52 protein-coding genes and 1 tRNA gene (2 of these 53 running past the window's edge) are annotated in these 57,671 nt (G+C 44.4%); 30 read left to right on the plus strand and 23 right to left on the minus strand.

The window, feature by feature from the left end:
• The 10 genes from V7O63_RS05200 to priS form a co-directional block, all read right to left on the minus strand.
• On the minus strand, positions 1 to 1,488 hold the 5' portion of the coding sequence (locus tag V7O63_RS05200) for a PAS domain-containing sensor histidine kinase (protein WP_340820450.1). Its footprint begins 120 nt before the window's first position; 1,488 of the gene's 1,608 nt are visible here — the first part of the coding sequence; the start codon lies at positions 1,486 to 1,488; its stop codon lies off the left edge, out of view.
• A 552-nt stretch (positions 1,489 to 2,040) separates the two neighbouring features.
• Positions 2,041 to 2,157 (minus strand) — tRNA-Ser (locus V7O63_RS05205).
• A 49-nt stretch (positions 2,158 to 2,206) separates the two neighbouring features.
• On the minus strand, positions 2,207 to 3,436 hold the full coding sequence (locus V7O63_RS05210) for a TIGR00375 family protein (protein ID WP_340820451.1): 1,230 nt from the start codon (positions 3,434 to 3,436) through the stop codon (positions 2,207 to 2,209).
• A 6-nt stretch (positions 3,437 to 3,442) separates the two neighbouring features.
• On the minus strand, positions 3,443 to 4,219 hold the full coding sequence (locus tag V7O63_RS05215; protein ID WP_340820452.1) for a proteasome assembly chaperone family protein: 777 nt from the start codon (positions 4,217 to 4,219) through the stop codon (positions 3,443 to 3,445).
• Positions 4,207 to 4,380: an RNA-protein complex protein Nop10 gene (locus tag V7O63_RS05220; protein WP_340820453.1), complete on the minus strand. Its 174-nt coding sequence runs from the start codon at positions 4,378 to 4,380 to the stop codon at positions 4,207 to 4,209. Before V7O63_RS05220 ends, V7O63_RS05215 begins: the two co-directional genes overlap by 13 nt.
• A 7-nt stretch (positions 4,381 to 4,387) precedes the next feature.
• Entirely contained in the window at positions 4,388 to 5,188 is an 801-nt protein-coding gene (locus V7O63_RS05225; protein WP_340820454.1) for a translation initiation factor IF-2 subunit alpha, read from the minus strand.
• 16 nt (positions 5,189 to 5,204) lie between these two features.
• On the minus strand, positions 5,205 to 5,381 hold the full coding sequence (locus V7O63_RS05230) for a 30S ribosomal protein S27e (RefSeq protein WP_091937808.1): 177 nt from the start codon (positions 5,379 to 5,381) through the stop codon (positions 5,205 to 5,207).
• 5 nt (positions 5,382 to 5,386) lie between these two features.
• Entirely contained in the window at positions 5,387 to 5,665 is a 279-nt protein-coding gene (locus tag V7O63_RS05235) for a 50S ribosomal protein L44e (RefSeq protein WP_340820455.1), read from the minus strand.
• Between the two features lie 29 nt (positions 5,666 to 5,694).
• Positions 5,695 to 6,405, minus strand: coding sequence for a hypothetical protein (locus V7O63_RS05240; protein WP_340820456.1), 711 nt, complete (start codon positions 6,403 to 6,405; stop codon positions 5,695 to 5,697).
• Complete coding sequence (gene priS / locus V7O63_RS05245) at positions 6,392 to 7,567, minus strand: DNA primase catalytic subunit PriS (RefSeq protein ID WP_340820457.1); 1,176 nt, start codon at positions 7,565 to 7,567, stop codon at positions 6,392 to 6,394. The genes V7O63_RS05240 and priS overlap by 14 nt, the downstream gene beginning before the upstream one ends.
• 98 nt (positions 7,568 to 7,665) lie before the next feature.
• Between priS and rqcH the strand changes: the two genes are divergently transcribed.
• From rqcH to V7O63_RS05260, 3 genes are all read left to right on the plus strand, one after another.
• The gene (gene rqcH / locus V7O63_RS05250; protein ID WP_340820458.1) at positions 7,666 to 9,660 is read left to right on the plus strand and encodes a ribosome rescue protein RqcH; all 1,995 of its coding nucleotides are present in this window, start codon (positions 7,666 to 7,668) and stop codon (positions 9,658 to 9,660) included.
• 53 nt (positions 9,661 to 9,713) lie between these two features.
• Positions 9,714 to 10,754: an mRNA surveillance protein pelota gene (locus V7O63_RS05255; protein ID WP_340820459.1), complete on the plus strand. Its 1,041-nt coding sequence runs from the start codon at positions 9,714 to 9,716 to the stop codon at positions 10,752 to 10,754.
• Between the two features lie 503 nt (positions 10,755 to 11,257).
• Positions 11,258 to 11,830 carry an acetate uptake transporter gene (locus V7O63_RS05260; protein WP_340820460.1) on the plus strand — a complete coding sequence of 191 codons (573 nt, stop codon included), beginning with the start codon at positions 11,258 to 11,260 and terminating at the stop codon, positions 11,828 to 11,830.
• Between the two features lie 213 nt (positions 11,831 to 12,043).
• Here V7O63_RS05260 and V7O63_RS05265 read toward each other — a convergent pair whose 3' ends face one another.
• Positions 12,044 to 12,916 carry a diadenylate cyclase gene (locus tag V7O63_RS05265; protein ID WP_340820800.1) on the minus strand — a complete coding sequence of 291 codons (873 nt, stop codon included), beginning with the start codon at positions 12,914 to 12,916 and terminating at the stop codon, positions 12,044 to 12,046.
• Between the two features lie 136 nt (positions 12,917 to 13,052).
• Between V7O63_RS05265 and thpR the strand changes: the two genes are divergently transcribed.
• The gene (thpR, locus tag V7O63_RS05270; protein ID WP_340820461.1) at positions 13,053 to 13,595 is read left to right on the plus strand and encodes an RNA 2',3'-cyclic phosphodiesterase; all 543 of its coding nucleotides are present in this window, start codon (positions 13,053 to 13,055) and stop codon (positions 13,593 to 13,595) included.
• Positions 13,596 to 13,622: 27 nt separating this feature from the next.
• Here thpR and V7O63_RS05275 read toward each other — a convergent pair whose 3' ends face one another.
• A complete protein-coding gene (locus tag V7O63_RS05275) occupies positions 13,623 to 14,648 on the minus strand; it encodes an FAD:protein FMN transferase (protein WP_340820462.1) in 1,026 nt (341 codons plus the stop codon).
• A 111-nt stretch (positions 14,649 to 14,759) separates the two neighbouring features.
• Between V7O63_RS05275 and V7O63_RS05280 the strand changes: the two genes are divergently transcribed.
• From V7O63_RS05280 to V7O63_RS05330, 11 genes are all read left to right on the plus strand, one after another.
• Positions 14,760 to 15,164, plus strand: a complete 405-nt coding sequence (locus V7O63_RS05280) for a hypothetical protein (RefSeq protein WP_340820463.1) — start codon at positions 14,760 to 14,762, stop codon at positions 15,162 to 15,164.
• A 9-nt stretch (positions 15,165 to 15,173) separates the two neighbouring features.
• Positions 15,174 to 16,736, plus strand: a complete 1,563-nt coding sequence (gene mmcA, locus V7O63_RS05285; RefSeq protein WP_340820464.1) for a methanogenesis multiheme c-type cytochrome — start codon at positions 15,174 to 15,176, stop codon at positions 16,734 to 16,736.
• A gap of 13 nt (positions 16,737 to 16,749) precedes the next feature.
• Positions 16,750 to 18,096 carry an Rnf electron transport complex subunit RnfC gene (gene rnfC / locus V7O63_RS05290; RefSeq protein ID WP_340820465.1) on the plus strand — a complete coding sequence of 449 codons (1,347 nt, stop codon included), beginning with the start codon at positions 16,750 to 16,752 and terminating at the stop codon, positions 18,094 to 18,096.
• Between the two features lies 1 nt (position 18,097).
• Entirely contained in the window at positions 18,098 to 19,114 is a 1,017-nt protein-coding gene (gene rnfD / locus V7O63_RS05295; RefSeq protein WP_340820466.1) for an Rnf electron transport complex subunit RnfD, read from the plus strand.
• Positions 19,107 to 19,679, plus strand: coding sequence for an Rnf electron transport complex subunit RnfG (gene rnfG / locus V7O63_RS05300; protein ID WP_340820467.1), 573 nt, complete (start codon positions 19,107 to 19,109; stop codon positions 19,677 to 19,679). The genes rnfD and rnfG overlap by 8 nt, the downstream gene beginning before the upstream one ends.
• A 4-nt stretch (positions 19,680 to 19,683) precedes the next feature.
• The gene (gene rnfE, locus V7O63_RS05305) at positions 19,684 to 20,298 is read left to right on the plus strand and encodes an Rnf electron transport complex subunit RnfE (RefSeq protein WP_340820468.1); all 615 of its coding nucleotides are present in this window, start codon (positions 19,684 to 19,686) and stop codon (positions 20,296 to 20,298) included.
• A gap of 1 nt (position 20,299) precedes the next feature.
• On the plus strand, positions 20,300 to 20,887 hold the full coding sequence (gene rnfA / locus V7O63_RS05310) for an Rnf electron transport complex subunit RnfA (protein ID WP_340820469.1): 588 nt from the start codon (positions 20,300 to 20,302) through the stop codon (positions 20,885 to 20,887).
• Entirely contained in the window at positions 20,884 to 21,684 is an 801-nt protein-coding gene (rnfB, locus tag V7O63_RS05315; RefSeq protein WP_340820470.1) for an Rnf electron transport complex subunit RnfB, read from the plus strand. Before rnfA ends, rnfB begins: the two co-directional genes overlap by 4 nt.
• Before the next feature lie 4 nt (positions 21,685 to 21,688).
• Entirely contained in the window at positions 21,689 to 22,021 is a 333-nt protein-coding gene (locus V7O63_RS05320) for a hypothetical protein (protein ID WP_340820471.1), read from the plus strand.
• 92 nt (positions 22,022 to 22,113) lie between these two features.
• Entirely contained in the window at positions 22,114 to 23,112 is a 999-nt protein-coding gene (locus tag V7O63_RS05325) for a replication factor C small subunit (protein WP_340820472.1), read from the plus strand.
• Positions 23,109 to 23,612: a small multi-drug export protein gene (locus V7O63_RS05330; RefSeq protein WP_340820473.1), complete on the plus strand. Its 504-nt coding sequence runs from the start codon at positions 23,109 to 23,111 to the stop codon at positions 23,610 to 23,612. Before V7O63_RS05325 ends, V7O63_RS05330 begins: the two co-directional genes overlap by 4 nt.
• A 73-nt stretch (positions 23,613 to 23,685) precedes the next feature.
• On the opposite strand, the gene V7O63_RS05335 is transcribed toward V7O63_RS05330, so the two are convergent.
• Positions 23,686 to 23,898, minus strand: a complete 213-nt coding sequence (locus tag V7O63_RS05335) for a histone family protein (protein WP_340820474.1) — start codon at positions 23,896 to 23,898, stop codon at positions 23,686 to 23,688.
• Between the two features lie 167 nt (positions 23,899 to 24,065).
• Positions 24,066 to 24,500 (minus strand): flavodoxin domain-containing protein, encoded by a 435-nt coding sequence (locus V7O63_RS05340; protein WP_340820475.1) that lies wholly within the window; start codon positions 24,498 to 24,500, stop codon positions 24,066 to 24,068.
• A gap of 241 nt (positions 24,501 to 24,741) precedes the next feature.
• Between V7O63_RS05340 and V7O63_RS05345 the strand changes: the two genes are divergently transcribed.
• From V7O63_RS05345 to V7O63_RS05355, 3 genes are all read left to right on the plus strand, one after another.
• On the plus strand, positions 24,742 to 26,049 hold the full coding sequence (locus V7O63_RS05345) for a Single-stranded DNA binding protein (protein WP_340820476.1): 1,308 nt from the start codon (positions 24,742 to 24,744) through the stop codon (positions 26,047 to 26,049).
• Positions 26,049 to 26,927, plus strand: coding sequence for a DNA-binding protein (locus V7O63_RS05350; RefSeq protein WP_340820477.1), 879 nt, complete (start codon positions 26,049 to 26,051; stop codon positions 26,925 to 26,927). The genes V7O63_RS05345 and V7O63_RS05350 overlap by 1 nt, the downstream gene beginning before the upstream one ends.
• A gap of 115 nt (positions 26,928 to 27,042) precedes the next feature.
• Positions 27,043 to 27,630, plus strand: a complete 588-nt coding sequence (locus V7O63_RS05355; RefSeq protein WP_340820478.1) for a hypothetical protein — start codon at positions 27,043 to 27,045, stop codon at positions 27,628 to 27,630.
• Positions 27,631 to 27,668: 38 nt separating this feature from the next.
• On the opposite strand, the gene V7O63_RS05360 is transcribed toward V7O63_RS05355, so the two are convergent.
• Positions 27,669 to 28,646, minus strand: coding sequence for a HAMP domain-containing sensor histidine kinase (locus tag V7O63_RS05360; protein ID WP_340820479.1), 978 nt, complete (start codon positions 28,644 to 28,646; stop codon positions 27,669 to 27,671).
• Positions 28,647 to 28,855: 209 nt separating this feature from the next.
• On the minus strand, positions 28,856 to 29,779 hold the full coding sequence (locus V7O63_RS05365; protein WP_340820480.1) for an aldolase: 924 nt from the start codon (positions 29,777 to 29,779) through the stop codon (positions 28,856 to 28,858).
• Between the two features lie 286 nt (positions 29,780 to 30,065).
• On the opposite strand from V7O63_RS05365, the gene V7O63_RS05370 reads away from it, so the two are divergent.
• The 5 genes from V7O63_RS05370 to V7O63_RS05390 all read left to right on the plus strand — a co-directional run bounded on the left by V7O63_RS05370 (position 30,066) and on the right by V7O63_RS05390 (position 36,183).
• Positions 30,066 to 31,901 carry a cation:proton antiporter gene (locus tag V7O63_RS05370; protein WP_340820481.1) on the plus strand — a complete coding sequence of 612 codons (1,836 nt, stop codon included), beginning with the start codon at positions 30,066 to 30,068 and terminating at the stop codon, positions 31,899 to 31,901.
• A 58-nt stretch (positions 31,902 to 31,959) separates the two neighbouring features.
• On the plus strand, positions 31,960 to 34,194 hold the full coding sequence (locus V7O63_RS05375; RefSeq protein WP_340820482.1) for an amino acid permease: 2,235 nt from the start codon (positions 31,960 to 31,962) through the stop codon (positions 34,192 to 34,194).
• Between the two features lie 138 nt (positions 34,195 to 34,332).
• Positions 34,333 to 35,265, plus strand: coding sequence for a replication factor A (locus tag V7O63_RS05380; RefSeq protein ID WP_340820483.1), 933 nt, complete (start codon positions 34,333 to 34,335; stop codon positions 35,263 to 35,265).
• A 1-nt stretch (position 35,266) separates the two neighbouring features.
• The gene (locus V7O63_RS05385) at positions 35,267 to 35,833 is read left to right on the plus strand and encodes an RPA family protein (RefSeq protein ID WP_340820484.1); all 567 of its coding nucleotides are present in this window, start codon (positions 35,267 to 35,269) and stop codon (positions 35,831 to 35,833) included.
• A gap of 116 nt (positions 35,834 to 35,949) precedes the next feature.
• Positions 35,950 to 36,183, plus strand: a complete 234-nt coding sequence (locus tag V7O63_RS05390; protein WP_340820485.1) for a hypothetical protein — start codon at positions 35,950 to 35,952, stop codon at positions 36,181 to 36,183.
• On the opposite strand, the gene V7O63_RS05395 is transcribed toward V7O63_RS05390, so the two are convergent.
• From V7O63_RS05395 to V7O63_RS05405, 3 genes are read right to left on the minus strand one after another with little or no spacing between them, the layout of a single operon-like run.
• The gene (locus tag V7O63_RS05395; protein ID WP_340820486.1) at positions 36,184 to 36,720 is read right to left on the minus strand and encodes a metallophosphoesterase; all 537 of its coding nucleotides are present in this window, start codon (positions 36,718 to 36,720) and stop codon (positions 36,184 to 36,186) included.
• A gap of 35 nt (positions 36,721 to 36,755) precedes the next feature.
• A complete protein-coding gene (locus V7O63_RS05400; RefSeq protein ID WP_340820487.1) occupies positions 36,756 to 37,544 on the minus strand; it encodes a MarR family transcriptional regulator in 789 nt (262 codons plus the stop codon).
• Positions 37,541 to 38,056 carry an ArsR family transcriptional regulator gene (locus V7O63_RS05405; protein ID WP_340820488.1) on the minus strand — a complete coding sequence of 172 codons (516 nt, stop codon included), beginning with the start codon at positions 38,054 to 38,056 and terminating at the stop codon, positions 37,541 to 37,543. The genes V7O63_RS05400 and V7O63_RS05405 overlap by 4 nt, the downstream gene beginning before the upstream one ends.
• Before the next feature lie 564 nt (positions 38,057 to 38,620).
• Here V7O63_RS05405 and V7O63_RS05410 point away from each other — a divergent pair.
• Genes V7O63_RS05410 through V7O63_RS05420 form a run of 3 tightly spaced genes read left to right on the plus strand, consistent with a single transcriptional unit; the run spans position 38,621 to position 40,481 of the window.
• Entirely contained in the window at positions 38,621 to 39,229 is a 609-nt protein-coding gene (locus V7O63_RS05410) for a hypothetical protein (protein WP_340820489.1), read from the plus strand.
• 26 nt (positions 39,230 to 39,255) lie between these two features.
• On the plus strand, positions 39,256 to 39,666 hold the full coding sequence (locus V7O63_RS05415; RefSeq protein WP_340820490.1) for an SAM-dependent methyltransferase: 411 nt from the start codon (positions 39,256 to 39,258) through the stop codon (positions 39,664 to 39,666).
• A gap of 23 nt (positions 39,667 to 39,689) precedes the next feature.
• Positions 39,690 to 40,481 carry a nitrilase-related carbon-nitrogen hydrolase gene (locus V7O63_RS05420; RefSeq protein ID WP_340820492.1) on the plus strand — a complete coding sequence of 264 codons (792 nt, stop codon included), beginning with the start codon at positions 39,690 to 39,692 and terminating at the stop codon, positions 40,479 to 40,481.
• Positions 40,482 to 40,502: 21 nt separating this feature from the next.
• On the opposite strand, the gene V7O63_RS05425 is transcribed toward V7O63_RS05420, so the two are convergent.
• The 3 genes from V7O63_RS05425 to V7O63_RS05435 form a co-directional block, all read right to left on the minus strand.
• A complete protein-coding gene (locus tag V7O63_RS05425; RefSeq protein ID WP_340820493.1) occupies positions 40,503 to 42,092 on the minus strand; it encodes an ATP-binding protein in 1,590 nt (529 codons plus the stop codon).
• Between the two features lie 250 nt (positions 42,093 to 42,342).
• Complete coding sequence (leuS, locus tag V7O63_RS05430; protein ID WP_340820494.1) at positions 42,343 to 45,234, minus strand: leucine--tRNA ligase; 2,892 nt, start codon at positions 45,232 to 45,234, stop codon at positions 42,343 to 42,345.
• Between the two features lie 275 nt (positions 45,235 to 45,509).
• Positions 45,510 to 45,674: a hypothetical protein gene (locus tag V7O63_RS05435; RefSeq protein WP_340820495.1), complete on the minus strand. Its 165-nt coding sequence runs from the start codon at positions 45,672 to 45,674 to the stop codon at positions 45,510 to 45,512.
• Between the two features lie 123 nt (positions 45,675 to 45,797).
• Here V7O63_RS05435 and cgi121 point away from each other — a divergent pair, with 123 nt between their 5' ends.
• The 3 genes from cgi121 to V7O63_RS05450 all read left to right on the plus strand — a co-directional run bounded on the left by cgi121 (position 45,798) and on the right by V7O63_RS05450 (position 48,807).
• Positions 45,798 to 46,307, plus strand: a complete 510-nt coding sequence (gene cgi121 / locus V7O63_RS05440) for a KEOPS complex subunit Cgi121 (RefSeq protein ID WP_340820496.1) — start codon at positions 45,798 to 45,800, stop codon at positions 46,305 to 46,307.
• 101 nt (positions 46,308 to 46,408) lie between these two features.
• Entirely contained in the window at positions 46,409 to 47,500 is a 1,092-nt protein-coding gene (gene glpX / locus V7O63_RS05445; protein ID WP_340820801.1) for a class II fructose-bisphosphatase, read from the plus strand.
• A gap of 26 nt (positions 47,501 to 47,526) precedes the next feature.
• A complete protein-coding gene (locus V7O63_RS05450; RefSeq protein ID WP_340820497.1) occupies positions 47,527 to 48,807 on the plus strand; it encodes a tRNA (N(6)-L-threonylcarbamoyladenosine(37)-C(2))-methylthiotransferase in 1,281 nt (426 codons plus the stop codon).
• Between the two features lie 31 nt (positions 48,808 to 48,838).
• Here V7O63_RS05450 and V7O63_RS05455 read toward each other — a convergent pair whose 3' ends face one another.
• Positions 48,839 to 50,605, minus strand: coding sequence for a chloride channel protein (locus V7O63_RS05455; protein WP_340820498.1), 1,767 nt, complete (start codon positions 50,603 to 50,605; stop codon positions 48,839 to 48,841).
• 357 nt (positions 50,606 to 50,962) lie between these two features.
• On the opposite strand from V7O63_RS05455, the gene V7O63_RS05460 reads away from it, so the two are divergent.
• Positions 50,963 to 57,671 carry the 5' portion of a putative Ig domain-containing protein gene (locus V7O63_RS05460; protein WP_340820499.1) on the plus strand. 989 nt of this gene lie beyond the right edge of the window, so only the first 6,709 of its 7,698 coding nucleotides appear in the window; its start codon is at positions 50,963 to 50,965; its stop codon lies off the right edge, out of view.

The following is a 57,671-nucleotide window of genomic DNA, read 5'->3' on the forward strand; positions in this document are numbered from 1 at the left end:
ACCTACGCCTTCATATCTGCGTGTGAGTGCCGGGTCTATCTGCAGGAAAGGCTGGAATAATTTATCAAGGTCCTTTTCATCTATTCCGATTCCCGTATCCTTTACCGAGAACTTCAACATATCCTTCTCCCTGGAAATAGTCACCTTTATCTCTCCCATCTCGGGTGTGAACTTGATGGCATTGTTTATCAGGTTGTAAAGGATGGTCTTCAGCTTGTTCTTATCGATGTGTATGACAGTGATGTCATTTTCAAGCTCAAAATCAAGTTTTATATGTTTCTTCTTTGCCATTGGAAGAGTGGAGTTCTTTATGTCCTTGACGATAGCTGGTGCAGAGACCTCTTTAATGTTGAGTTCCAGTTTTCCTTCCTCTGCAGCTGATAGTTCGATCATCGAGTTGATAAGAAGAAGCAAACGATTCCCACTTTTCTTGATGACATCAAGATATTTTTTCTGTTCATCATTGGTCTGTCCCAGGTAATCCTCATATAAGAGATCGGAATAGCCCATTATTAGATTAAGTGGTGTCCTCAGTTCATGACTTACGTTGGAAAGGAACTGTTTTTTAGTACGGTTGACATTCTCAGATAGAAGTTTGGCAAAAACAAGTGCTTCTTCAGCTTTTTTCTTGTCGGTTATGTCCTCTCCTGATGAGATTACCTCTGTTATGTTCCCTTCTTCATCTCTCATCATAATATTATGCCATGCGAATATCCTTGTCTCTTCCTGTACTCTGATGGGGGCTTCAAAATATGGCATTGGTTCGATCTCTTTTCTGATGAGTTTTGCATAACCTTTCTTTGCCACCTCTTTAAGATCATCAGGCATTGCAAGTTCGAACCAGTTCTTTGAGATGATGTCAGATTCCTTGCAATTGAATATCTGGGCTCCTTTTTTGTTGATAAGTTTGATGTTTCCTTCCCTATCCAGAACAAGGATTATCACGCCTACTATGTCAAGATACTTCTGGGCCCTGTCCCTTTCTTCCATTAGCTTGAACTCGACATGTTTCAGTCTGGCGATGTCCACCATAAGTCCGTTGATACCCTTATATTCCCCATCTTCAATGATGGGTCGGGATGTGGTATGAACATAACTGATATCTCCCTTTTTCTTGACTATCCTGAACATGTATGGTTTATGTTCACCTGCTACGGTCTTTTCAATGTCCTGAAGAAGTCCGGGTATATCATCAGGATGAACATGTTTTGTAAAATGTGTGCCAAGAACCTCTTCGATCTCATACCCGGTTATATTCCTGATAGCAGAATTGAGGTATGTGAAATATCCATTCTCATCTACGGTAAAGAGGACATCATTGAGGTTGTTGAGCCTGCCTGAGTAGAACTCCTCTGTTTCCTGTAGTTTTGTCCTCGATGCATCTAATTGAACTTCCAGTTCCCTTATCCGGTCCAGAAGTTCTTTTTCAGTAAGATGTATATCAGCATTATCTGTGCATTTTGTGCCTTTATGCTTGTCCATTGTCATTTTCCGGTAATCGGTAGCTAGTTTGTTATAATAGCTTTACGGCTGGATCAGGTATTCTGTCCTGCTGTGTCTTATGAACCTGAATAGGTTATTTTGCACCAGCATCTGCACGGTAAATGCTGTGCATATTTCCAGATCCTGTATTCTGCTGTCCCAACTAACGGTAATTATCCTTTAGACAATTCTATTTGTGATCCATGTGGTATTTCACAGATCACACTATTGCCAGATATCATATTTACTTTCTATATAATGTTATATTAATGTATTTGTGTTCTAAGGGCTATATGTGCAAACTTCCAATAGTATTTATTCGTATCTTGCGGACTGATCATACAGGTTACGCAGGATATATAGTAGAAGGAAATAAATGAACGACTCTGAAGCCTATATAGATCCTATCGCTTACAACTAAATTAGGGTCGTACAATTGTGCGCGGGGTAACACTTCCCGCAAATACCTTCAGCCACTCTTTTTAAAAATGAGTTGGTGTACGAAAAAGGCGCCTTCTCTTCTTTTCCGTAATTGAAACCACTGGAACAGTAAATAAACGCCGAGGTTGGGATTCGAACCCAAGCACTCCTCCCGGAGAAACCGGTCTCGAGCCGGTCGCGTTTGGACTCCGGGGCTTAAGCAGCCGCCGGATTAGTCCGCTCTGCCACCTCGGCACATTGGATTTGAAGGACTTGCTATCTTAAAAAGGTATCGAGGGAATCTTTAGAAGTCGAAAAGTGAACTCTGGTTGTTTTCCTGGGGCCTGGTTTTAACATCCTGTTCTCCCTTCTCATTTTCCGGGATCTCGATGCTTCCGTACTGGCCTCCACCACCGGGGCGAATGATGAGTTTCTCTTCCCTGAAGGCGATTATCGCATTAACAATGCGGCTGTCAAGATGCTTCATGTCGTCGGTCTCAGCATTGAGCAGTACGTTCAGTTCATTTCCGTATCTTTTCATAAGGTCATTCCATGGGGTCTGCACACCTTTGGTGTTTATACTGGCATGGCCTATGGCCGTCATGATGATCTCAGAGAGTGGCATCAGGTGAATGTAAGGAGGTCTGTGGTCCGGGTGTTTCGGTTCATCGAAGTCGGCAAGCTCGTTCACCCTGTCCTTTACTCCCTTCTTGATGACCCCTCCACAGTTGCTGCATTTCCAGTTCTTTGAAAGGCATTGTTCAAGAGTGTAGTGTGTAAAACATTTGATACATGCGGACTCGTTGTATTTTCCTTCCTGCGGATAGAATCCTGCATTGTATTTCACTCCGTATCCGCTCTCCCTGAGGATGGCTTTTTTGAGTCCTTCAAAGGTCACTTCAGGGACATTGATCTGATTGAACTCCCTTGCCAGTTTGTTTGCCCATGGTGAGTGTGCGTCGGAGTTTGAGAGGAATGTAAGCCTGTGAAGTTCCTCTATCCTATCTGCATAGTTGCTGTCTGCACTAAGCCCCAGTTCAAGAAATGAAATATAGTCCGTCATATCTCCATAGCAACTCTCAAGTGAATCGTGGTATGCATAGAGTGCTGTCCAGGGGGTGAAGGCATGACATGGTCCGATAAGGGCTTCCACATCCTTTGCTATCTCCGCGATCTCACATCCGTTCAGTCTGACAGTAGGCCTGCCATCAACTTTGAGATCCCCGAACTTCGACAGTCTTTCCGCAAGCTCTTCAGCTTTGGATATGGATGGTAAGAGCAGCAGGTGATGTACGCGGCTGCTATCCTCTACTTCAGTCGTAATTAAAAAATCAGTTTTCCCGATGGCGATGGTCTCATCATCGACCGCTGCTGCTTTGATAGCTTTGAGCCATTCGGGATGGGTACAGTCTCCGGTAGCAACCAGGTCTATACCTTTTTTTGCCGCTTCCTCTGCCATTACTGGCAGTTCCATCTTATTCGAACAGGCCATCGAATATCTGGAATGCAGGTGTAGGTCGGCATTGATCAGCATTTTATCTTAGCCAATATATCTCAGGTCTTCGTCCTTTGTAGCAGCCATGTCCGGCATGCCCTGCTGTTGCTGCTCAACTTCCTTGAGCCTTGCAACGATCTTCTCCATTTCCTTTGCACGCTCTTCAAGAGGTCCGACGTCAATATCGATATTGAATATCTTGCAAATGACCTTGAGCAATGATTGTGCACTCTTTGGATCTACGAGGTATCCTGAGGTAAGTCCCATAAGGCATGCAGAATCTATGTTCCTGAACTTGCTGAGTCCAAGCAGAAGTCCTGATGCACCTACAATACCTCCTCCGGGTTCGTTCTCCTTGAAATCGACCCCGTACTCCTTAAGCTCCTCAATAAGTTCCGTGTTATTGACAGCTCCGAGTACCTCGTCGGAATGTGTAAGTTGTCCTGTGGGGAATCCTCCAAGAGTATATATTCTCTTGACTCCGAATTCAATGGCAAGGTCCAGATAGACCGTGCATAGTTTGTAGTGTCCCTCTGTGGAAGAGCTCTGGTGGTCTCCGATAAGGGCAATTATATCATGTTCCTCTGTGTGGCAGACGAACATCTCATTATTGACCAGCTGAATCTCACTGTTCTCGTCTACAAGAACCTGAGGTGGGAAAAAGTGGGAATATATCTCAAGTATCTTTTCTGCATCAAGCTCTTCGACGAGGTGCTCAGCGACAAGCTTCCCAACGTGTCCGACGCCTGGAAGTCCTACTATCAGTATGGGGTCATTAAGCTGAACATCTTCTTTTACACGAATTACTTCTATCTCTTGCATAGAATACCTTCCCTTCTTGCTGCTCTTCTATATTTCCCATAAGGGTCCTTTGGGGAAAATCTTGCAGGCTGTGGCCTAAATGTATCCGAACCACATTGTTTGCAGACAGTTTCCAGAGTATATCTGTCGCATTTCCTGCACTTGTAGATCTTCTGTCCCAATAGGATCTCACACCTTTACGGTATCATTATGTCTGTGGAACTCGCCCTTTCCACCAAGATGTTCAATGGTATCGATAGCCGCTTTTGCAGATCTCTTCAAAACAGCTTCTGCTAGCTTATAGTCAGGAGCTATCACTTTGATACGATATCTTGGGGCACCGGTGTAACTGATGTCCACTCTGACGCCTTCTTCCTTATCAACATTATTTCCAGCTTCAAGGGCCAGCTTGATGATGTCAATACCATCAGGAAGATAACAGTTGAGGTCTACATAACCTGCGATGTCCACGTAAGGCAGTTTGATGTTGCTCTGAGCGACCGTGACAATGCTTGATGCCAGCTTCTTCTTCATCTTAAGATCGCCGAAGGCAGCTTCAGCATTTATGACTGCTTCTTCGAACGCAGAATAGAGACTGCCGAAATTCTCGAATAATTTGAGCTTCAGTTTGCTCATCTCTTCTTCGCTGGTTCCGGTCTCCTCAGCAACGAACTGGAGCCACTTTGCAGCTTTCTGTTCGTTCTTCCAGTCCTGTATCTTTGCACGTTTCTGGTGCTCGTTGACATCCTTAAGGGACAGGTCTATGTGGCGGCGTGAGGTGTCTACATTGAGTACCTTGCAGACTACCTTCTGGCCTTCACGTATATGGTCTCTGACATACTTGACCCATCCGGCCTTGATCTCCGATATGTGGATAAAACCTTCCTTTCCATCGAATTCCTCAAGTGTCACGTAAGCACCGAAGTCTGTAACGTTCTTCACGGTACAGACGACGAAATCCCCGCTTTCGGGCCAAATGTTCTCATCCATTTTGGATCACTTTCATTTACTCGAGTACTTCGAGTATGTGTGTTGTAATTGAGGATTTTCCGCCGGTAGGTTCTGCGAGTGTCCTTCCGCATACAAGGCATGTTACCTTGCGGCTTGCACTGCCGAAAATTACCTGCTCGTTCTCACAATCATTGCATTTTACACGTAAGAATCTGCTCTTTGGTTTGTTCATTTACATCACTCCGCGAAGTCGAATTTCTTTGCTCTGAAGCATGGTCTCTGGTGTGCCTTGTTACATTCTGAGCACCTGTATCTGAGCCATATTCTCTTTGTTGGCTTGTCTCCACCTGGCACCTTTGAGAACTTTCCGCTGTTTCCGATACCGGTCTGGCGTTTCTTCTGTCTCTCGATGTGTGTGAGTGACGATGCCTTACCCTTCTTCACTCTCTCAACAACATGCTCTGTGTGTTTTTTGCATGAAGGGCAGTGTGTTCTGAATCTCTTTGGAATCTTCATTATCTTCACCTTGATAATTTGAGTTATCTTTATAGTATCATTTGTGCCACGTTACGTTTGATCAGTCCCTTTGCATTCAGGGTCGGTAAAACAGCAACGTCTTCGGCATATAATGTGTAATTGCGATTATCCATAGCCTTGAAAGTAGGCAGGTCCTCCAGTATTCGCACAACAACGAATTCTTTATTTATATTACTTTTGGCTATTTCAGCTCCGTTGGTGCTGTCATCATCACTTTCTGAAACCTTTTCCTGCTGTCCATCCGGCTGCTCATATCCTGCTCCTCTCTCCTGTTCCTCAGCAGGTATTTCTTTGCTCTCTCTTCTCTCAGGTCCCTTGCCTGTTTTCTTTGTTGTTGCCTGCGGGTCCAGTATGGGTACCAGCAGTTCCCCACGGGCTGAATTAATAGCTGAAAGTACTGCATCGTATACTTCCTTTTCCTCAGGCAGCAGTTTGCTCATATCCTGGGAAGGCGGCATGCTGGAAAAAGCGTTGTTTGTTGCATAGCTTATTATCTTCTTGATCCTGCGCAGGAATATTACCTCGATATCCGTGATAGCGCTCTGAAGCTCGTCCTCCAGCATCTTTGATTCCACTGAACGCGGACTGTTTATACTCTGGATCTCATCCTCAAGCTCCTTGACATATCCTTCTACCTCATGGTAAAAGTCAGGATGCAGTGACTTCAATGTTGAGCTGCTCTCTTCACGGAGTGCATTCTTCAGTTCAGTGCGATCCATATTCTGCCACACCTCTGCACATTAGATATATTGCGGCATACTCCGGTACTTCCTGTATGCCTTCCTCCACAAAGAGGTCCTTTCCTTTCATTTGAACTGCAAACGGTTTTATCACTTTTATTTTTACCGACTTGTCACCAAAGACCACCGCATCGTTAAGCGGTTCGAAGTTCTCAAGTTCATCTATTGACAGGGCTGTGACCTTCATCCCGGATTTACCATGGAGGGAACCCGGCAGACGTATGAGACGCTTGATATCGGCAGTTACGGGTTCATCGACACATGCAGCCATCTGTTCCACGCCCTGTTTGACGATGGTCTCCAGTATGTCCTTCTTTATGCCGCCAAGTGCATCCATCCTGCCTTTTTTAAGGCTGTTGACCCTGGATTCATCTTTGAATGTCTCTACAAGTTTCTCAGCAGTGGTCTTGCCTATTCCTTTGAATCCTGTCAGTATCTTCACAGCATCATCATCTGTGGCGAGTTTTGTCAGGTATGATATAAGATAGCGGTTTATCCTGCCTCCCCATCCACCGTCATCCTCGGACGGGAACACTGCCATCTTTGCATTCTCTGCTCCGGCATCTCCTGATATCTCCCTTTTGGAGAATAGCTTTTCCAGATTCAGACCCTTGGAGCTTACGTAGTCAACGATCTCCCTTCTCTCAGCACTTCCAAGTGAGAGCACGGATTCCTCACTGATATGGAAGTGGTATCCTCTTCCGCCTGAGAATACCGCATGGACCTGACTTTCATTGAATCCGAAATCATCTATCAGGAACTCAAGGAGTTTCAATGTCTCTCTCTTACCTTTCTCAAGCATGTCTGCATAGGAGTTGATATCTCCCGGCAGGTGGTCGGAGTCAATGTCGAATATGAGGTCAGCTTTCTGCCAGTTCTTCTCTTTCATCTTGGGAGCACCGGGATACTCGTAATATGCCACAGAATAATATGCATGTGCCGGACCTATGCCGCTCAGGTAATCATGGAGCTCACCTTCGGAACCGAAGGCACGGTGTCTTTTCATGAAAGTATCCTGACCGCTGGTAAACTCGATGAATCCCCATTCCCTTGATGTGAATTCCGGTGGGAGCCTTATGTCTGCTGTGGCATAGTATTTCTGGAATGCCGATACCACGTATCGTCGCGTACTCTCGTTCATCTGCTGCCTGTATCTCCTGTATGGATCAAGATATCTGCTACTAGATCGGCCTGATCCGTCATAAACCTTATAGTCACCATCTGCATTATAATCCCCGCATGAAGAAAGAAATGACAAGTGCTGATGTAGCTGCCCTTGCATTTGAGCTCAGCTCCGGCGATACATCTATAATAGATGCCAAGATCGCAAAGATATACCAGCCTGCAGATGACGAGATCAGGATAAACCTCTTCGTTTACAACAAAGGAAGGGATAATCTGGTCATCGAGGCAGGGAAGCGAGCCCACATGAGCCAGCACCTGCGTCCAAGTCCTAAACTCCCTCAGTCGTTCCCTATGATGCTGAGGAAGCACATAATGGCAGGACGCATCACATTTGTCAAACAGTATGATTTTGACAGGATCCTTGAGATCGGTATTGTCCGTGGTGGTGTGGATACGGTCCTTGTGATCGAACTGTTCTCGCCTGGCAATATAGTTCTCCTGGATTCCGAGAGGAAAATAATACTCCCTATGAAACCAGTCACCTTCAAGGGCAGAAGGGTACGCAGTGGTGAGGTATACCAGTATCCTGAGGCACAGATAAGTCCTGTGGATGCAGGTGTTGAGGACCTTCAGGAAGTGTTCTCCGGCTCAGATGCTGACGTTGTCAGGACCATCGCTACAAGGTTCAATCTCGGTGGTGTGCTTGCAGAAGAGGTATGCGCAAGGTCCGGTGTAAATAAAGCGGAACCTACAAAGGATGTTGGTCCGGAAGCCATTGGATCTATAATTACATCTTTGAAGGATGTATTCACACCTCTTCTTTCAGGTGACCTGAAACCCTGTGTTGTCAAAAAGGATGTCAAAGGTGAGATGCAACCGTTCGATGTGCAACCCTTTGAGCTTGCTATCTATAAGGACAATGAGAAAAGCCCATTCCCAACATTCAATGCCGCTCTGGACGAGTTCTTCGGAAAGAAGGCAGCAGAGTCTGTTCAGGAACAGGTGACAGCTGTCAAGAAAGAAAAAGTGAACGTATTTGAACGTCGTCTTCAGAAACAGGAAGATGCGATAAAGAAGTTCACAAAGGATGCTGAGAAGCATACCCTTGTTGCTGAAAGTATCTATGCGAACTATGTTGAGATAGAGCAGATAGTAGGTGTCCTGCTTCAGGCTCGTGATAAAGGCTATTCATGGGATGAGATCCGTTCCATTATCAAAAAGGCGAAGGAATCGGTCCCCGCTGCAAAGTGGATAGTCAGTATAGATTCAGCAGCAGGTAATATCGTTCTTGACCTTGATGGAACGAAGGCCACGGTTGATATCAAACTCACCGTTCCGCAGAATGCCCAGATATATTATGATAAGGCCAAGAAGCTCACAAAGAAGAAGGACGGAGCACTCAAGGCTATCGAGGACACGAAACTTGCCATGCAGAAGAAGGAGAAGAAGGCATCTGGCAGGAGAAAGGTCAGTACCAAGAAGTACTGGTATGAGCGTTTCAGATGGTTCACATCCTCGGATGGTTTCCTTGTGGTGGCAGGAAGGGATGCGGATACCAACGAGGAGATCGTTAAGAAATACATGGAAAAGCGCGATATAGTGTTCCATACCCAGGTTCCCGGAGCTCCTATCACGGTTATCAAGACCATGGGTAAGGAAGTGCCGGAGCAGACATTACAGGAAACAGCGCAGTTCGTGGTCTCGTATTCAAGTGTCTGGAAATCCGGGCAGTTCAGCGGTGACTGTTACTGGATAAAGCCGGAACAGGTATCAAAGACCCCTGAATCCGGTGAGTTCCTCAAAAAAGGTTCCTTTGTTATCCGTGGCGAACGTACTTATTTCAGGGATGTAGAGGTCGGTGCGGCAGTGGCTCTTGAGCTTGAAGGCAATACTCGTGTCATAGGTGGTCCGCTGTCGGCGGTAAGCAAATCCGGGCAACATGTTGTAGAGGTTGTTCCGGGTAAGTTCAACCAGAACGACATAGCGAAAAAGATATACAAAATATACGTCGATAAGTTAGGGGAGCCAAATTTCGTAAAGCAGATAGCTTCTCCTGATAAGATCGCTATGATGCTTCCACCGGGTGAATCCGATATAAAGGTTCAGTGAACTGGCAGGAATGTATTGCAGTATCTACTATTATAGCGTTATATGGTGTTACAATGAGGGTCACAAAAAGGAATCTGAGAGGCAGAGAAGGTGAGATCACATTAGTGCCGGAAACACTTGATGACCTGTGGCACCTGAAATATATCATAGAGAAGGGTGACCTTGTATTCGCCCTGACAAAAAGAAAGGCGGATTCTGCGTCAGATAAGCTCCGTCCTGAGAAGGCCGAGAAGAAGACCGTGAGGCTCGGTGTCAGGATAGAGGAGATGGAATTCCATAAATTCTCCAATCGTCTGAGATTGCATGGGCTCATAGAACAGGGAATGGATGTCGGTCATTATCATACCTTCAACGTAGAGGAAGGACTTGACATCTCTATAATCAAGACCTGGAAGAAGGACCAGCTTGAGCGTATCGACGAGGCTGAGAAAAGTTCTAAGCGTCCGAAGGTAGTTATAGTTGCCATAGAAGAAGGGGATGCGGATATAGGTCTTGTGCGTCATTATGGTATTGAGACATATTCCCATATCAACCAGTCCTCAGGAAAAGGTGAGGGCACACTCAGGGAGACATTCTTCGAGGAGATACTGGGACAGCTCATTCATGCAGCATCCGAATCAGAATCAATTGTTATTGCAGGTCCGGGATTCACAAAGGATGACTTTGTTAAGTATCTCCGATCAAAAGAGCCTGACCTTGCCTCAAGGATGATCACTGAGGACACATCCTCTGTTGGCATGTCCGGTTTTCAGGAAGTTCTCAGACGCGGGGCAGTCGACCGCATCATGGAAGAGTCACGCATAGCCCGTGAATCCCGTTTGATGGACGACCTGCTCAAAGAGATATCTACGGATGGAAAGGTGGCTTATGGGCTGGAAGAGGTAAAGATCGCTCTGGATTATGGCTCGATAGACACTCTCCTTGTGGCGGACGAGTTGCTGAGGGTAGAACGAGAAAAGGGCAGCATCGACTCATTTTTACGAAATGTTGAGAACAATCAGGGAAAGATAGTTGTGTTCAGTACGATATTCGAGCCGGGACAGAAACTTCTTGCGCTGGGTGGCATTGCTGCACTTCTACGCTTCAAGATATGATCCTTCTTTATTTTGCTTCTGTTCCATATGCATTATATCTATTAATAAAACCTTAATTAATCCTCTACCTCATATAAAAACATTATGGTGCGGTTGTGTGTGATTTGTGGCACTAGTACAAAACACCTTCGATTCTGCTATATATATTTTTACAGTCATGATTAATTAACATCTAATAGGTTCTTTTTAGTGTTTTAACAGAAAATAATACTTTAGATTACTTTATATTGGCTTTAAACCTCTAAAAAAGGAGTATTTCCACATATTATCTAATTTTTCCCTTATTCTATTTTATCATAAACAAAAATGATATATACTTCTACTTTAAAGTCCTTATCTGGAGGTGAAATAGGTAACTCTTGGAGGTATACAAGCAGTTACATATTTACAAGAATTGATGGAAAATATTTACTGACGTTTTTTTTAAGTCAGATATAAACAATTATGACTATGTAAATTGTTTAATAATTATACTATGATTTATCTTAGGGAAGTGATAAACTATGGAAGGAGAACTCGTACTTAAAGACATGTCAGCAGCAAGCCCAGCAGCAGTAGGTTTCTATGGTCTTGGTTTTGCAGCTACATTTGCAGGACTTTTAAACATGGGCATGTTCTCAGATGCCCTTATGGTAATCGCAATGGCAATAACACTTGGTGGAATTGCAGAAATAATTGCAGGTTTGCAGCTCTGGTCCAAAGGTGACACATTCGGTGCAAGCGCATTCACAATATTTGGTCTCTGGTGGATAGCATTCGCATACATCAACCTTGCTCCAGCAGGAATCTTCAGTGCACCAATGGAGGCAGCAAGCGCAACATCAATGGGATTCTTCACACTTGTATGGGGTCTCATCGCAACAACACTTACAATTGCTACACTCAAGATCGGTCTGAAGATGCTTACAGTCGTCTTCGTAGTGCTCGACCTCACATTCTTCAGTCTCGCACTGGTATTCTTCGGAATGTTCCCACTTGCAATTGCAGGAGCAATAACCCTGATCACAGGTCTTGTAGCACTGTACATTGCAACTGCACTGGTCTACGATTCAGTTGGCCTTAAATTGCCACTCTGAGTTCAGGTAGCTAAAAACACACATAATAAATACAAAATGGTCGGTAGTCTCTACCGATCTCACCTCTATTTTTTATTTTTGATCTCTCTCAAATATCAGTTGATTTCTGTTTTACTGATATGAAAAGTATTGATATGATCAAATGCTGTCTGGAATCAAAAGGGTTTTGTGGATCGATCATGAAGTAGCCCTGAATGATACACTCTTTTGAAATTAGTTAATACGAACTGCCCTTTCCGCAGATCCGATATACAGCAGTTCTTTTCCATCCATGTAGATGTGCATCACTCCGCCGGATTCTGAGACTGTTATTGCAATAGATACTGTATCTCTGGTGATCGCTGCTGCTGACACATGACGTCCGCCAAGTCCCTTGTCCACTTCAATGTCCCTTGCATCCACATCAAGATATCTGCCGGCAGCCTCTACCATTCCTTCTTCAGAGATGACGAAGACTCCGTCGAGTTGTGCGAATTCTTTGATGGATTCCCAGTTCTTCCTGTCAAGTATGTTCCTGTCATCATCCTGCTGACCTTTATAGGGATTGAGTATCATCTGGTGTGAGCGCATCATGACCTCTTCAACGTCACCAACTATGAACGCAGTTCCGATCTGTTTTCCTTCACGCCCTGTGCTGGATATGTCAAAAGCTACCTTCATGACAGCTCTTAATAGCTCAACAGATATCCTTTCTTCACATTCCTTCAGCATTCTTACCATGTGATTCTCAGCAAGGTCATGGATCACAATGGCGTATGAGTCCTTGCTCTCTATTATCCCGACAATAGTGCCTTCTTCGACTTCGTTCATCATGAACTCGATGGCTGAGGCGTTCTCAACATGTTCTATCTTTCCGGCAGCCTGCTGGTTGAGCTTGTCAAGGGCTTCTTTTGATCTTTCTTCTTTTGTTTTGCTGCTTGCTACCAGATGGTCGATAAGATTCTTTTGTTTACGGCCCGCAAAATAGACAGGGATAGATGTATCTAGCTGGTCCTGATCAACATCCCCTGAGATTATTATAGCTTTCGATCGCAGTTCTTCTGCAATCCTTATAGCAGCGCTGACAACTACTTTTGAACTGTCCAGATTATCCCCTCATTTCCATCGCAGCGATCAAACTACCTGATCATACTTATTATATACGTGTATTTTATAAATAAACTTGCTCGGTAGCGATATTAATTTATGCCTCTAATATAAATGATAATTGGTGATAGGTTTGGTGAGAGCTTTTATTGCGGTGGATCTCCCTCAGGAGTTCAATGATAAGGTTGCCGATGTACAGTCAAAGTTCAATGATTTCAAATTCAAATTCGTAGATCCCGGTATAGTTCATATTACTGTGAGATTCCTGGGAGATGTCCCGGATGATAAGATACCTGATATATCCAGAGCCCTTGATTCTGTGAAGTGTGAACCTTTCGAGGCTCATGTCAAAGGAGTCGGTGTTTTTCCAAAACCTAAATTCACAAAGGTCATATGGCTGGGATGTGAAGGGAATTTCGATAAACTTTATGAGTCTGTGACAGATTCCCTGTCTTCTTTTGAGTTCGAGCCGAACCTTCACAGGTTCAGCGCGCATGCAACCCTTGCAAGGGTAAAATATCTCCCCCGGAAGAAAAAAACAGAGTTCCTTGAGATTCTTGATGAATTGAAGGATGTCGATATAGGGGTGATGCAGGTAGATGCTGTTAAACTTAAAAAAAGTGTTCTGACCCCACAGGGTCCTCTATATGAGACCCTTCACGAGGTCAGTTTGAAATAGGCCATGACCGGCCTGTTTCATTGGTCCCTATTGAGCATGATTCTCATAATTCGAATATCCGCTTGAACGCAGGATCCTTTTGTCTGTGGTTATCAGCAGACACTCTACTCCATCAAGCTCTTCTATCATCTCCATGCCCTCGTCCTCTCCAAGAACGAATACAGCGGTCGCAAGGGCATCTGCATCCATTGCAGTATCTGCTATCACGGTTGCGCTGATGAGGTTCTGCGAGGAGTATCCGTTCCTTGGGTCAGCAATGTGCGAGACCTTTGCAGCATCACTGAAGTATCTCTCATAGTTTCCGCTTGTGGCAACAGCCATGTCCCCGATATCCATGATGGATATGGCATCTTCATTTTTATCCGGGTTCTGTAGTCCTACTCTCCACAGGCTGCCATCAGGTTTGGTACCTATGTATCTTCCATCTCCTCCGGCATTCACAAACCCGGAGCTTATGCCATCATCCATGATCGATCCGATCGCAAGGTCAACTGCAAATCCTTTGGCAACACCGCCCAGTGTGATCCTCATGCCCTCGCCAAGGCTTATACTATTGCCTTCTACAACGATGGCAGAGTGGTTCACCAGTTCGAGTGTTTCATTGATCTCTTCCGGGGTAGGATCCTGGTATGTCCCGCCGGGGCTGTACTTGCTTGCCCAGAGATCAAGTATCGGCTGTATGGATATGTCAAAGGCGCCATCGCTGACCTCTGAGTAATATTTGGAGCGGCTCACCACATAGACAAGTTCCGGGTCGGCATCGTGGATGGTACTCCGTTCATTGAGTAGGGCTATCTCACTTTCATTGTCATAATTGTTCATGACCTGGTCAACATAATGTATTTTTTCAAAGGCACGATCAATAACCTCTGAGGCATAGGTTTCATTGGGACTGGTCACTGATACAGTGACAGTTGTGTCCATCAGGCTTCTGGTTTGTGAGTAACTTTCGCCTTCTATGGGGCTGTCAGCGACAGGGTCTGAAACATGATCTATCATGAATAATACTGTGAAAAACGCTATCAGTACAATGGCAACAGTTTTATACCTCATGTTGTATGAAAAGATATAACTAAATATTAAAGTTATGTACCATGGATGAGACGGAAGGTAATTTCCTTCTGTTTTCGTTATTATTTGTATTTATCTGAAGGAAGTAGTAGAATGAGCAATCCCAGCACAGGTTCAGGTACGGGAACAAGTTCAAGCAAGGATAAGTACCTTGTAGTCGCCCTTCATCAACTAATGGAAGAGTACGGTTGGAGAGGTATAGAGAAACACTTTGGTTTTGTGAAACATCATATCATTTACGTAAAACCGGGTTCATCTCTTGACAAGATCGAGCTTAAAGCGAATGTACTTGGCAATCATATGGATGTTGACTTTTTCGGGATCACTCCGCAAAAGGGGCTCCTTGATAAGGTCTTTGATTTTAATGTACGTGTAGTGCGCAAGTCTTTCGAGATCGACAAATATGTTTCGAAGGATATGAAGATAACAAATGAGCAGGACCTGAGGAACAATATCATCGTTGTTGTCAGACAGCTTGAAGAAGTCGTGGAGAAGTGAGGAGATAGCATGGCTAAGATCAATAATACTCTTCTCATCGGCATCCTCATAGTAATGTTCGCAGCAGCAGGTGTATATGCCTATCTTGGTTACAGTGGCAATGCAGCTATGTCAACCCATTACATGACCGAACAGAAATGGTCCGACAGTTCATGCAGCGGATGTCATGCAGGTGTTTATGATGAAGTCTCCGTTTCGTCTCATGTGGAACAGGACCTGAAGCAGTGGTCATCTATCATGGATTACGGTGTTGATGTTGACAGCATCGATACAGATGCCATGGCAGTAACCTATGGGCAGGTCCACCCAGGTGGTGGCTACATGGCAGACTACGGTGTGGATATCGACTGTATGATATGTCATGAGCAGGTTGGAGGATATGACTTTGAAGCACGTGCGGAAAGCATAGCAACAGGTGATTTCGAGAATGCCAACGAAGCTGCGATCGAGGAATCAAGGGAAGAATTGCAGAAAGAACCATTGTATGTGGTAAGCTATGTGCTTGATGTCCTGGCTCCACTCCCACTTGTGACCGAAATTCACGATGAGGTCAACGGTGCACCGGATAAGGCTCTCTGTGGAAGCAACTGTCATACAGGTGACATTGCAACAACAGCTGTTTCATGGACACTCGAAGATTCAGCTTCATATGACGTTCACGATGATGTGGACTGTCAGGAATGCCATGAGACAGAAGAGCACGATATAGGTACCCGTGAATATCTCTTTGCTTCCGAATCGGTTCATATGGAGATAGAAGCCGGTGTAAAGGACTGTGATTCCTCCGGATGCCATGAAGGTATATCACATGGCGGAATGGTTGATGCTCACCTTGAGTTCATCAGTTGTGAATCATGTCACATCCCGGCACTGCCTGGCACTGATGTGACCGGTACGCCTGTAATAAAGGAATTCAGCTGGGAGAACGGTGTCCGTGAGGATACGGTATATGAGTCTGAATTCACACCAACACTTGGATGGTCATCAGGTGTCTACTATGACCTTCTGCCAGTAGCCCAGGAACGTAGCGAGGGATCAGTTCTCAAACCATTCAATATAATTACCGGTATCTGGTGGGATGAAGGCGTCAATGCGGAAGTACTTGCAGATCCTAACACAAGTGCTGTGATCGGTAACCCGATCGCTCCTGATGAGGTACTCGATGCAGATGCAGACGGTGATGGTATTGTTACTGAAGACGAGATGCGTTCATATGATGGCAATGCTGACGGTACTCCGGATTATCCGAATGCTGTTCTCAGGCATGTGGAAATGTACTATCAGGTGAGCCACAACATCGCAGGTTCAGAGACAGGTATTGCAGATCCTCTTGAATGTGCTGACTGTCATGGAGCATCAGCTTCAGAGACCCTCCAGAATATCCACTTTGGAACTGAAACTCAGGATTGTGCCGTATGTCATGATGTTATACCTGTGATCAACTGGAACTTACTGGGCTATGATGCCGATCCGGCAGAGACCGATCCACCAACGGATTTCTCCGCAATGACGATAGATGTGACCATACCTGGCGCAAAGCCTGATGAAGTAGAAAGGGAACCTGCGTTCTAAGGAGTTGTTAATTGTGGAAATAAGAACATTGGATAAATTACCTGAAAAGATCATCATTCCACTCAGGCAGCACAGGGGTGCTGTCTGTGAACCCCTTGTGAAAAAGGGTGACAGGGTCCTTGTGGGGCAGAAGATAGGTGAGTGCGAGGACTACAACTCATCTTCGGTTCACTCAAGTGTCTGCGGTGAGGTAATTGGAATTGAAGAATCAGCTCATCCTGATGGTAACAAGGTAAAGAGCGTTATCATCCAGCCGGAAGAGAGCAATGAGGCGGTCGCGTTCTCACCATGCAAGGACCTTTCACCTGAAAAGCTTGCAGCTCTCATAAAGGAGTCCGGGATAGTGGAACACTATGGAATGCCTACTCATGCTGTTCTCAGACCAAAGGGTAAGAAGATAGACACCGTACTCATCAATGCGACATCTTCCGAGTGGATAGGTGGGAACTTCAAGACGCCAAAGGAATATGCATCCCAGGTCATGGATGCCCTTAAACTGCTTATGAAAGCAGCAGGTGCCAGTAAAGGAGCTATTGTGCTCAGGACCGATGATAAAGCGTCTATCGATGCCTTTGAAGGTATCGAGGTAGGTAACAAGAAACTGAAGGTTGCTCCTCTTGTAGGTGGCCGCAGGATCGGTTATTATTTCAAGGAGCAGAACTCGGACATAGTCGTCCTTTCACAGGAACGGATCTTTGGTAAGAAGATCCTTAACTTCTTCACCTATAGTGTAACAGGAAGGAAGGTCAAGATCGACCGTGATCCTACGGATGTAGGGGTTGCTGTCTGTGGCGTTAAATCCGCAAAAGCCCTTTACGATGCTGTTCACGAAGGAAAGCCATTCTACGATACTGTTGTTTCTGTGGAAGGCGTTTCAGGTAAGATGGAATATGTCCTCGTGAAGATCGGTACTCCTTTCAAGGACGTGATCGATTCATTCGGATACACAGGTGAGATCGGTAAGATCATAGCTAATGGTGTAAGGACCGGTGTGGCACAGTACACTGACCAGGTCCCTGTCACAAAAGGAACTACAAGGATATCCCTGCAGAAACCTGAAGAGATTATCAGGGATGAATCTATTGCATGTATCCATTGTGCACGCTGTGTGGATGTCTGTCCCGTTTCCCTTATCCCAAGTCGTCTTGCTGTAATGGCAGATCAGGGTCGTTTTGATGAATGCAGACAGATCCATATTCAGAACTGTATAGAATGTGGTGACTGTGCAGCAGTCTGTCCTTCAAAGATACATATATTGCAACTTATCAGGTATGCAAAGGATGCTATTGATATGGCATACAATGACATGCCTGAAAAGCAGTCATCCAATCTGAAGGTCGGATGCTGTGGAGGTGAGTGATATGACGTATACTATTTCAGCTCCCCCTCATAAGAAAACAAGATTAGATTTCAAGACATTGAATATAAGCAAGATAATTGCTCTGCTTCCTTTATGTCTGGCGTCGATATACTTCTTCGGTGTTCCAGCCCTAGGTATCATTATCGCATCCGTATTATCTGCTGTTGCAACTGAATTTGTGATACAGACATCACTCAAGCAGAAAGTAACGATATCAGATGGGAATGCAGCTCTGGTGGGTCTGCTCCTTGCATTGCTGATACCACCTGAAGCTCCTATATGGATACCTGTTGTTGGCGGTTTCTTTGCGATCACCGTTGGAATACATGTGTTTGGAGGCATTGGGTCCTATATTTTCAATCCGGTGCTGGTCTCATGGATCTTTATAAAAAGTGCATGGCCACAATACATGACAGCTTTATCCATACCACATGTAGGCCAGTTCTCCGACCTTTTCCTTGAGCATGGTGCCGGCCTTATGGCAGGTGTTTCTCCCATACTGCTTATCGGAGGCGTGTATCTTATATACAAGAGATATGTGGACTGGAGAGTTCCTCTTTCATTCTTTGTGACTTTGGTGGCATTACCTCAGATAATGTTGTTCATTTCCAGTGTAATGGCCCTTATTCATGAAGGTGTACTGAACCCACTAATGTACATGTCACAGCTTTTCGTTTTCCTTGACATGAGTCCTGAACTGCCATATGCGATGATAGGCGCTGTTTTCTTCGGTATCCTTTTCCTTGCGACCGATGCACCGACCTCGCCTGTGACTAAAAATGGTCGTATTGTCTATGGTATCGTATGTGGTGTACTTGTCTTCATCTACGGCTACTTTGCCAACTATGTGGACGGGGTATTGTACGGTATCTTCCTTGCGAACTGTGTCGGTTCTTACATAGAGCTCAATACAATGCCGGCATCATTCGGAACAGAATCCCTTCCGGAAAGGATCTACAGGAAAGTGATGGACAGGGTTCCTTCCTCCCTGAAGTTCGAGGTGATGAACAATGAGTGAATCCAATAAGGATACAGCCGTAGTTATAGGAAAACTTGTCCTCATATCTGTTGTAGCAGCTCTTATGTTAGGTATTACTTATGTTCCTACAAGTGAACAGCTCAAGATAAATGAAGCAAACTCTAAAAAAGAGATATTAGGTGAATTGATCCCTGAAGCAGGTGGCAATTTTGAAGAGGTCTATAGTGATGTCGTCGATGATGATGGCAATCAGATAGTTCTCTATTATCGTGCAATGGACTCCTCAGGTAACATTATAGGTTATGCGTTCTTCCAGCAACATGCAGGTGCCCAGGCTCCTCTTGTTGTTGCAGGAGGTGTGGATTCAACGTTCTCAACAGTTCGTGGAATGGATGTCCTGAGCCATGAAGAGACTCCGGGACTGGGTGCAAAGATCGTTGATGATCCATTCAGAAGTCAATTTGTAGATATTCCAACATCCTCACTGGCTCTTTCCAGTTCAGGTGGATCAATAGACTCTATTACAGGCGCGACGATCTCTTCACAGGCTGTAATTGATGCCCTTAATGTGAAAATAAGTGAAATTAAAGAGGCAGAGGAGTGATATTATGGACCCATTAAGTGAATATATTCGTGGTATTACAAGAGATAACCCGATCTTCGGACTCGTTCTGGGCCTCTGTCCAACACTGGCAGTGACTACATCAGTCGAGAACGCCATCGGTATGTCCGCAGGTACGGCATTCGTACTTGTATGTTCGAACATTTTCGTTTCAGCCTTAAGGAAGCAGATCCCTGCGGCTGTAAGATTGCCTATATTCATCATCATCATAGCGACCTTCGTGTCGATCGTGAAGATGATAATGCAGGCTTATTTCCCGCCCATGTATGCGGCGTTAGGTGTGTTCATCCCGCTTATTGTGGTGAACTGTATCATCATCGGCCGTGCAGAGGCATATGCTAACAAGAACAATGTGTTCTATTCTTTCATAGATGGTCTTGGTATATCCACAGGTTTCCTGCTGGTACTGATGCTCATCGGTGGTATCAGGGAGATCCTTGGAACGGGACAGATAGTGACATTCGACTACACTCTCATTACCCTTCCGATCAATCCTTCCGTGACCACAATGATATTGCCACCAGGCGCTTTCCTTACAATAGGGGCACTGATGGGAATTGTTAACTATCAGAGAGCAAAGAAGAGAGCAAAGGGTGGTTAAAATGGTAGAAAAGGCATTATTCGCCATCCTGATGGATGGTATATTCATTAAGAACTTCCTGCTTATCCAGTTCCTTGGACTGTGCTCCTTTGTGGGAGTTACCAAGGATGTCAAAAGTGCGGCAGGAATGTCAGGAGCTGTTGTCTTCGTTATGGCAATGGCAGCCAGTGTATCGTATCTGATCTACACCTACGTTCTGGTGCCTACAAAGATGGAATTCCTTGACCTGATAAGTTTCATCGTGGTCATTGCAGCACTTGTGCAGCTTGTAGAGTTCGTTGTCAGGAAGAACATCCCTTCACTTTATCGTTCACTGGGTATCTACCTGCCACTTATCACGACCAATTGTGCTGTACTTGGTGTGGTATTGCTCAACGTAAGTTCCGAGTACAACTTCATCCAGAGCGTTGTCTTCGGTATTGCAGCAGGTCTTGGATATACCATAGTAATGTTGATGATGGCAGGTATCAGGGAGCGTTCGACCTTTGTGAACATCCCGTCTTCCGTCAGGGGACTGCCACAGGCATTCTTCATCGCGACCATGCTGTCAATGGCCTTTGTTAATTACTTCTGGGTGATTCCAATATGACCGAACTGGTAACTTTCCTGGTACAGGCAGCAGCAATCCTTGGAGGTCTTGGACTGGCTGTTGGTGTTATGCTCATTGTGGCATCCAAGAAGTTCAAGGTAGAGACAAATCCTCTCGTGGATGAGATCGTTGAGATACTCCCCGGAGCGAACTGTGGTGCCTGTGGTTACGCAGGCTGTGCCGACTTCGCAGAGCGTGTGGTCAACGAAGGTGCACCTATCAATGGTTGTCCTGTCGGTGGTTTTGATGTTGCCAAGGAGATCGGTGGCATTCTGGGACAGGAAGTCTCAGAAGGCGAGGAGCAGTATCCTTTCGTCATATGTAACGGTGGTCTTAATTGCGTTGACCGCTTTGATTATGTAGGCTTTGAGGACTGTAAGGCTGTAATGCTTCTCTCCGATGGTGAGAAAGGCTGTAACTATGGCTGTATGGGCAGGGGAACCTGTGTCCGTGCATGTCCGTTCGATGCGCTTACCATAGGCGAGGACCGTTTGCCTCATGTGAACAAGAACCTCTGTACAAGCTGTGGTCTCTGTATCTCATCATGTCCGAACGACATACTGGTCTTTGCAAAGGAATCTGAACAGGTACATGTGCTTTGTACTTCACACGATAAAGGTAAGGCTGTAAAGGAGTCCTGTACAGTAGGTTGTATCGGCTGTAAGATATGCGAGAAGAACTGTCCTGAGGAAGCCATAACCGTCACGAAGTTCCTTGCTAAGATCGATCAGGATAAATGTACAGCATGTGGAATATGTGTGGAGAAATGTCCACAGAATACAATTGCTATCAGGTGATCATATGACATATAAGACAAAGATAGGCCTGAACGAGAACATCGTAGCAGCACTCAGCTACTTAGGCTTCTGGATAACAGGGATAATCTTCCTGCTCATAGAACCGGACAACAAGTTTGTCAGGTTCCATGCAATGCAGTCACTGCTGATATTCCTCCCACTCTCATTACTTATCTTCATAGTGGGATGGGTTCCTTATGTTGGCTGGATAATAGCTGATTTCCTTGGATTCGGTGCATTGTTCTTCATACTGGTACTTGTCATTATAGCATACAGGGGTATACTTCTCAAGATCCCTGTTGTTGGCTCTTATGCTTACAAGATGACCTACCAGTGAAAACACAGAATATGCAGGAAAGCCTCAGGGCATTAAATTCCTGCTGACTTTTTTTTATCTACGAAAACTTAAAAAACTACATCTTCCTATTAATGCAGGTATGCATACTTCTATGCGGAGGGTTTGAAATTAAAGAAGAGATATGGATCGAAAAGTATAGGCCCTTTAAACTCGATGACGTGGTGGGCCAGAAAGAGGCTGTAGAAAGGCTGAAGTCGTACATAAAGACAAGGAACCTTCCACATCTTCTGTTCTCAGGTCCTCCAGGGGTGGGAAAGACGGCCACTTCCGTTTCGATCGCACGTGAACTTTTCGAGGATTCATGGCGTGAGAACTTCACGGAGCTCAATGCTTCCGATGAACGTGGTATTGATGTTGTAAGGACCAAGATCAAGAACTTCGCTAAGACCACTCCTATCGGTGGTGCGGATTTTAAGATAATCTTCCTTGATGAGGCGGATGCTCTGACCTCAGATGCCCAGTCTGCCCTCAGGCGTACCATGGAACGTTACACCAATAATTGTCGTTTCATACTTTCATGTAATTATTCATCCAAGATCATCGAGCCTATACAGTCCAGATGTGCTGTTTACAGGTTCCGCCCTCTTTCAGATGATGCAGTAGCCGAACGTGTCCGTTTTGTGGCAGAGAACGAAGGTCTTGACATTGCAGATGATGGTGTGGATGCCATCAAGTATGTTGCACAGGGTGATATGAGAAAGGCCATAAATGCCCTTCAGGCTGCAGCACTCATTGCAGACACCATTCACAAGGATGCAATATACAAGATAACCGCAACGGCCCGTCCGGAGCAGGTGAAGGAACTCATTGAAACAGCTCTTTCAGGCAATTTCAGTGCATCCAGAAAGCATCTTGATAGTCTTCTGCTTGAGCAGGGTCTTTCAGGTGAGGACGTTGTCGGACAGATATACAGGGCAATGTTCGATGTTGATATCCCTGAAAGGAAAATGGTGGAGTTGATCGATGTTATTGGTGAGATCGATTTCAGACTTACCGAAGGTGCCAATGAAAGGATACAGCTTGAATGTCTCCTGGCACACTTTGCTTTATCAGGCAAGGGATCTGATTGAGCCTTGAAGTACAGGTAATTGAATTACTTTCCTCTTTTCCTCACTGGCTTGCCACTATGATCATAGGGGCAATGCCGATATTCGAGCTAAGGGGTGCTATTCCCATTGCACTGGGTGTGTATGAGATGTCTCCTGCATCTGCATTCACCTTTGCCGTACTGGGTAATATGTTGCCTGTTGTTCCGTTACTTCTGTTCCTCGGTCCGGTGTCGGAATATCTCCGAAGATATACTATATTTGACAGGTTCTTCTCCTGGCTCTTTGGCAGGACCCATCGTAATCATTCGGAAAGATTTGAACGATACGGTACCCTTGCTTTAACTCTGTTCGTAGCTGTTCCGTTGCCTGTCACAGGTGCCTGGACCGGATGTGCAGCAGCTTTTGTATTTGGGATAAAGTTCCGTCATTCGTTGCCTGCCATATTTGCAGGTGTGCTCATAGCCGGAATGGTTGTCAGCGTTGTCACTCTTACCGGCATGGGTCTGTTGGCTACTATGTGATCAATGAGTGGTACTAAAAGGGAATTGAAAGAGAACGAAGGAAAACCAAATTAAAAAATGAGATGTTAAGAGATCACTTGTTCAGCATCTCTTTTGCAAGGTCGATATCCTCGGCCTTCACAGTCTTTCTTCCTGCATGTTCTGCAAGCTTGATGGCTTCCCTTGATATCTCGAGTCCGTATTCTTCCAGTATCTCCGTAAGGGCCACACCAGCGGTCTCACTAACTCTCTGTGCTCCTGCATTCCTTATTACTCTCTCTATGGGTGCAAATGGTATGATCGTCATAAATATCCTCTTATATATCCTGTAATTTTAATTGAATTGAATCTCAACCATTGATTAGTTAAATAATACAATAAATAGTTTTGTAATCACTTTTTAACATCGAATGAGTACATTTTGTAGTATCAGGGATGTTCTGACTTATATTTCAGGATTGTACGTTATAACTATCAATGCTTCTTCATTTTAACTGCGATGTCCTTTCCAAGTCTTATGCACTCCGCAAGATCCTTCTCGTTAGGGATGTATTGTATCCTGAGCACAGGGTCTATGACCTCAACTCCTGCCCCTCTGAGCTTCTCAGCTATCTGCACAGGTGCCTCTCCGCTCCATCCATATGATCCAAAGGCAGCCCCTATCTTTCCTTCTATGCCTATATCTATGAGCTTGTCCAGGAATTTGGATATTGGCTCGAGCATGGTGTAGTAGAATGTAGATGAGCCGATACAGATCGCATCATATTTAGCAACATCTGCAGGATCCCACTCATAGAAGTTGTCGATGTCAACATCTATATGTTTTTCACGTGCACCCTGTGCTATGGCCTCTGCCATCATTTTTGTACTTCCCTGTGTGCTTAGATATACTATTGCAAGTTTTGGCATATTCTATCTCCCCTGTTTTGAACTTTGAGTTCGGACTGGCATCTTTTAACTTTCATTGAACCACTATACCGTCAGCTGGTTCTAAATTCCATTCCCACTCTAGTGATCTGTTAAGAATATGCATACTGCCTGTTCATAAACATTTCCAGCTATTGGTGGTGGAAGTATGTATCAGGACAAGGTTATCTTTATTGCCGATCAGGAGCTACAATATTAGCACTTCAAATAATGGAGAACCTATATGGACGAGAGGATCGCGCCACATATCGATGAACTAACCATGGCGCTTGGAAACATCAGCAAGGAAGAGATCAGAGAGGAACTGGAAAAACTCCTTAGATACCGTGTTCCCCTTGACGAAGCAAAAAGGATCCTGAGGTCAAAGTACTCTTCAGCATCTTCGAACAGTGTGAAGGTCAAGGAGCTTTCTCCCGGACTGAACGGTATTGAGATATCAGGTCGTATCATTGATATCATTGAAAAGACCGTGTCTATACAGGGAGAGCAGAAGACCATCTTTTCAGGAACACTTGGTGACGGGACCGGGATATGTTCCTTTACATGCTGGGATGATATGTCCCTTAAGCCGGGGGATGCTATCAGGATAAAGAATGCATATACACGTCTCTGGAACAATCGTCCGGAACTCTATTTTGGAAAACGCTCCACTCTTACTTATCTGAAGGACGAGGAACTTCCCGGGATAGAGGAGATGTCACATTCAACTCTTAAGAAACTGGGTGACATCGTTCCTGCAGATGTCCTTGCAAGTTCTGTTGTACTTATAGTTGAGATGTATCATAGGGAGATCATGCTGAAAGGCGAGGAGGTCACTGTTGTTGAAGGTGTGATCGCGGACGAGACCGCAAAACTCCCATTCACATCATGGGTACCACTTGGAAAGTTCGACATTGGCAACTATGTTCGTTTCGAGGGTGCTGCTGTACGGATATTCCGTGGTCTTCCATCTATCAATTTCAATGATGCGACATCGTTAAAAGAAGTGGCATCCACTGATAACCTTCCTTTCACAATGGAATCCGTTAGGCGTTCAGTTTCCCCAGTAGCTATAGAAAAGGTACTCGAGAAGGAAGGTATGTTCGATGTCACTGTAAAGGGTAATATCATCTCTGTCAGGTCCGGGTCAGGTCTCATACAAAGATGCCCGGTATGCAATCGTGTAACTCAAAAGTCATCCTGCCGGTCACATGGTGAAGTGGACTGCCTGATGGATATGCGGATAAAGGCAATACTTGATGACGGTACCGGTGCGGTCCATCTCATGCTGAATCGTGAACTATCCGAGGCTGTGTATGGGAAAAGCATGGATGATGCCGAGAAGATGACACAGGGTTCAATATCCGGTGATGTAGTACTGGAGGATATGAAGAAGGTCCTTACCGGCAAGTACCTTGGAGCTCGTGGTAACTCCTCTAAGAACGAATTCGGCGTGTCACTGGTGGCAAGGTCAGTGTGGACCCCGGAGGATGATATCCAGGAGCGTATAGATATTCTTCTTGAGAGAATGGGTGAAGGATGTGATAATTGATGGTGGAAAGGGAAGTAGCATACAGGCTGTTCGCAAGTGAGTTCAATGACTCCAGGTTCAATCTCCATTCAAATACGTCTTCATCAGACGACCAGGAAATATATTCTCCTAATTTTCTCATAACGCCTACAGGCCTTAAGGCCAACAGGGTCCTTGTGGTAGGTGTGGTCACCGAGGTTGAACGTCTCTCTGACCAGGCAGGAAGTGAAAAGGAACTATGGAGGGCACGTATCTCCGATCCCACCGGAGCCTTTACAGTATATTCGGGAAGCTATCAGCCTGATGCATCCGTCTTCCTTTCAAACGTGCAGGTGCCCTCTTATGTGATGGTCCTCGGCAAGGTTCGTTCATATGAGCCAGGGGATGGTTCTGTCTATGTATCGCTGCGACCGGAAGAGATCAACTATGTCGATGAGTTGATACGTGACCGCTGGATAGTCGATACTGCGGAGATGACCCTTGATCGCCTGGAACTGTTCGAACGTTTCTTCTCATCGCGTAACGAGGCAGATAGCCCCATGGAATGGTTATTGTCCTGTGATATCCCGGAATCGCTGGCAAGCGGAATATGTCTCTCACTGGATCATTATCACAAGGATAAAGGGTACTATAATTCATTGATGTCCGATGTGAAGAAGGCTCTTTGTTCTATCAGGGAAGTATCCGATGCTCCTGAAGAAGAGGATGATACTGATTCTGTGATCAAGTCGGTCCTTGAGGGTATTGATGATGGCAGTGGTTTTGAGTATCATGATTTCATTAAGGCCACAGGTTCCCGGAACATACCTGAAAAGGTGGCTGAGAATGCACTGAAGTACCTGCTTTCAAAAGGGGATATATATGAGCCAAGAGCAGGTTTTTTCAAAGTGATACACTAAGTATATTAGTTATATAGGTAATAACTTTTTGCATGCGACATACTTAAATATGGATGGATATTACTCCTCAAGAGTATTCAACTAGAGCAAATCATCAATTAAAGAAGGGCTACTCATGGATAATGATGCGATCATAGAGAATGTAAAAAACGCCATTATGGAAATGAAGGGTGTAGGAAATACACTCTTGCTTAATGAAGAGGACAGGGAGATCATCAGGGAGCTTGAGAAAAAAGCTGATGAGATGACTCTTATGGGCCTTGGCAGAGGCGATAATAAAGGTGTGAAGGCGGTACTGAAGAACGATGTGATCTTTGCCTTTACCACAGACATGGATTTCTGCTGGCCTGAAGGTCCCAATGTGATCCTCATGCATGATGATTGTGTTGTTGGCCAGGATCTTGATGACGAGGCAAAACTGGAAGAGGTAAAAGCATGCAAGGACAAACTTGTGATCGGTAATATTGTGATATACGATACAAGTGTTCTCAAGAAGATGGATGTCAAGAACAATCCTCTTATCGTAGTTCTTCCTCCTAAGCCATGCAAGGATGTTGAGGAAGTTGATAAGGTCTGCAATGTCATACTTGCATCTCCTTCCCCTCCAAGTGATGAGTATCTCAAGGAGAAGATGGGACTTGAGAATCTTCATGGGACGGGCACATTCCTTCTTGGATTCGATTTTGAATGTGGCTGTGAGTAAACCTTATCTGGTATTCGCTTTTGCGAGTACCTGATCAGTTATTTTTTCTTTCCGTATTCAGGAACTGGCAATCTTATATGGACGTTTGTCCCTTTTTCCAGAGTGCTTTCTATCCAGATGTTCCCTTTATGCGCTTCAACGATCGTCTTTGCAATATGAAGGCCAAGTCCGTTGCCACCATATCGCCTTGTCTTTGATCCGTCTACCTGATAGAATCTCTGGAATATATTGTCTATCTCATCTTCGGGTATGCCTATACCGTTATCTATTATCTTTATATGGAGGTTCTTATAACCTTCATGTGCAACTATCAGGATCGTTGTATCCGGAGGGCTGAACTTGCTGGCATTCTCCAGTACCTGCAAAATCACTTCTTTGAGATATTTCCTGTCACCTTCTATAAAGGGCAATCCATGTCGGATATCGGTGTCCAGCCTCTGTCCTTTCTGTTCAAGTTGTCCTGATATTTCGGAACTGGCACCCATTATCAGATCCTCTATCCTGAGGCTCGTGAATGTGTAGTCGGTCTCTCCATACTTTGCAGCACTGATGAAAATAAGAGAATCAATGATCCTTTCCAGTTTCTCCGATGAGGCATTGATCTTCTTTAATGCATCTTTCTGCTTTTGGGTCGTATCCCCAAGGGTGCCGTCACAGATGAGTTCGGAATATCCTTTGATGGGTACAAGTGGGGTTTTGAGTTCATGTCTGAGATTTGATATGAAATCCTCTTTCATAGCATCAATGGAGCTGAATTCTTCCAGTGCATATATTGTATCCCTGTACCTTCTGAATGAGAATATCCATGATGATATCATCAGAAGTATGATGATGATCGATAGTCCGGAAAGTATCCATTCTTTGAATGGGATCCTGATGCTATCCAGGATGCCTGTGTTTCCTCCGAGGAATAACAAAAACGAAACAAAGGCCATTCCTGTAAGTATCAACACTGCATCAAAGGTTATTCTTTTATTGATGGTCTCTTTTCTGGAATTAAGCTGTTTCAGGTCCATGTTCACACTTTATATTTAGCAGGAAACTCTATTCCGCTCTATCTATTTATACTTTTTTTGTTTATCTGCAGTATTTTATATTTTGTATATTATACAAATTTCAATTATCTCCGTGTGCCAGCAGCCTTTCAGGTATGCTCACATATCATGATAAAAAAAGTGAAATTAAAAGAAAAAAGGGTACATGGTCAGACATGTACCTGATGTGATCATTCGTTGTTGTATATCTTCAGAGCATCTTCAACGGATGCATCTTCAACAGTTATGGCATTGATGGCATTGCACATCCTGACCGCTTCGTCAAGTGTTTTCTGGTGGATGTTCCTTCCGGTTGCATTACCCTCTGCGCCGCTCACATGGATCTGTGCGTATAGCTTCCTGAGGAATGCTTCAGGATTATCACTTGAACCTCCGGCACATACGACCTTCGTCCTTCCGGCTGCAAGCACAGCTTCCTTGAATGCCTCTTCATCAGGGATACCGTCACCTTTTGGATAGTTGACCTTCACAAAGTCTGCGTTCAGGCATGCTCCGACTCCAGTAGCACCTGCAATGAGGTGTGGGTCCTTCTCATTCTCTACGGCTCCTCCTCTTGGGTAGATCCAGAGCACTGTGAGCAGACCATACTGGTGGGCTTCATAGATGAGCTGTGCAGCCTGATAGAGCATCTCGGCTTCATATTTGCTTCCAAGGTATATCGTATAGCCGATACCAAGTATCTTAAGGCCACTGTTGTCACGTAACTGTGCAACCTGCTGGATATCATACCACTGGTTACTGAATGGGTCATCATCCTTTGTCTTTACAAGATGTGATTTGGAATTGACCTTCACAAGGTAAGGAACATCGGGGTAATCCATTCCGTATCTTGCAATGAGTCCGAGCTGTGTTGCAAAGACGCCTATCTTTGAGTTTGCAGCTATCCTGAAAAGGTGTTCAGGGTCGTTGTCATCAGAAGGTATGCCTTCTCCAAAGAAATCATCATTCAGATGTTCGACCTTCTGGTCACCGGCATAGAGCATCAACCTGCCTGTGTTCTGGGTGATCTCCATGTAATTCTTAATGTATGTTTCACGCGCTTCCTGCGGAATATCTAATGGAACTTTAATGTCTTCTTCTTTTATTGAGACCATCTTTATCACTCTGTGATCCGTTCGATGAACGTTTTGTTTCCTACCTACCCTTAATCATGTTTTTCTATTTTAACTATTGTGTGAAGGGCATGTATGCAATATCTGCCAGGTGTTATTTCTGGCGGTGAAGCAGCTTTTATCTCTGATCTGCATTTTCTTTTTGAATAGGGTTCGACTGCATTTTTTGCATTACAGTTTTATATTTACAGCTCTATCAGATAACTAAAAAGACATACTGCATATATTAAGGTCGTATTTCATCATTTTGCATACATGGAGATTGTTTGTGGATTCGATATATTTTCTGGAACTGGTTGTCTCTGTGCTCTTTCTGAGCATGCTGGCCCAGACCCTCAGTAAGCATTTCAAAGTACCTATCATCATGTTCCTTCTTCTGGAAGGGATAATTGTGGGGCCTGAGGTCCTGAATCTAATTGATCCGGGACTTTTCGGTGACGGACTTACAGCCATTGTATCCCTGTCTGTTGCCATCATAGTATTTGATGGTGCTCTTCATATCGATGTCAAGAGTATCAGGCCGATACAGAAGACTGCTTTGAAACTGACGACAATCGGTGTTCTTATCACATTTGCAGGTGCCACACTGATAACTTATACTCTATTGGATGTGCCACTGAAACTTGCAGCTCTCTTCGGAGCTCTGGTGGCTGCAACCGGACCTACTGTCATAACTCCTCTTGTCAGGAATATACACGTAAACCACAAGGTGAGCAAGATCCTTGAGATCGAGGGTGTCTTCAATGATGCTGCCAGTGTGATACTTGCTGCTTTTATGTTCGAATGGATCATTTCCCAGCTGAATGGTTTCAGTGCGGTCGCTTTCATATTGCAGAGGCTTGTGATAGGTATCGCCATTGGAATGCTTAGCGGTAGCCTGTTGAAAAGGTTCCTTTCAAGTGGTTCACTTGTAACTGACCAGACAGCCAGGCTCTTCACTCTGACACTGGTGGTGGCAACATATGTTGCATCTGAATTACTTGGCAATGAATCAGGTATACTTGCTGTAGCCGTGTTCGGTATAGTTACCGGGACTTCAAATGTCCCTCATAAGCAGGCATTGAAGGAATTCAAGTCCGATCTTGTATTGTTGATGTTATCCCTTATCTTCATACTTCTTGCAGCCTTGCTGAAGTTCGAGGATATCATAGGTATCGGCCTGAACGGTATCATAGTGGTCCTTCTGATCATTGTTCTGGTACGCCCTCTGGCCGTATTCGGTTCCACTACACGTTCCCATCTGAGGACCAAAGAAAAACTGTTCATATCGTTCATAGGTCCGAGGGGCGTCGTACCGGCATCCATTGCGACCTACTTTGCAATCAAGCTTGATGCTTTCAATATCTATGGCGGCCAGATGCTTGTAGGACTTGTGTTTCTGACAGTCATAATAACGGTGATCACCACCGGTACTTTAGCAAGGAGAGTAGCTAATCTTTTAGGAGTTATACCCATGGAGATACTTATTATCGGAGGCGGAGAGGTCGGAAAGATCCTGGCTGAGAGATTTGAGAAACGAGGAGAGAATGTCGTAGTAGTCGACAATTCCGAGGAGAGATGCCAGCGCCTGTTGAAACAGGGCATACGTGCGGTACACGGTGACGCAGAGGATATCAATGTCCTTAAGGCTGCAGGCATCGAAAAAGCCAAATATGTGGTCGCAACAACTGATCAGGACAACACCAACCTGCTGGTATCTCAGATCGCAAAGAGCAAATTCAACATGAATGAGGAGCAGATAGTTGCAAGGGTGAACAATGTGGAGAACCTGCATGCTTTCTGGGATCTGTCCATCCGGTCAATGAGTCCTCAGATGACAACTGCTCTTGTGCTTGATAATATGGTAGGGAAACCATCCATGTTCTCTATGTGCGAGGTCGGTGAGGAAGGTGAGATCCTTGAGGCAAGGGTCACGAATCCGAAGGTCGCAGGTAAAGCTATAAAGGAACTGAAACTTCCTGAGAACAGCCTGCTCCTGATGGTCAGAAGGGGTGAACATTCTTTCATTGCCAATGGTAATCTTGTCCTTGAATATGATGATCTCGTAACGGTCATTGGTGAGGATGATGCTGCAAGGGAAGTTGTGGATCTTCTTTACAGATAAATATAATAGAACTGACAGCAATAGAATTTACAGCAACTTCATTACATAAAGGCTGAATATGGGCGTGATCAGGACCAAGGAGAGCCTTGGACGAAGTCTGGGCTTCTTCCAGACATTTGCTATTGGCACCGGCACAATGATCGGTGCAGGTATTTTCATCCTTCCGGGAATAGCGATATCTTCAGCAGGTTCGGCAGCTATTCTCTCTTTTTTACTGGGGGGTGTCATATCCATGGCAACAGCTCTCAGTATGGCTGAGCTGGCCACTGGTATGCCCAAGGCGGGAGGTAGTTATTATTTCATAAGCCGGGCAATGGGTGCAGCATTTGGTGCTGTTATCGGGCTTGGAGCGTGGCTTGCACTTGTGTTCAAAGGTTCCTTTGCCCTTATAGGCCTGGCTGATTATCTTTTCGTTCTGATACCCATACCTGTTATTATCACTGCCAGTGGTGTAGGCTTATTACTCCTCTTTATAAATTATCGTGGAGCAAAGAGTAGTGGGTCATTACAGAACATCATTGTCATTTTCCTTCTCCTGATCCTTGCGTTGTTCATCATAAAGGGCACAATGATGTTCGATACTGACAAATTCTATCCTTTCATGCCTTATGGATATGGTTCTGTGTTTGCGACAACCGGTCTTATCTTCATATCATATCTGGGAATTACACAGCTTGCAGCTATATCTGAGGAAGTGAAGGATCCGTCAAAGAACCTGCCACGTGCTCTTATTGCATCTGTGGGTGTTGTCACTCTTATCTATGTTGGAGTGATGGTGGTCGTTAGCGGCAGTCTGACGCATGACCAATCATTGAACACTTTGACACCACTAGTTGACGTTTCTGAGATGATGGCAGGGGATATTGGTAAGATCCTGATAATCATTGGTGGTCTGCTGGCAACGTTGTCCACTGCCAATGCTGCAATTATGTCTTCTTCCAGATTTCCTTTTGCCATGGGCAGGGACGAACTGATACCTGCCTGGTTTGTCAGTATACATAGAAAGCACGACACTCCTCATAATGCCATTCTGATCACGGGTGTTGTGATGATAATATTGTTGCTGCTTTTCAATGTTGAGCAATTAGCAAAGCTTGGCAGCACGTTCAATATCTTTATTTTTGTACTGATCAACCTGTCAGTTCTGATACTTAGAAAAAGGTCTCTTGAGGAATATAAGCCAAAGTTCAGGGATCCATTCTATCCTTATACTCAGATCATAGGTATTACTTTCAGTCTTTTACTGCTGCCTGCAATGGGATTACTTCCTATGGTATTTGCATTGGTTGTTATTGTCTTTGGTTTACTCTGGTATGAGCACTATGGTAAAGGCAAGGCTTTTCCAAGGTATGATATCTTTGATGTCCTTGAAGACAACATCTATCCAACTCCCCTGGAGGACAGTTCTGCTATAAGGATATTGGTTCCAATAGCAAATCCGAACCATGAAAATGATCTGTTACATCTTGCAGACCATCTTGGCGATGAGATCATAGGTCTTAATGTGATCAAAGTTCCTCAGCAGATCGGACTGGCAGAAGCAAGAGATGCATTCCATGCAAACAGGATCGCTGTGGATGGTGCATTAAGGGAGAAGTTCGATGAGTTTCCTGCAATTCTGGGGCATGAACGGAAGTATATAGTGGCTTTTGATCATGATGTTACTAATTCTATAGTTGAACAGGCTGAGTTGGAAGATGTTGATTTTATCGTTATAGGATGGCACGAGGTTGATCATTTCCATCCTTCTGTCAGAAATATCTCGCACAGGGTATTATCATCTGCAAGCAAGAACCTTGTTGCATTGAATGGTCATCTTCCGGATAAGATAAGGCGCATAGTTGTCGCTTATAATGGAAAAGATAACTCTGATCATGGATTGTATCTTGCTAAACGACTGGCAAAGAGTACCGGTTCGGAATTACATGTATTAAGGGTTATTCATCCGGACCATGATGAGACTTCATACAGGTCTGTCCGGGACGGACTTGAGAAAATTTCAGAGGACAGATCTATTGTTGATATATCAACTCATCTGATCGAAAACAGCTCTACTGAAAATGCGATAATGGATTATCTTGAAAAAGATGATGTACTGGTAATAGGTGATTCCGGTAGACGGTTCAGTTTCTCCCTGATAGGTGATCTGCCATCTGTCCTGGCTAAAGGGCACGAAGGTCCGGTTTTGATCATTAAGAAACACAGGCCTCTTTCTTCAGGTGGTATCAGGTATTTTATCATGAAAAGAATCAGAATGATAAGTTCCTATGTGGTCCGTTCCGGCAGGAAATAGTTCGATTTTCGGTATGGGTAATTGGATATTTCTTTAAACATTACTTTCACCATGCTTCCATCGTAGTTATATAGTGCAGGAACATACAGAATAATTGCCTCTCCAGAAGATACAAACAAGAGGCTTGAGGATTTGAATATGAAAGAATTAGCACAGGAGATCAGTGCCAGGTTCAGTGAACTTGGAGTGGAGATCCCTATAGGGGAGATCGAAGAGCGCCTTGATAAGATGATAAACAAGTTCAAGGTACCCAAAGATGAAGCACGAAGAAGTGTTGTAAACTACTTTTTAAAATCACACAATATCAAAAGGAACGAGTATTATGTTGGTGGCCAGTCCGAGTCGCCCATGATCAATATATCTGACATCACAGAAGATGGGAAGTGGGTCAATGTCAGGGGGAAGATCGTTCAGTTATGGGATAATACCCATGAGTCGATATCACAGGTGGGTCTTATCGGAGATGAGACCGGAACCATCAAGTTCACGATGTGGGAAAGTGCCGGAGCACCGCTGGTAGAGGAGAGCGGAAGTTACCTTTTCAAGAATGTCGTCGTCAATGAATGGAACGGGAAGTTCCAGTTGAACGTCAACAAGAGCAGCACGATCGAATCCATCGAGGATGATATAGAGGTAGGGACCGCAACGGTGGAGTTCACAGGTGCAATGGTGGACATCCAGTCCGGCTCAGGTCTGATAAAGCGCTGTCCTGAATGTAACAGGGCACTTACAAAGGGTGCCTGCATGGAACACGGCAAGGTGGATGGTGTCTATGATCTTCGTATCAAGGCTGTTATGGACGATGGCATATCCGTACAGGATGCGATCCTGAAAAGGGACCAGGTCGAAGAGATAACCGGTATCACTCTTGAGAATGCAGTAGCAATGGCTGCTGATGCCCTTGATCAGGGAGTTGTCCTTGAAAAGATGAAAAGTTCACTAGTGGGGAAATATTACAGATTAAGTGGTCCCAGGGTGGACAGGTATCTGATAGTTGAGTCCATAAGTCCTGTATTCGCATATGATCCAGCCGAACTGGACAGGCTTATAGTTGAAGCAGAGGTGGTCTGAAATGGCCGGATACACAAGGGAAGTCTCAAGAAGGGTATTTGCCCAGGAGTTCAGGGAATCGAACCTGAGTTTCAAGGATGGCGATGACCAGTATGCTCCTCAGTATCTCCTTACACCGACAGGTGCAAAGATCAACCGTGTCTTTATTGTAGGAACACTGATCGAGAAAGAGGATATTGGTACTGATTCAGAGTACTGGCGTGGTCGTGTGACCGATCCAACAGGTTCTTTCCTGATATATGCAGGTCAGTATCAGCCGGAAGCAGCTCAGGTGCTTGCAGAATGTGAGACCCCTGCATTTGTTGCTGTGGTGGGCAAACCCAGTACGTACACAACTGGTGAGGGTGATGTCCTGACATCGGTACGTCCTGAATCCCTCTATGTTGTCGATGGCGAGACAAGGGATATGTGGGTTCTTGAAACTGCAAAATGTACTCTTGAAAGACTAAAGAGCCTGGACGGACCATCTGAGAATGCTCTAAAGGCAAAGGAATATTATGATCCTGATGTCCATCATTATTCTTCAATGGTGGCACAGGCATTGAAGTCATTAAAAGAGACATATTGACTCATAAGGGTCCATATTTCAGGGCATATTGCCCTTCCATTCTTTTTTGTTTTTCATCCTCAATGTAAACCAAAAGTTGAATAAATAACGCCATCGTTATTTATATTGTGGGTTTTATGAAAACTTATCTTGTTCTCTGGTTCAGTAGTGAAGGTGCAACGCCTTCTGAAGTGGGCAGAAGTCTGCTTTCCCTCGGATTCCAGCCGGTACAGGGAAACTATGATTATGTCTATGAATGGAATGACAACGTGGATCTGGATGAGATACTTCGTTTTTCCGATAAGATCCAGATGACGCTAAAAGGGACAGATGTGATGTTCAAAACAGAAACCGTGGATGGCCAGAACTAGTTACTCACTGTCACTTTTTCCAAGTTTGCGGGAATAATCGATGTATCCGCAGGATTGGCCGGTTATGGGGATGATATCTGTCGTAACGGAGCCATTATCTATTACAAGCTCCACAGCGCACGGGTCTGACATTCTTGCCTTTGTGGGGGAGCCGGGACAGATCAGGAGTACATCGCTCTTTTCGATTATCGGTCTGTGAAGGTGACCATACACGAGAATATCCACTCCCATTTCAAGTGCCATATATCTTGTTGCGGTACTATCTACAATGGAAAGTGAGGCTTCGTGGACAACTCCTATCTTCACACCTTCTACCTCAAAGACCAGTTTCTCAGGAAGCAACTCCCTGACAGCTGGGTCGTCTGAGTTTCCATGTACTGCCTTCAGTTTCCCTGTGGCTTCAAGTGCCTTATAGAATGAAAGTGAATCAAAATCGCCTGCATGTACTATCATGTCATACTGGTCAAATACATCAGAAAGAAAAGCTGGAATACTGTCAGTTTGCAGATGTGTATCAGACACCAGTATGAGTTTCATAGTATCATCTTCAGGATCATATTACTTATTAATATTTATTGTATACTCAGGTCCACAAGTTCATATTCGAGGTCTTCAGCCTCAAGCCTGCTCAGGATCGTGGGGACTTCCTCATCAATGGCGAGCACCAGTGAGGAAACTCCGTGATATGCTGCCTCGATCACTGATTCCTTTGCACCGAACATCACGTCCGGTTCACGTCCTATCCTTCTCAGGGCAATGAGGGATTCAACACCTACTATTGCAACATAGTTCTTTGAACTTGCAAGGGCTCTCAAACGCTCAACGTCAATATTGTGTGAACCACCGCGTTCGACCCTTGGTATCTTGCAGATAGTTATACTTGCGTTCTCAAGGTCTATAAGTCCCATGAGATCAGTAACACCTACATCTTCGCCTTCCTTTGCACTTGATATTGTCGTTCCGGTGGCGTTCGTAACGTCTGTGGTGCTGACGTAAAGAAGGCCATTATCCATTTTCAGGTAGACCTCTTTACCTTCCTCAAGATCTTCTCTTGCAATTGCAGTCCAGGTAGAGACATGGCTGATGATATCGCTCATCACATAGCGTGCATATCTCTTCATATCTGCTGCATTCTCAAGTACCCATTCAACACCTTGTTTTGTAATTCTGTAGCGAACCCTTCCTTCTGAATATATATGTCCTTCTGAGACAAGCTCCTTTATGTATTCAGAAACAGCTTGTGGTGTAACACCGATCTTCTCTGCAATTTCCTTCTGCCTTACATTAGGCTGGTGTGCAGCTACTTCTATAAGGATCTGGAACTTGGTGATGCCACTTTTGCTGTGGAGGAGCTCTATCATTCTGTTTCGCCTTCCTTGAGTACTTTAAGTCTCTGTCCCATGACCGAAAGTTTATCGGACCTGCGGGCAACTGCACGAATGTATAATGCGCTCTTGTTCAATGCTCTTGTCAGACTGCTCATTGAATCATTACCCTGCTCGACCAGTCTTTCAAGTTCCTCTATGGCATCCTTCACTTCTTCGTAAGGCATGAAAGTAAGCATGATAATGTCACTCATATCCTCAAAAGAGCACTGGAAATTCGTCTGGACTTTAGAATAGGATGTACGGTATTCTTTTTCAGGTGTCTTGCCAGGTTCCGGCATATGCCACTGGCTCTCGATCAAACCGCTCTTCTTGAGTATGTTTATGCTTTTGGTGACATCAGTACCTAAAAGATCCTCAAGGTCTTCCTTTGTCATCCATAGGTTCAGAAGTGAATCGAATACTTTTTTGTGCCTGTTTGATCCAAAAACCTGTAACAGAGGTACGAGTTCGGAGGGGTCATTGATAATTCTTGTTCGTTTACTCATCTAATTACCTCATCTGTGTCAACGGACCTGGTACAAATAGCCACATTTGAACTTCTCATTTTGTCCAAGAGGCAATAATTGCCTGTATGTTGCCTATTTTAGTACCTATCATATGGAGGTTAATCTTAATAAATGTGTTGTGATCTCATGCTGCTTTGAAATGGCTACCGTTACCTCCTTCTTAATAATCGATAGAAGGGGTCGCAAGGTGCTGTTTTCTGTAGCTCACATTCATTGTCTTTGTAGTATTCCCATATACTATATGATATTCGTAATATTAATGGTTTTCAGATGTTCCTGATACAGGGTATGTTGGTCATGATGGGTTCAACGACCTGAATTATTGGAATGGGAATCATTCCTTTCATGGTTACAGGGGACAAATTTTTATTTACCTTGTCAATATTGTAAGATATCACTGCTTATGCAGTTTTAACCGGTATATGAGGGACTCTTATAACGTCATTATTGCTTTTAAATCTACCGTAGATCAGATATCCTTGATTTTCTTTAAAGAGTACCGCTAGGTATATCATGTTTGTTACCAATTGTGGTGCAGATAACATGTCTGACAATATCTATCTACTCATCAATGATATCCTCAAAGGCAGACAACTTTCCATCAGCGGCGTCACGCGTGAGCTTAAAGACAAAGGGATCGATGAGCATCGCCTTGTGATGACCGGCTATCTTCGGGCTTTGAAAGACCTGAGGAAACTGAATGAGGTGGAGATTCCTCCTTCCAAGGTGTATAGCATTGTAGAGGCTGAGCAGACGGAGACTGATGACCTGTACTCTTTGATATCTGAACATCTGAGGTCCATAGACCCGGACCTGATGATACCAGTTGCAGCTTATGTGTTGTCAAGAACCCTTGACAGACCTGTGTTCAAAGAGGAGTTCACAAAGGTGGGCCTCAGTGCCAAAAGCCTTACCGATCATCTTTCATCAACTGATTGTACTCTTCGCCTTACGGATAAGAATCCAAAGGAATACACCACAGGCATCACGAAGATCAAGGTTGCTGCCGGAGAGCCTGCATATGAGCTCAATGATGTGAACGCTGATATCCTTAAGCATTCCAATTGCCTTCTCCTGAGGATCGTAAGAAGTTCTGTGGATCTGGTCGGTCTTGTACCAAAAACAAAACCAACTTCCCTTGAAGATTTCTAGGTACTTTTCCTTTCCTGAGGGCTGATATGTCTGAAAAGTCTAAAAACTCTAATAATAGTGACAATATCACTATGTATCCGATCGGCTATGTGCAGAACGATGTAGTTGAGCGTGCTTCTGCAAGGAATATGAAGGACAGGGAATCCCGTATCGTCCTGAAAGAAGAATATGCAGAAGGACTATATCGTCTGGATGGACTCGAAAGGATACAGGTGTTGTTCCACTTCCATCTCTCAAAGGGATTCGATATGATACAGACGCGCCGCTACGATGGTGAGAATGTCGGTGTGTTCGCATCAAGGAGTCCTGACAGGCCCAATGGTATTGGAGTCACCATTGTGGATCTTGTAAAGGTGGAAGGTAATGTAATTTATGTTACAGGTCTTGATGCCGTCAATAATACTCCGGTGCTTGATATAAAGCCGCAACTGGACTGATCTGACATAACAGGTGTATTCTTATGAGTTCTATAGATGTAGCATGTATCCAGATGGATATTACTGATTGCAACAAGCAGAAAAACATCTTAAAGGCCATTGATATGGCTCGGGAAGCCGTGAAGACAGGTGTCGAGATCATTGTATTTCCTGAGGTTTTCTCAACAGGTTTCTGTTATAGGGATATGGAAGGTTCCAGCGAGTATGATGATGGCGAAACTGTAAAGCAGATGTGTGCCTTCTCAAAGGAACATGAATGCGTGCTCATCTTTTCCATAATTGAAAAAGAGCGGTCTGAAAATGGTGTGGAGTATTTCAATCTTGGTGTCTGTATCGAGGATGGGGAAGTGGTGGGTACATATCGTAAAACCCATCCTTTCAAGCGAGAGCAACAGTATTTCACACCTGGAAATGGCATCCATCCGATCAGGCTGAAAAAGAGGGATCTGACAATTGGTCTTCAGATCTGCTATGAGATACGTTTTCCAGAGGTTGCCCGTAAACTTGTCCTTGAAGGCTCGGATATCCTTGTTACGATAGCTGAATTCCCCTCGCCTCGCGGAAATATATGGAGGTCCCTTGCAGTTGCCCGCGCGATTGAGAATCAGACCCCGCATGTTGCATGCAATCGTGTGGGTGAAGGTCCGGATTCCTCTTTCTTTGGAGGTTCGCTGGTCGTTGATGCACTGGGTGAGATAAAAGCAGAAGCAAGTGATGAGGAAACTGTGGTTTCAGGCAGGATCTGTCTTGAAGATACCCGGAAGGTAAGGGGTGCGATCCCTGTGCTGGATGACAGACGGCCTGATCTCTACTAGAGAAGCCATATCGATCATCTTTCATTCAATTACCTTTGCCTTTTGAAGGGTGACCTTGAAGCTTGTTCCTTTCCCGTCAGGTCCGTCCCTTACTTCAACATTTCCTTCATGAAGCTCCATAATACGCTTTACAATGGCAAGTCCGAGTCCCGACCCTTTTACATTTACCTTATGCACTCTCTTGAACCTGTCAAAGATGAATGGTTTATCCTTATCAGGGATTCCCTCTCCCTGGTCAGTGATGGATACTTCCCATGCATCCTCAAGGTCGTCGACGTCTATTATGATAGTTGTTCCGGCAGGGCTGTATTTTATTGAGTTGCCAATGAGATTTAAAAAGACATCCTCTATAGTTGCATTCACATCAGCAGGATATTGTTCTTCAGGATGGAATTCCACCCTGATCTGTTTCTCATCCAGTTTTTGTTCCAGGTTGTCGATAACTTCTTCCAGTATCGATGTAAGGTCCATTGTCTCAAATTCAAGTTCATCCATGTTCTCGAATCTGGCAAGGTTTGCTGCATTCTCTATAAGGCTGATGAGTTTGGTATTATTCCTTTCAATTGCCTTGAGGGCTTCCTTCTTTTGTCCCTCTCCCTCCACTTCCATAAGATACTCTACATATCCCTTGATGACGGTTGCAGGATTGATAAGGTCGTGGCGAAGTATGTCTGTGAAGAGGTCCTTGAGTTCGTTGGAATGTTTCAGATCAAGTGAATACTGTTTCAGTTTCTCCTCTGCGATCTTCCTTTCCCTGATCTCAACTTCCAGCTCCCTGTTCTTTGAGTTGAGCTCGTAGGTCTTTTCATCGACCTTGTTACGGAGGGTCAGACTCAGTATGACGAACAGTAGCAAAAGACCACCGCCAATACCTACTGAGAATTTCAGCCAGCCCGGACTTTCCCATGTGGTAAGTTCCGGTTCTTCCGGCTCCGACGACATATTACGGATATTCTCATCAATGAGCAAGGACAGATCGGTATCTGCGTTCTCAGGCAGTGCGAATACCATGTCAGTAGGGGATATCACAAAGGATATCCTTTTAACATCATACTGGTCTTCATGCATCTCTCCATAGGACCTTGCAATTATACCTGCATCGGCTTCCCTGTTCTGTACCAGTTCAAAGACTTCCTGATAGTCCCTGGCCTCAAGGAAGGTATAGTTGATGTTAGAACTTCCGGGACTTGAATCGAAATTCTCAAAAAAGATGTCATCGTGGTAAGCTATCCTTTTTCCACCAAGGTCGCTCATTGAACTTATGCCTGAACCCTTGTATGTGTAGACGACACCCCAATCTGTGAATGCAGCTTCTGTTGTGAGGATGAATTTCTCATCCATCTCCGGCACAAATGGTACTGCAGGCAGGATATCTATACTGCCGTTCTCAAGTCTTTTAAGTGACTGGTCCATTGTTCCGGGTACGAATTCCAGTTCCCATCCTTCTCTGGAAGCGATGTTCTGCAGTATCTCTATGTACAGGCCTTCGGCTGTTCCGTCCTCATTCAATGAAATGAGCGGCTCGTTCTGGTAAACTCCTACCTTGATCACCTGTGAATGGCTATCTCCATATGCACTTGAGATGAGCAGAGAGCTTATTGTTATTAGCAAAATGGCAGCAATAAGGACTTTACCTGCACTTTTTGCCTTTTTTATCCTGCTTTGTTCCCGAATTACAATTCATCCGTTATTTTCAATGTGTATTTATCCACTCCTATTTTATTCGCTACAAATATATATTTACCGCAGAAAATTATAGGTTGCCAGGATATGGTGGATTCAAAATGAAGCTAAGAACAAAATAGGTAAAAATGAAAAGAAAAGAAAGCTGGCATCATGGCCAGCAAAATATGTTGTGATATTATTCGAGATATATGGCAGGCCTGAGTGGAGCAGCGAACCTTGATTTCTTCTCAGGGTCGTATTCCGGTTCATCTGCACTGTATACCTGTATCGGACAGCCTAACTCATTAGTAAGGCATCCTATGTTCTCCTTGAGAATGTTCATCTCATCAAGGGTCATTCCAAGCATCATCTCGAACCTTTCTGTCTTCATGCTTGAGATATCAGGCACAAGCTTCTGGACATACTTTGGTATCTCCTTGCCGAATTTACGGTTCTCAGGGTCTGACATCAGTGTCTTGATCAGCTTGCCGGGATTGAGCTCATCGTTGTTTTTCATCTCAAGTGCCATCTTAAAAGCATTGATCTTCCACTGCGGTGCTGTGTAAAGAGCTACCATCTTCGGAGTTATCTTTGTGACCTTGATGATCTCCTCTATGTCAGAGAGTGTGCTGCACATCAACTCTTCTGCCAGTTCTGCATCATTATCGATGTGGCCTGGGCAGAATATCGGATATGCTGCATTGGATACGAAGTCTCCGTCTCCATGTCCCATCTCGGTCCAAATCTCTTCACAGATGTGCGGGGTGAACGGTGCCATCAGGCGTACCCATGTGTCAAGCACGTCGTAGAGGACCGCACTTCCGCCTCTTCTCTGGTACCATTTCACATCATTGTAGAGCAGGAAGAACGCGTTCTGGAGTGCACTCCTTGTCCTGATGGATGTCATATCGTTGTTCGTTTCCCTGATGCACTGCTGGAGTCTGCTGAGCATCCAGCGGTCAATAAGGTTAAGATTCCCGTCAATACCTGATGTAGCGCCGGAATCGATAATCTCCTTTGCAAGCTTGTAGAATCTTTCCACCTGTTTTCTTGCACTTTCAACACCAATGTTCTTCCAGTCTGCATCCTGCGTCTGTTCTGCACTGGAAAGGATGTACATACGTGAAACATCGGCACCATATGTGTCCACTGCTTCCTTTAGAGTGAGTATGGGTCCCTTGGACTTGCTCATCTTCTGTCCTTCAAGTGAAACGAATCCATTCACTGCAAGGGCACGTGGCCATTTGTCCTCTTCGAATATGGCAACGTGGTGGAACAGGAAGAACAACAGGTGATTCGGCACAAGATCCTTTCCTGATGACCTCAGGTCAACAGGGTACCAGTAGTCGAAATCAGACTTGATGTCCGCGATAAGTGTCTCCGGGATCCCTGTATCGATAGCTGTCTGCTGAACGGAACCTTTTCCAAGGAGCACATAATCGAATAGTGAGGGTTTCAGCTGGTCTACACTGATATCCTCATGGGCAAAGAACTTGTTAGTGATATAATATGACATGTAGATGGTGGAATCACCAAGTGATTCGATAAGCCAGTTGGTGTCGAAAGGCAGCAGTGTACCAAGTCCTTTTTTCCTTGCACATGCCTTATCTTTCAGCCAGTCTACCTTGTTGTTGAACTCGACCCTGATCTCTTCAGGGATGATCTCCATATTCTCTATGCATCTGTAGACCTTGTCCTTCCATTCAGGGTTTGAATAGTTGAGGAACCACTGTCCTTTGACCATGTTAACTACACATTTGGTTCCGCAGCGACATACAACAGGTTCACTGAACTCATAGAATACCTCTCCGATGCCTTCTTCAAGGAGGTCACGGGTGAGAATATCCTTGATCTTTGAGACCGCGACACCTGCATACTTTCCTGTGTTCTCCTTCAGGACACCACCATGGAACTCACGGCGATATACCATCTTTGTGGCCTCTTCGGCCTTAGGGTCTTTCTGGTCCTTCACTCCAAGCTGTTCCACAGCTTCTACTGCCGGATATTCTCCGAATTCCTTAGCCTTTATGAGTGAGATAAGCTCGATATCCCTGAGGTTCTCAGTGATGCCGTATTCTGACAGGTCACTATCATAGAGGTCCTTGAGTGCCAGATAGTCATAAGGTGCATGGGCCGGTACACTCATGACGATACCACTGCCGTTCCCTGGTTTTACAAAGGACGCAGGCAGTGTGATAACCTCGTTCCCTGAGAGCGGGTTCTTTACCTTGATACCCACAAGGTCCTTTCCGGGGACATTCTCAATGAACTCAACGGTCCTGTCAGTGAAAGTGAGTTTGTAGTATGCTTCCTGGCTTACCAGCCAAATTTCCTCACGTCCGTCCTTGCTGACCTTTATCTTTGCGTGTTCGATCTCAGGGTTGACCCAGAGGTTGGTGACACCGAAGATGGTCTCAGGTCTGAGAGTGGCACATGGAAGTATCATTCCATCATACTGGAACTTGATTAAAGTGAAATCAACAATGGTTGCTTCCTCTCCGTGGAGGATATCGTGGTCTTCCACAGGATTGTTGTCGTTTGGGCACCATTTGACGGGGTGTGCGCCTTTCACGATGAGCCCTTTGTCATGGAGAAGGTTGAACTGCCATTCGATGAACTTCTTATATGTGTCATCGGTCGTTGTGAACTTGCGCCTCCAATCAATGGAATATCCTATGGAGCGCATGGCTTTCTCGGCTTCCACACTGAAGTAGTCAACTATCTTCTCAGGTTCATCGAGTGTAACAAGGATATCATCAGGTATCCCATGCAGACGGGAGTATACATCCATTGTCTGGGGGTCCTGGTTTGCAATAAGCTCTGCAAGTCCTACGATAGGTGTTCCTGTAACATGGAAACCCATAGGGTAGAGTACGTTGTATCCAAGCATTCTCTTGTGCCTGGCAATGACATCCCCTATTGTAAAGGTCCTGGTGTGCCCGGCATGTAAATTGCCGTTCAGGTATGGGTATGGGATGGTTATGAAGTATTTTTCCCTTTCATCAGGCTCAGGCTCGAATATCCTGCTCTCATTCCAACGGCTTTGCCATTTGTTCTCTATTGTCTGTGCATCGTAATCCTGTTCCATTGTTAGCACCTCACACCGGACCTAAATAACCTCAAGAGTTCATTACATAAACTCATTCATGTATAATATTAAGTTTCTGTATTCATCCCGACAGCAATTATCCCATATCCGCAAGTCCGGATCATTCAGGATAACTGGTAAGAACTCTCAGGCGATACATCGATTGTTTATTCAGTAGTGTTTCAAGTGGTAATAAGTAACAACCTACATAAAACACACGGAAAACCAATACGTGTCCGCTGGCAAGGATGCTTATGCACAGGTCGTGTGTCAGTTCATTCGTTGTATGATTCCCACAGCCTGGTCATCTGCTCTCCACAGAAAGGGCAACAGATATTCTGGTCGCCACAGCTATTGCATGGGATCACCACTTCCCTGAAGTAGCCACAGTTATGGCATTTGTAGCTTTTTCCTTTAGGATTTTCAGTTAATACGGCCATTTCTTCTATCTCCTGTTTAACATTGACCGTAACACGAAATAAAGTTAACCAATTGCACAATAATATATTTAATTTAATATGGACCGTTATACTTATTCTCGATCATCCTGTAATCCTTGCTACATGGAATCTATGATCATAGGTGGCTCTCTATATGTTGAGAATGTACCTGACCTCCTGAGCAGGCTGAGGACTATCTCTTCAACTCATAATACTACCATACAGGCAATGGATGCCAATAGGATAGCCGGTGAGGAACATGTCATGTTTGCTATTCATAAGGCATTACGTGCAATAGAGAACAACTCTAACATGGCACATGATATTGGTGTTGAGGTAATGAGGTATGCTTCAGGAAAGAGGCAGATCGGGGAAGCATTCTCAATGGGGATCCATGAAGGTGAGATGAATGTGGTACTCGTTGTGCTTGGTGGAGAGGATGAAGTTCATGCTTCTGTTCAGGCTTTGACGGATATCATACATGAAGCACCTGTGATCGAATACTCTGCTTCTAAAAGGGATATCATTCTCGGGCAATTCTCCATAACCGAGCAGGAAATAAGTGCTGCTGGTGAAGACATGATCCCTTCACTTGTTCTGGAAAGGGTTGCTTTAGTCGATGTCCTGAAATAGATGCATATTCGTACATCCCTCGTAACTCTAATATAGAAACCGTTAATACATGTGCAACTAAATCCTTTATATCCAAATAACAGATCTCGGAAATGATAATTATGCCTCATCCTAAAACAGCTGAAGATATGATCAAATGTGCCGGACCTATCGAATGTGCCCTTCTGCCAAGATTATTACAGGTTACAGAAGCAGCAGCCATTGCCGCTTCCCATCAGATGGGTCGTGGTGACAAGAACTATTCTGACCAGGTTTCTGTGGAGGCCATGCGCAGGACACTGAACGATCTTGATATGAAAGGTATCATAAAGATCGGTGAGGGAGAGCGTGATGAAGCTCCAATGCTTTTCATAGGTGAGGAAGTAGGTACAGGAAAAGGCGATCTTGAGGTCGATATCGCTGTGGACCCGCTTGAAGGTACCAATCTGGCAGCCAACGGAACACCAGGTGCCATTTCCGTGATGGCCATGGCAGAAAGGGACGGTTTGTTCCATGGTCCCGACATATACATGGACAAGATCGTTGTGGGTCCTGAGGTAGTGAAGTATGAAAAGGAACATCCAGGTGAGAAGATAGACCTTGATGCCCCAGTCATTCAGAATCTTGAGATAGTTGCAAAAGCTCTCAACAGGTCCGTTGATGAGCTGGTGGTTGTCATCCTTGAAAGGAAAAGACACGAGGAAAAGATAAAGGAGATAAGGTCAACCGGTGCCAGGGTCAATGTGATCAGTGATGGTGACCTTATGCCGGGAGTTGCAACAGCTATACGTGGTTCCGGTATCCACATGGTACTTGGTGCAGGTGGATCAGGTGAGGCAGTGCTTACTGCAGCAGCTATCAAGATACTTGGAGGTAAGATCCTTGCGAGACTCGTTCTGCCTACTGTTGCAAATGGCGGTACTCCTGAGGAGATCGCTGAGGAGAAGGCAGAGAAGATGCCAAGACTTGAGAAGATGGGTATCACTGAGGATAACATCAATGATATACTTGACACTGAAAGACTGGCTCCCGGAAAGGACATCATCTTCTCCGCAACAGGTGTTACCACTGGTTTCCTTTTGAAGGGTGTGAATCTTTTCGGTGAAGGTGATGCCAGGGCTAACAGTCTTACCATGGGAAGTTCAGGTGTTGTCAAGTTCACAGATACCATCTATATCAACGACAAGGAAAATACTCCCCTGAGATTCGTCTGATCCCTGTGTGATCCTTATCATTTGAAATGAAAGTACATATATCAACTTACGGCTGCTCTGCAAGTCAGGCATCAGCCGAGATAATGAAGGCAAGTGTCAGGGACAGCGGGCATGAGCTTGTCCCTGAGAAAGATGCCGATGTAGTTGTGATCAATACCTGTACTGTGAAGTATACAACCGAGCAGAAGATCCTTCATAAGATAAGATCTCTTGGCGAGAAGGGCATTCAGGTAATTGTCTCTGGTTGCATGCCTGAGGTGCAGCTTGAGGACATAATGCACCAGAACCCCAATGCTCACATACTTGGTGTGAATTCGATATCAAGACTTGGAGAGATGCTTGATTCCCTGTCATCGGCAGAAGGGAGTGTTAAAGTGTTCCTGCCGGAACCGGAAGGCTTCCAGATGGTCCCAAGGATCCGTTACAATTCCAATATCCATATCTGCCAGTTGTCACAGGGCTGCAATTATGCCTGCGCATATTGTATAGTTACTGTTGCACGCGGAAGCCTGCTCTCTTTCGAGCCGGGTGAGATAGTTGAGGATGTCAGGAGGGCTGTTGAGGATGGATGTCGTGAGATCTGGCTCACTTCACAGGACAATGGGCAGTATGGGACAGATAAAGATGTTCTTCTGTCGGAATTACTCAGGATGATATGTCAGATCCCGGGTCAGTTCAAGATAAGGGTGGGAATGATGAATCCGTTCTCAGTGATGCCGATACTGGATGACCTGCTCGACGCCTTTGAGGATGGGAAGATATACAGGTTCCTGCATCTTCCAATACAGACTGCTTCCGATAATGTTCTGGAGAACATGAACAGGTACCATTCGATATCCGAGGCCAATACTATCGTTGAGAGGTTCAGGGAAAGGTTCCCTGACATGACTCTTTTTACGGACCTGATAGTTGGTTATCCCGGTGAAACGGATGAGGATGCGAAAAAGACCATTGAGTGGGTAAAGGAGTACAGGCCTGAGAAGGTGAATATCTCCCGCTTCACTCCAAGGCCTCATACAAAGGCATGGGATATGCGCAAGATCGATTCACGCATAATAGTGAACAGGTCCAATGAATTGCATGAGGTATGTGAATCTGTCAAGCTGGGATCAAGGGAGAGTATGGTCGGCAGGGAGGTTGATGTTTTCCTGTCAAAGCCTGCAAAACAGAAAGGTATGATGGCACGTACTGATTCCTACAAGCCTGTGGTGATACCGGAATGTGACCTTGAGCCAGGTATCACATGCAGGGTTCACATATATGATGCGACTCCGGGCTATTTCCTAGGAAAGATAGTGGAACCGTGAACTGCAATTTTTTGTTAGTGAACGATTGCTTTCAGAGCAGTTCGTTCTGTTCTTTTGTCTGTTCTCTCTGAAGTCTCTGGACCTTATCCAGTATCTTCTTGTCATATAGTTTGACTATATCACTGCGGGTTATTATGCCCAGCAGTTTAGTGCTGTCACTTCTGGCTACTACCGGTAGTCTTCCTATATCCTTTGCAGCAAGACGTTTCAGAACTGTGTTGAGATTTTCGTCGGGGTAGGCGACCTCTACATCCTTGCTGGCGATCTCATTGATATTCTTCTCAAGTTCATCATGTCCGACCTTGTCCCTGACATCCTTTAGGGTTACTATTCCGCAGAGCCTGCCGTTCGGGTCAAGTACGGGGAATCCCGCATGTCTGCTGGATTGCATCAGAGCAACAAGCGCTCCAACGTTCTTGTTCTCGGAAACTGTCTGAACGTTGTGTTTCATGGCGTCTCTTACAAGGAGTGATTCCATTATGTCTACCTCTCTTCCTTTCCTGATGGTGAAGCCGCGGCGGTGGAGTCCTTCGGTGAAAATGGATTCGCTGTTCAGGGAACTTGACACAACATTGCTGATCACACATGCCAGCATTATTGGAAGTATCATATTGTAGTCCCTTGTAAGCTCGAAGAGGATCAGTATGGATGCAAGGGGAGCCCTGCTAGTTCCTGCAAAGACTGCCCCCATGCCTACCAGTGCATATGCACCGGACTCTGCTGTGACCGCGGGGAAGATCCCATGGACTATAGAGCCGTATGTTCCTCCAAGCATTGCGCCGACAAAGAGTGAGGGTACGATCGATCCTCCAGAACCACCGGAACCCATTGTAAATGAGAACGCAACTATCTTCAGGAAGATAAGTGTCAGCATCAGCTTTAACGCAAGTCCGCTATTGAGGGCATCTGTGATAACATCGTATCCTACTCCGAACACCTGTGGGTAGAAATAACCGATGAAACCAACGAACAGGCCACCGATAGCAGGTTTGACTGCAGGGTGTATCGTCATGGAGTCGAATATCCTGTGTGCTCCGAAAAGTGATCGCAATAGTGCAGCGGATGCAACACCTGAGAGGATGCCAAGGAAAATATACAGGAATGATTCGTAAAAGGGATTGACGAAATGGTATGATGCAACTTCGATGGTCTGCACACCAAATAACATGCTTGATACCATTGTTGCAAAAACAGCAGAAATGACTATCGGAATGAATGAACTTGCCTCGAGTTCGCCAAGTATCACTTCCACAGCGAACACCACACCTGCAAGAGGTGCATTGTAGGCTGCAGCGATACCTCCTGAAGCCCCGCATCCTATGAGCACTTTAACACGATTTCCGTGTATCTTCAACGTTCTGGAGAGCAGTGAACCTATTCCGGAACCTGCCAGGACCACTGGTGCTTCTTTGCCTACCGAACCGCCGGAACCAATGGATACCACGGATGCCAGCACTTCAAGGAATGCATTCCGTGGTGAGATATTACCACCTCGAAGTGCTGTAGCTTCGATGACCTCTTCAATATCATAGCGTCTTGTATGTATCATTGTATGGGCTATGATACCTACAATAAGTCCTCCAAAGGCAGGAAGGAATATTACAAGGATGCCAGGCGAGTCAGGCAGTGAACCGAAAAATGAACCATGGCTGATCTCAAGTAGCCAGTCATAGAACACAATAGCAAAACCAGTAAGAACACCTACAATAAGTGCCAGGGAATTTGATATGAGTGACTCTGTCTGTAAAAACTGTGAAAATTTATTACCCGGAGTTTCATTCGCTTGTTCTTTGCCCAAGTTTTTTCATCTCAATAAATAGATGGCAGGTTTAACATAAGCATAATAGATATATTTTTTGAACTTCTATTATGGCTCTATAATGTCATCTGGATCAATATGTTTGAATTACACTGAATCTATATATTATATTTGTAAGCAATATATTAATAGGCTCAAATTTATAATAACTGTGTAATTGAATACTTTTATAATCCATTATGATGTATAATTGAACGTGGAGTAATGTGGGGGCATCAGTGAATGCACTGAATGTCCGCAATAGTTAGCAGTAGCTGTGTACAGTAAGTATTCGGCTTGTGTGTGTACCGATAGTGAACGGAATAGGAGCACACAATAGTGCAAGGGTGGAGAGTTATGCATCCCTTAGTTAAAAACAGCGAACAAAACGGAATATTGAATTATATACGGATACTTCTGTCGATATCAATTGTTCTTTCGACATTCAATCCATTGATCATAGCAAGTGCGGCACCTAATGAACCTATAGAGGTAGTTAATACTACAGGGAACTTCTGGGTTCTTCATGATTGGGAACCTGCTAATACTGGTAACATAACAGATGGTTACAATATCAGTTATAATGGCACATGGGCTAATATAACTGAACCAAGTGAGTCGAAATTCAATCACAGTATCGGCCTGGGTCCACATAACTGGTCCAATATCACAATCTATGCTTACAATGCCACTAGTTCCACCCTTTCACAGGGAGTTGACAGTAATGTTCAGATCCCTAACAATCCAATGAACATCACCGATATCAACTCTTCAGTCTCTGTCACTGTGGGTGACATCGTTCCTGTTGATGCTAACTTCACCGATGCAGACTATACTGATGTTGCTACATTTGATTGCAACCGTACTGATCTCTTCACTGATTTCAACCATACCAATGGTACTGGCTCCTGGATTCCCGCTACTGCTGGTACTTACTATGTCGAGTTCAACGTAACTGACGGTTATGGTCTTCCTAATTCCACTACAATGGAGGTTGTTGTCACCGATGTCAACAGAGCACCTGTCCTTAGTGCAATAGGTGACAAGAGCGCAATCGAAGGTCAGTCTCTTAACTTCAGCATCTTTGGCAATGATCCTGATGGAACTACTGTGACCTATTCCGCAGAGTCTCTTCCTTCTGGAGCTTCTCTTGATGAAACAACAGGTTACTTTGAGTGGACTCCTGATTTCGATTCAGAAACAAGTTACAATGTCAATTTCATAGCTACTTCCAATGGTCTTGAGGACAATGAGACAATCACAATAACTGTAACAGATGTAGATCAGGCTCCTGTCCTTAGTGCAATAGGTGACAAGAGCGCAATCGAAGGTCAGTCTCTTAACTTCAGCATCTTTGGCAATGATCCTGATGGAACTACTGTGACCTATTCCGCAGAGTCTCTTCCTTCTGGAGCTTCTCTTGATGAAACAACAGGTTACTTTGAGTGGACTCCTGATTTCGATTCAGAAACTAGTTACAATGTCAATTTCATAGCTACTTCCAATGGTCTTGAGGACAATGAGACAATCACAATAACTGTAACAGATGTAGATCAGGCTCCTGTCCTTAGTGCAATAGGTGACAAGAGCGCAATCGAAGGTCAGTCTCTTAACTTCAGCATCTTTGGCAATGATCCTGATGGAACTACTGTGACCTATTCCGCAGAGTCTCTTCCTTCTGGAGCTTCTCTTGATGAAACAACAGGTTACTTTGAGTGGACTCCTGATTTCGATTCAGAAACAAGTTACAATGTCAATTTCATAGCTACTTCCAATGGTCTTGAGGACAATGAGACAATCACAATAACTGTAACAGATGTAGATCAGGCTCCTGTCCTTAGTGCAATAGGTGACAAGAGCGCAATCGAAGGTCAGTCTCTTAACTTCAGCATCTTTGGCAATGATCCTGATGGAACTACTGTGACCTATTCCGCAGAGTCTCTTCCTTCTGGAGCTTCTCTTGATGAAACAACAGGTTACTTTGAGTGGACTCCTGATTTCGATTCAGAAACAAGTTACAATGTCAATTTCATAGCTACTTCCAATGGTCTTGAGGACAATGAGACAATCACAATAACTGTAACAGATGTAGATCAGGCTCCTGTCCTTAGTGCAATAGGTGACAAGAGCGCAATCGAAGGTCAGTCTCTTAACTTCAGCATCTTTGGCAATGATCCTGATGGAACTACTGTGACCTATTCCGCAGAGTCTCTTCCTTCTGGAGCTTCTCTTGATGAAACAACAGGTTACTTTGAGTGGACTCCTGATTTCGATTCAGAAACAAGTTACAATGTCAATTTCATAGCTACTTCCAATGGTCTTGAGGACAATGAGACAATCACAATAACTGTAACAGATGTAGATCAGGCTCCTGTCCTTAGTGCAATAGGTGACAAGAGCGCAATCGAAGGTCAGTCTCTTAACTTCAGCATCTTTGGCAATGATCCTGATGGAACTACTGTGACCTATTCCGCAGAGTCTCTTCCTTCTGGAGCTTCTCTTGATGAAACAACAGGTTACTTTGAGTGGACTCCTGATTTCGATTCAGAAACTAGTTACAATGTCAATTTCATAGCTACTTCCAATGGTCTTGAGGACAATGAGACAATCACAATAACTGTAACAGATGTAGATCAGGCTCCTGTCCTTAGTGCAATAGGTGACAAGAGCGCAATCGAAGGTCAGTCTCTTAACTTCAGCATCTTTGGCAATGATCCTGATGGAACTACTGTGACCTATTCCGCAGAGTCTCTTCCTTCTGGAGCTTCTCTTGATGAAACAACAGGTTACTTTGAGTGGACTCCTGATTTCGATTCAGAAACAAGTTACAATGTCAATTTCATAGCTACTTCCAATGGTCTTGAGGACAATGAGACAATCACAATAACTGTAACAGATGTAGATCAGGCTCCTGTCCTTAGTGCAATAGGTGACAAGAGCGCAATCGAAGGTCAGTCTCTTAACTTCAGCATCTTTGGCAATGATCCTGATGGAACTACTGTGACCTATTCCGCAGAGTCTCTTCCTTCTGGAGCTTCTCTTGATGAAACAACAGGTTACTTTGAGTGGACTCCTGATTTCGATTCAGAAACAAGTTACAATGTCAATTTCATAGCTACTTCCAATGGTCTTGAGGACAATGAGACAATCACAATAACTGTAACAGATGTAGATCAGGCTCCTGTCCTTAGTGCAATAGGTGACAAGAGCGCAATCGAAGGTCAGTCTCTTAACTTCAGCATCTTTGGCAATGATCCTGATGGAACTACTGTGACCTATTCCGCAGAGTCTCTTCCTTCTGGAGCTTCTCTTGATGAAACAACAGGTTACTTTGAGTGGACTCCTGATTTCGATTCAGAAACTAGTTACAATGTCAATTTCATAGCTACTTCCAATGGTCTTGAGGACAATGAGACAATCACAATAACTGTAACAGATGTAGATCAGGCTCCTGTCCTTAGTGCAATAGGTGACAAGAGCGCAATCGAAGGTCAGTCTCTTAACTTCAGCATCTTTGGCAATGATCCTGATGGAACTACTGTGACCTATTCCGCAGAGTCTCTTCCTTCTGGAGCTTCTCTTGATGAAACAACAGGTTACTTTGAGTGGACTCCTGATTTCGATTCAGAAACAAGTTACAATGTCAATTTCATAGCTACTTCCAATGGTCTTGAGGACAATGAGACAATCACAATAACTGTAACAGATGTAGATCAGGCTCCTGTCCTTAGTGCAATAGGTGACAAGAGCGCAATCGAAGGTCAGTCTCTTAACTTCAGCATCTTTGGCAATGATCCTGATGGAACTACTGTGACCTATTCCGCAGAGTCTCTTCCTTCTGGAGCTTCTCTTGATGAAACAACAGGTTACTTTGAGTGGACTCCTGATTTCGATTCAGAAACAAGTTACAATGTCAATTTCATAGCTACTTCCAATGGTCTTGAGGACAATGAGACAATCACAATAACTGTAACAGATGTAGATCAGGCTCCTGTCCTTAGTGCAATAGGTGACAAGAGCGCAATCGAAGGTCAGTCTCTTAACTTCAGCATCTTTGGCAATGATCCTGATGGAACTACTGTGACCTATTCCGCAGAGTCTCTTCCTTCTGGAGCTTCTCTTGATGAAACAACAGGTTACTTTGAGTGGACTCCTGATTTCGATTCAGAAACTAGTTACAATGTCAATTTCATAGCTACTTCCAATGGTCTTGAGGACAATGAGACAATCACAATAACTGTAACAGATGTAGATCAGGCTCCTGTCCTTAGTGCAATAGGTGACAAGAGCGCAATCGAAGGTCAGTCTCTTAACTTCAGCATCTTTGGCAATGATCCTGATGGAACTACTGTGACCTATTCCGCAGAGTCTCTTCCTTCTGGAGCTTCTCTTGATGAAACAACAGGTTACTTTGAGTGGACTCCTGATTTCGATTCAGAAACTAGTTACAATGTCAATTTCATAGCTACTTCCAATGGTCTTGAGGACAATGAGACAATCACAATAACTGTAACAGATGTAGATCAGGCTCCTGTCCTTAGTGCAATAGGTGACAAGAGCGCAATCGAAGGTCAGTCTCTTAACTTCAGCATCTTTGGCAATGATCCTGATGGAACTACTGTGACCTATTCCGCAGAGTCTCTTCCTTCTGGAGCTTCTCTTGATGAAACAACAGGTTACTTTGAGTGGACTCCTGATTTCGATTCAGAAACTAGTTACAATGTCAATTTCATAGCTACTTCCAATGGTCTTGAGGACAATGAGACAATCACAATAACTGTAACAGATGTAGATCAGGCTCCTGTCCTTAGTGCAATAGGTGACAAGAGCGCAATCGAAGGTCAGTCTCTTAACTTCAGCATCTTTGGCAATGATCCTGATGGAACTACTGTGACCTATTCCGCAGAGTCTCTTCCTTCTGGAGCTTCTCTTGATGAAACAACAGGTTACTTTGAGTGGACTCCTGATTTCGATTCAGAAACAAGTTACAATGTCAATTTCATAGCTACTTCCAATGGTCTTGAGGACAATGAGACAATCACAATAACTGTAACAGATGTAGATCAGGCTCCTGTCCTTAGTGCAATAGGTGACAAGAGCGCAATCGAAGGTCAGTCTCTTAACTTCAGCATCTTTGGCAATGATCCTGATGGAACTACTGTGACCTATTCCGCAGAGTCTCTTCCTTCTGGAGCTTCTCTTGATGAAACAACAGGTTACTTTGAGTGGACTCCTGATTTCGATTCAGAAACAAGTTACAATGTCAATTTCATAGCTACTTCCAATGGTCTTGAGGACAATGAGACAATCACAATAACTGTAACAGATGTAGATCAGGCTCCTGTCCTTAGTGCAATAGGTGACAAGAGCGCAATCGAAGGTCAGTCTCTTAACTTCAGCATCTTTGGCAATGATCCTGATGGAACTACTGTGACCTATTCCGCAGAGTCTCTTCCTTCTGGAGCTTCTCTTGATGAAACAACAGGTTACTTTGAGTGGACTCCTGATTTCGATTCAGAAACAAGTTACAATGTCAATTTCATAGCTACTTCCAATGGTCTTGAGGACAATGAGACAATCACAATAACTGTAACAGATGTAGATCAGGCTCCTGTCCTTAGTGCAATAGGTGACAAGAGCGCAATCGAAGGTCAGTCTCTTAACTTCAGCATCTTTGGCAATGATCCTGATGGAACTACTGTGACCTATTCCGCAGAGTCTCTTCCTTCTGGAGCTTCTCTTGATGAAACAACAGGTTACTTTGAGTGGACTCCTGATTTCGATTCAGAAACTAGTTACAATGTCAATTTCATAGCTACTTCCAATGGTCTTGAGGACAATGAGACAATCACAATAACTGTAATAAACACCAATCAGGTTCCTGTATTTAGAGCACTTGATGATCAGATTATAAGTGAAGGCGATACTCTTTCCTTCACCGTCAATGCAACAGATGCTGATGGTAATCCTGTTGTGTACGATTTCGTCTCCTTGCCTTCCGAAGCACTTTTTAATACTTCCACAGGTATTTTCTCCTGGACTCCTGAATATGACATGAGTGGTAGTTACACTGCTAATTTCAGTGCATCTGATGCCGATACAACAGTGTATCAGGAAGTTGGTATTACAGTTTACAACACTAACAGAAAACCAGTTCTTGATTATATACCCAGTGTATCCGTGAATGAAACAGAACCGTTTACTATCGTTCTCAGTGCAACTGATCCGGATGACCCCGATGGAAACTATCCGCTATACTATTCCACTAATTCAAGCCTAGGTAATCTCTCAGATAATGTATTTACCTGGACTCCTAATTATAGTCATCAGGGTATCCATCATCTCTATTTTACCGTAGATGATGGTGATCTTAATGATACAAAGATGGCAGTTATTGGTGTAAATAATACCAATGTTGCCCCTGAATTTGACAATGTAGGACAACAGAATGTAAGTGAAGGTGGTAGTATTTCATTTGAAGTAACAGCAACTGACATTGATAATGATGCATTGAGCTACATTGTTTCAGGTGATCCTTCGACCTCTTATATTACATATAGTTCTACAGGACTCACATTTACTTGGGATCCTGATTACGATGATGCTGGTACTTACAATGTAACTTTCATAGTGGAGGACGAACTAAAATATTCAGACGTTATGGTAGTACCTATCGTTGTCACTAATGTCAATCGTGCTCCAACTTTTGATTCATTGCAATCAAGCTACACAATAAATGAAAGTGACAAACTAGAGATAGCTCTTGGTGCAAATGATTTGGACAAAGAGGATTCAATCATATTCTGGGTGAACAATACAGGTAATGCATCTGGAAATCTCATTGGAGATGTATATACATGGGAAACTGATTATCATGACAACGGTACTTACAGTATAGAATTTGTAGTTTCAGATGGTACTGTCAATACATCGAATACAACTACAGTAATTGTAAACGATATAAATGCTCCTCCAGAATTGGTAGAAATCGGCTCAAAGGAAGTTGAAGAAGGAGATACACTCTCTTTCACAATTAGTGCGACTGATGAAGATGAGGATGACAATG

The sequence above is a fragment of the Methanolobus sp. WCC4 genome (assembly GCF_038022665.1).
GTDB lineage: Archaea > Halobacteriota > Methanosarcinia > Methanosarcinales > Methanosarcinaceae > Methanolobus.

Excerpts from the sequence above, each read along its gene's own strand:
- V7O63_RS05355 (WP_340820478.1), top strand. The coding sequence starts at position 27,043 with ATGGATAATGATGCGATCATAGAGAATGTAAAAAACGCCATTATGGAA.
- V7O63_RS05410 (WP_340820489.1), top strand. The coding sequence starts at position 38,621 with ATGTCTGACAATATCTATCTACTCATCAATGATATCCTCAAAGGCAGA.
- V7O63_RS05375 (WP_340820482.1), top strand. The coding sequence starts at position 31,960 with ATGGGCGTGATCAGGACCAAGGAGAGCCTTGGACGAAGTCTGGGCTTC.
- V7O63_RS05255 (WP_340820459.1), top strand. The coding sequence starts at position 9,714 with ATGAGGGTCACAAAAAGGAATCTGAGAGGCAGAGAAGGTGAGATCACA.
- rnfA (WP_340820469.1), top strand. The coding sequence starts at position 20,300 with ATGGTAGAAAAGGCATTATTCGCCATCCTGATGGATGGTATATTCATT.
- mmcA (WP_340820464.1), top strand. The coding sequence starts at position 15,174 with ATGGCTAAGATCAATAATACTCTTCTCATCGGCATCCTCATAGTAATG.
- rnfD (WP_340820466.1), top strand. The coding sequence starts at position 18,098 with ATGACGTATACTATTTCAGCTCCCCCTCATAAGAAAACAAGATTAGAT.
- cgi121 (WP_340820496.1), top strand. The coding sequence starts at position 45,798 with ATGGAATCTATGATCATAGGTGGCTCTCTATATGTTGAGAATGTACCT.
- V7O63_RS05225 (WP_340820454.1), bottom strand. The coding sequence starts at position 5,188 with ATGGATGAGAACATTTGGCCCGAAAGCGGGGATTTCGTCGTCTGTACC.
- V7O63_RS05280 (WP_340820463.1), top strand. The coding sequence starts at position 14,760 with ATGAGCAATCCCAGCACAGGTTCAGGTACGGGAACAAGTTCAAGCAAG.
- V7O63_RS05390 (WP_340820485.1), top strand. The coding sequence starts at position 35,950 with ATGAAAACTTATCTTGTTCTCTGGTTCAGTAGTGAAGGTGCAACGCCT.
- V7O63_RS05335 (WP_340820474.1), bottom strand. The coding sequence starts at position 23,898 with ATGACGATCATACCATTTGCACCCATAGAGAGAGTAATAAGGAATGCA.
- V7O63_RS05230 (WP_091937808.1), bottom strand. The coding sequence starts at position 5,381 with ATGAACAAACCAAAGAGCAGATTCTTACGTGTAAAATGCAATGATTGT.
- leuS (WP_340820494.1), bottom strand. The coding sequence starts at position 45,234 with ATGGAACAGGATTACGATGCACAGACAATAGAGAACAAATGGCAAAGC.
- priS (WP_340820457.1), bottom strand. The coding sequence starts at position 7,567 with ATGAACGAGAGTACGCGACGATACGTGGTATCGGCATTCCAGAAATAC.
- V7O63_RS05360 (WP_340820479.1), bottom strand. The coding sequence starts at position 28,646 with ATGGACCTGAAACAGCTTAATTCCAGAAAAGAGACCATCAATAAAAGA.
- rnfE (WP_340820468.1), top strand. The coding sequence starts at position 19,684 with ATGGACCCATTAAGTGAATATATTCGTGGTATTACAAGAGATAACCCG.
- V7O63_RS05340 (WP_340820475.1), bottom strand. The coding sequence starts at position 24,500 with ATGCCAAAACTTGCAATAGTATATCTAAGCACACAGGGAAGTACAAAA.
- V7O63_RS05385 (WP_340820484.1), top strand. The coding sequence starts at position 35,267 with ATGGCCGGATACACAAGGGAAGTCTCAAGAAGGGTATTTGCCCAGGAG.
- V7O63_RS05380 (WP_340820483.1), top strand. The coding sequence starts at position 34,333 with ATGAAAGAATTAGCACAGGAGATCAGTGCCAGGTTCAGTGAACTTGGA.
- V7O63_RS05240 (WP_340820456.1), bottom strand. The coding sequence starts at position 6,405 with ATGGATCGCACTGAACTGAAGAATGCACTCCGTGAAGAGAGCAGCTCA.
- V7O63_RS05325 (WP_340820472.1), top strand. The coding sequence starts at position 22,114 with ATGCAGGTATGCATACTTCTATGCGGAGGGTTTGAAATTAAAGAAGAG.
- glpX (WP_340820801.1), top strand. The coding sequence starts at position 46,409 with ATGCCTCATCCTAAAACAGCTGAAGATATGATCAAATGTGCCGGACCT.
- V7O63_RS05275 (WP_340820462.1), bottom strand. The coding sequence starts at position 14,648 with ATGAGGTATAAAACTGTTGCCATTGTACTGATAGCGTTTTTCACAGTA.
- V7O63_RS05260 (WP_340820460.1), top strand. The coding sequence starts at position 11,258 with ATGGAAGGAGAACTCGTACTTAAAGACATGTCAGCAGCAAGCCCAGCA.
- V7O63_RS05320 (WP_340820471.1), top strand. The coding sequence starts at position 21,689 with ATGACATATAAGACAAAGATAGGCCTGAACGAGAACATCGTAGCAGCA.
- V7O63_RS05400 (WP_340820487.1), bottom strand. The coding sequence starts at position 37,544 with ATGATAGAGCTCCTCCACAGCAAAAGTGGCATCACCAAGTTCCAGATC.
- V7O63_RS05215 (WP_340820452.1), bottom strand. The coding sequence starts at position 4,219 with ATGCAAGAGATAGAAGTAATTCGTGTAAAAGAAGATGTTCAGCTTAAT.
- V7O63_RS05345 (WP_340820476.1), top strand. The coding sequence starts at position 24,742 with ATGGACGAGAGGATCGCGCCACATATCGATGAACTAACCATGGCGCTT.
- V7O63_RS05350 (WP_340820477.1), top strand. The coding sequence starts at position 26,049 with ATGGTGGAAAGGGAAGTAGCATACAGGCTGTTCGCAAGTGAGTTCAAT.
- V7O63_RS05395 (WP_340820486.1), bottom strand. The coding sequence starts at position 36,720 with ATGAAACTCATACTGGTGTCTGATACACATCTGCAAACTGACAGTATT.
- rnfG (WP_340820467.1), top strand. The coding sequence starts at position 19,107 with ATGAGTGAATCCAATAAGGATACAGCCGTAGTTATAGGAAAACTTGTC.
- rnfB (WP_340820470.1), top strand. The coding sequence starts at position 20,884 with ATGACCGAACTGGTAACTTTCCTGGTACAGGCAGCAGCAATCCTTGGA.
- rqcH (WP_340820458.1), top strand. The coding sequence starts at position 7,666 with ATGAAGAAAGAAATGACAAGTGCTGATGTAGCTGCCCTTGCATTTGAG.
- V7O63_RS05365 (WP_340820480.1), bottom strand. The coding sequence starts at position 29,779 with ATGGTCTCAATAAAAGAAGAAGACATTAAAGTTCCATTAGATATTCCG.
- V7O63_RS05235 (WP_340820455.1), bottom strand. The coding sequence starts at position 5,665 with ATGAAGATTCCAAAGAGATTCAGAACACACTGCCCTTCATGCAAAAAA.
- V7O63_RS05405 (WP_340820488.1), bottom strand. The coding sequence starts at position 38,056 with ATGAGTAAACGAACAAGAATTATCAATGACCCCTCCGAACTCGTACCT.
- V7O63_RS05420 (WP_340820492.1), top strand. The coding sequence starts at position 39,690 with ATGAGTTCTATAGATGTAGCATGTATCCAGATGGATATTACTGATTGC.
- V7O63_RS05415 (WP_340820490.1), top strand. The coding sequence starts at position 39,256 with ATGTCTGAAAAGTCTAAAAACTCTAATAATAGTGACAATATCACTATG.
- V7O63_RS05450 (WP_340820497.1), top strand. The coding sequence starts at position 47,527 with ATGAAAGTACATATATCAACTTACGGCTGCTCTGCAAGTCAGGCATCA.
- V7O63_RS05435 (WP_340820495.1), bottom strand. The coding sequence starts at position 45,674 with ATGGCCGTATTAACTGAAAATCCTAAAGGAAAAAGCTACAAATGCCAT.
- V7O63_RS05210 (WP_340820451.1), bottom strand. The coding sequence starts at position 3,436 with ATGCTGATCAATGCCGACCTACACCTGCATTCCAGATATTCGATGGCC.